Origin of the sequence: Microbacterium sp. AK031, assembly GCF_024807145.1 — a bacterium.
Lineage (GTDB): Bacteria > Actinomycetota > Actinomycetes > Actinomycetales > Microbacteriaceae > Microbacterium.
Window position 1 is genome coordinate 56,608 of record NZ_JANUCA010000009.1, and the last position, 52,496, is coordinate 109,103.

Below are 52,496 nucleotides of genomic sequence, written 5' to 3' on the forward strand. Positions count from 1 at the left end.
TTCGTATCGGTCGGTGAGCAGCGCCGTCGACGAGGTCATGCGCTCAGCTTAGTGAGCGTGGCGAGTGCGTCGCGCCGACGGCGCGGGTAGGCTCGATAGTCATGAATGACGCGCCGATCGGAATCTTCGACTCCGGTGTCGGCGGGCTCACGGTGGCTCGCGCGATCCGTGCCCAACTGCCGAGAGAATCGTTCGTGTACATCGGCGACACCGCTCATTCGCCCTACGGGCCCAAGCCCATCGCCGACGTGCGCCGTTACTCACTCGAAGTGCTCGACACTCTTGTCGACCAGGGCGTGAAGATGCTCGTGATCGCATGCAATACGGCATCCGCCGCGATGCTTCGCGACGCGAGGGAGCGCTACGACGTCCCCGTCATCGAAGTGATCGGACCCGCGGTGCGCCGCGCGGTCTCGACCACGCGCAACAACCGCATCGGCGTCATCGGCACGGTCGGCACGATCGGTTCGCGCGCCTACCAGGACATGCTCGAGGTCAACGAGCGCCTTTCCGTGTTCACCGCCGCATGCCCGCGTTTCGTCGAGTTCGTCGAAGCCGGGATCACCGGCACCGAAGAGGTGCTCGCCGTGGCTGAGGAGTACCTCGCCCCGCTCCGCGACGCCGACGTCGACACCCTCGTGCTCGGATGCACGCACTACCCATTCCTGCGCGGCGCGATCGGCTACGTGATGGGCGACGGCGTCAGTCTCGTCTCCAGCGACGACGAGACGGCCGGCGATGTGTACCGACAGCTGGTACGCGGCGACCTGCTCGCGCCACCGGATGCCGTGGCCACTGCCGTCTATGAGGCCACCGGTGAATCCACCGAGGAGTTCACCGCGCTCGCCAATCGGCTCATGGGCCGCGAGGTGCGCGATGTACAGCACGTGCAGACCGGCGTGATTACCCTCCCCGACCTCTCCGAACTGGCTGAGGCCGGTATCTCCAACCCGAAGGAACTTCATGACTGACATCGTCCGCGCCGACGGCCGCTCCACAGACCAGCTCCGCGAGATCACCATCGAGCGCGGATGGAGTGCGCAGGCCGAGGGATCGGCGCTGATCAGCTTCGGCGGCACCAAGGTGCTGTGCACGGCATCCTTCACGAACGGCGTGCCGCGCTGGCTGACCGGCAAGGGCAAGGGGTGGGTGACCGCCGAGTACGCGATGCTGCCGCGCGCGACGAACAGCCGCAACGACCGCGAGAGCGTCAAGGGGCGCATCGGCGGGCGGACGCACGAGATCTCACGTCTGATCGGCCGAGCCCTCCGTGCCGTCGTCGACACCAAGGCTCTCGGCGAGAACACCATCGTGATCGACTGCGACGTGCTGCAGGCTGACGGCGGCACGCGCACGGCGGCGATCACCGGTGCGTACGTCGCGCTCGCGGATGCGATCGAATGGGGGCGTCAGAAGAAGTTCATCGGCAAGAACGCGACGCCGCTGCTCGACTCGGTCTCTGCGATCTCGGTGGGGATCATCGACGGCACACCCATGCTCGATCTGCCATACGTCGAAGACGTTCGTGCTGAGACCGACATGAACATCGTCGTCACCGGCCGCGGGCTGTTCGTCGAGGTGCAGGGGACGGCCGAAGGCGCGCCGTTCGACAAGCGTGAACTCGATGCGCTGCTGGAGCTCGGTCTTGCCGGCTGCGAGACGCTGAAGGGGCATCAGCTGAAGGCTCTGGCAGGCGAGTGATGGTGAAGGTCGTCCTCGCCACGCACAACCCGCACAAGATCGCAGAGTTCCAGCAGATTCTCGCGATGACCCGGCCCGACCTGGAGGTCGTCGGCTATGACGGCCCCGAGCCGGTCGAGGATGGCGTGACGTTCGCGGAGAACGCCCTGCTCAAGGCCCGCGCCGCAGCCGCCCACACCGGTCTCGCCGCCATGGCAGACGACTCTGGCATCTGTGTCGATGTGCTCGGTGGGTCGCCGGGCATCTTCTCCGCATACTGGGCGGGCCAGAAGAAGGACGCGCAGGCGAACCTCGATCTGCTGCTCGACCAGCTCACCGACATCGCTGACCCGCACCGCGCCGCACAGTTCGTGTCGACCATCGCGCTGGTGACCCCGGACGGCACCGAGCACACGGTCGCTGGCGTCTGGCCGGGCCGCCTGGCCCGTGAGGTCGCTGGTGGCGGCGGATTCGGGTACGACCCGATCTTCATCCCTGACGGGCAAAACGGCGCTGAGCGGTCGGTAGGAGAATTCTCCGACGAGGAGAAGCAGTCGCAGTCGCACCGCGCCCGCGCCTTCCAGGCGTTGATCCCGCTGCTTCAGGTCCTGTAGCCGGCGCCGGAGGCCATCCCAGAAGGATTTCGCGGGTTTCGCCGGACGGAAACCAGGGAAACTCTTCTGGGAATCATGCCCGGACCGCCGCTACCGCGGCACTCGCGCACTACTGAGAATCGTTACCCTTCCCGACTAGGCCAAACGGCGCCCCGAGGCATGCGGACGGCCATAGCCTGGATGCATGCACGATCACGCACACGGGGGAGGGATCCGCGGCTTCAGCAACCGCCGGCTCCTGACCATCTCGCTGTGCGCGACCGCGACGGTGATGCTCGTGCAGGTGGTGGGTGCGATCCTCACCGGCTCGCTCGCACTGCTGGCGGATGCCGCCCACATGTTCACGGACGCGTCGGCGCTGGTGGTCGCTCTGATCGCGACGGCGGTCGCCGCGCGTCCCGCCGATGACCGGCGCACGTTCGGATACCAGCGTGCGGAGGTGTTCGGCGCGCTGATCAACGCCATCATCCTCATCTTGCTCTCGGTGCTGGTCGGCATCGAGGGCGTGAAGCGTCTGCTGGAGCCTGCAGAGACCGAAGTCGCCGGCCCTCTGATGCTCGTGGTGGCTGTGATCGGTCTGATCGCCAACGCCGTGGCGATGTGGCTGCTGAGCGCGGCGCAGAAGACGAGCATCAACGTGCGGGGCGCCTACCTCGAGGTTCTCGGCGACATGATCGGTTCGGCGGCCGTTATCGTCGCGGCCATCATCATCGTCACCACAGGATGGATGCCGGCGGATGCGATCGCGTCATTGCTGATCGCAGTCATGATCATCCCGCGCGCGATCTCGCTGCTGCGCGAGGTGTTCTCGGTGCTCGCCGAGTCGGCGCCGAAGAACACCCACGTGAGCGAGATCCGAGACCATCTGCTCGCGTTCGACGGGGTCCGGAGCGTGCACGATGTGCACGTCTGGCAGCTCACTCGCGGCGCACCGGTCTTCACCGCTCACGTCAAGGTCGACCCGGCGCTGCTGGCGACCGGCCGGTCCGACCTGCTTCTCGAAGAGCTGCAGGCCTGTCTCGCCGACCACTTCGATGTCGCCCACTCCACGTTCCAGATCGAGTCGGCTTCCGCGGGGGAATGCGAAGAGGCCCACGCCTGACCTGCGGATCAGGGTTCTACGACGATCTCATCGACCGTCTTGTCAGAACGCAGCCCGCGCCATCGAGCGTGGCGGAGAATTCCATCTGGAGTCCAGTTCGCGAATTCGACCTCACCGACCAGGATCGGTCGCACCCAGAGCGCGTCTCGTGCATCGGCAGGCGGAACCCCGGTGACCTCGGCGCTCTTGGTACGCAGCGGCTCCAGCTGCGCCGCGAGGTCGCCGAGCATTCGCTCTGAGAAGCCGCTGCCGACCCGTCCGACGTAGCGCAGGGCCCTGGTCTCGGCATCCGGAATCGCGAGCAGAAGCGATCCGATGCGGCCCTCACGGTCACCCTTTCCCGGACGGATGCCGGCGATCGCGACCTCCTGCGTGCGTGTGTGCTTGATCTTCAGCCAGGAGCCGGAGCGGATGCCTGGGCGGTAGGTGGAGCCGGATTCCTTCGCCACCACGCCCTCGAGGTCGAACGCGTCGCTGGTCTCGAGCGCGGCATCCAGGTCGTCGAAGACCGGCGGCACGACGATCGGCGCGTCCACGCCGTCCACGAGCGTCTCCAGCAGCGCTCGCCGGTCGCGGAGCGGGATCCCGGTGAGATCGTGGCCATCGAGTCGAAGAAGATCGAAGAGGTAGTAGGCGATGGGCGTGCGGATCACTTCACGCTCGATCTCTCGCGCCTTCGTCAGATGCATCCGGCTCTGTAGCCTGCTGAAGCTCGGGCGCCCAGACGGATCCAGCGCGACGATCTCGCCGTCGACGATCGCGTCGCCGACCGCGAGATGCGGAGCGCCGTCTGCGGTGAGTTCTGGATACCGTGCCGTGATGTCCGTGCCGCTGCGTGCGTGCAGTGCCATCCGGCCATCCGCCCACGTGCCGACGGCGCGGATGCCATCCCACTTGATCTCGATCCACGGGTCTCGCAGCGAGCGGACCAGACCGGCCGTCCCCGACTCGGCGAGCATCGGGCGCGGGGGAGATCCACCAGGGCCCTCGGTGACGGGCGCATCGTCGAGGGATGCCGCGGGGTGCTGCTTCGACGCATCGGCGCGATGCGCAGCATCCTTCGGCTCCTTCATGCGATGCAGCAGCCAGGATGACTTCTCGCCGGCACCTTTGGTGCGGATCAGCGCGAGCCTGGTGCGACCGAGGGGTCCCACTCCCGAGAACGTGCCGATCACCTCGTCGTCGCGCCACTTCTCGAGTTCGACCGTGCCGGTGTCCCAGATCGTCATCGTGCCTGCTCCGTACTCGCCCCTCGGGATCTCACCGTGGAACGAGAGATACTCCAGCGGATGCGGTTCGGTCATGACGGCGAGATGGTTGCGGTCGGACGTGTCAGGAACACCCTTGGGAACGGCCCAGCTGACAAGGACTCCATCTCGTTCGATGCGCAGATCGAAGTGGCGCCTGCGGGCATGGTGCTCCTGGATGACGAACCGGGGGAGTCCGTTCGCGTCTGATCCGCCCGTGGTCTTCGGCATGGGTTCCGGGGTCTTCGTCGCGTTCCGCTTCTCGATGTAGGGGTCGAGAAGGTCGGTGTTCGCGGCAGCAACCTGGGATCGCAATGGGTCCACGCCGGTCTCGACGCGGTCCATGACCTCGTCGAAGCGCAGCTGGCGCAGGTCGGGGTCGTCGAGTTCATCCCAGGTGCGGGGAGCTGCCACGGTCGGGTGCGCGCGCCCGCGCAGCGAGTACGGCGAGATCGTCGTCTTCTTGCCGTTGTTCTGACTCCAGTCGAGGAACACCTTCCCGCCTCGCACTGCCTTCGACATCGTGCTGGTGGCGATGTCGGGATGATCGGCCTCGATGGCGCGCGCGAGCTCACGGGCGATCGCCGAGGCCTGATCGCTCGTCTGCGCGCCGTCCAGGTGACTGTACAGGTGGATGCCCTTGCTGCCGCTCGTCACAGGTACCGGGTCCAGGCCGATGTCGCGGAGGATGTCTCTGGCGAGACCGGCGACACGGGCGCACTGCGGAAGATCGGCTCCTGGACCGGGGTCGAGGTCCAGCACAAGACGGTCGGGATTCTGTCGTTCGCCCGATGCGCTGAATCGCCATTGCGGAACGTGGAGCTCGATGCTGGCGACCTGCGCCAGCCACACCAGGGTCGGCAGATCGTCTGCGATCGGGTATTCCTTCGGTCCACCGGAATGCTGTATCGGCATCCGGTGCACCCAGTCGGGCGCTCCCGGCTCGAGCTGCTTCGCGAAGAACGCATCGGCGGGTGCATCCGCTGTCCCCACGCCCTCCACCCAGCGCTTGCGGGTGATCGGCCGCCCGGCCAGCAGCGGCAGCATCCGCGGGGCGACCGCCGTGTAATAGGCGATCACCTCGCCCTTGGTGGTCCCCGTCTCCGGGTAGAGCACCTTGTCGAGATTGGTGAGACGCACACGGCGGCCGCCGACGTCGACGACCTGCGCGCCTGTGACCATGACGAAAGAGTAACCGCAAGCCCCTGGCATCCACCCTCATCCACGGTGTGTACTGGTCTCATGAGGTCGATCTGGAAGGGAGCCCTGACGTTCGGGCTCGTGAATGTGCCGGTGAAGGTGTACTCCGCCACCGAGGATCACGACGTCTCGCTGCATCAGGTGCACGACGAGGACGGCGGACGCATCCGCTACAAGCGCACGTGCGAGGTCTGCGGCGAGGTCGTGGCGTACCAGAACATCGACAGGGCTTATGAGGATGACGGGCAGATGGTCGTCCTCACCAAGGAGGACCTCGACGCGTTGCCTGCCGAGCGCAGTCGCGAGATCGACGTGGTCGAGTTCGTGCCGACCGAGCAGGTCGATCTGCTCACCCTCGACAAGGCGTACTACCTGGAGCCGGATTCCAAGTCCCCGAAGGCATATGTCCTGCTGCGCAAGACCTTGGAGCAGACCGATCGCACGGCGATCGTGCGCTTCACGCTCCGCCAGAAGACGAGGCTCGCTGCGCTGCGAGTGCGCGACGACGTGCTCGTGCTGCAGACGCTGCTGTGGGCTGACGAGGTGCGTGCGGCGGAGTTCCCGGCGCTTGACGAAGAGGTGAAGATCTCGAAGAAGGAACTCGAACTCTCCTCGAGCCTCGTCGACAGCTACTCCAGCGACTTCGATCCCGAGTCGTTCGTCGACGAGTATCAGAAGGAGCTTCGCACGCTCATCGACGCGAAGATCGAGGCGGGTGAGACCTTCGACGTCAAGGAGACCTTCGCGGAGGAGGGTGCGGAGGAGAAGGGCGGCGAGGTCATCGACCTCATGGAGGCGCTCAAAGCCAGCGTCGAACGCTCACGGGCCAAGAAGAAGGACGCAGGGTGAGTCCCTCGACCTGAATCAGTGCTTTCCGTCGCCGTCCAGGTCAGGAGCGCGGTCGAAGACGTTCGGGTCGAGAGTGAGATCTTCGGCCTCTGTGGCGTCGACCTTCGGGTCGCCTCCTGCGGCGAGCTCTTTCTTCACCTTGTAGCGCTCGGAGAAGTAGTGCCACAGAGTGACCAGCGCGGTGCCGCCGACGGCGATCAGCAGGATCACGTCGATGTACTCGGTGACGAGGTCAGAGATCCAGGGGATGTACGCGATCACGTAGCCGAGCATGGTCAGGCCGAAGCCCCAGATCACAGCGCCGATGAGGTTGTACAGGCTGTATCGCTTCCACGGCATGTGTCCGACACCCGCGGCGACTGGCGTGAAGGTGCGCACGATCGGCACGAAGCGCGCGAGGATGACGGTCAGGCCGCCGTAGCGTTCGAAGAAGGCGTTCGTGCGTTCGACGTTCTTCCGGCTGAAAAGCCCGGATTCCTTGCGTTCGAAGACCGCAGGGCCGCCCTTGTGACCGATGAGGTAGCCGACCTCACCACCGACGAATGCCGCAAGTGCGATGAGCAGAGCCACCACCCAGATGTTGATACCGAACACGTTGCTCGTGTGCGTCAGCAGCCCAGCGATGACAAGGAGCGTGTCGCCGGGGAGGAGGAAGCCGACTAGCAGCCCGGTCTCGGCGAACACGATGAAGCACACCACGAGCAGAGCCCAAGGGCCGGCTGCTCCGATGATGACAGCAGGATCGAGCCAGGGGATGAGCGAGATGTGATGCATGGTGTCCCGTCGTGCAGGTAGTGCGGCGGTCAATCGGTACTAGCTGTGCGGAAGGTGGGACTTGAACCCACACGCCCTGGGGCACAGGAACCTAAATCCTGCGTGTCTACCAATTTCACCACTCCCGCGCGAAGTCAAGTCTAACCAGTGCATCCCCTGTGACGTCTGGGGGATATCTGGAGAAAGTGCCGACGGTTCTCCGCGTGCCTCACGCCCTTCCTGTGGATAACTTCCGAGGTCATCGGCTGATTCTTGCGAGGATGCCCGTGTGAGCCAGAGCACCCTCGTCGTCGCCGAGCGCGTGCGCAGACGTCTGCGTGCGGAGCGGACCGATCCATCTCTGGCGCCGGACGAGGCCAGGCGCGTCGCTCAGGCAGAAGTTCGACGGCACAACGACCTCGCGCTGTCGCGTGGGGAAGAGACGATCGACGACGAGACGGCGTGCGTACGCGACGTGCTCGCATCGGTCAGCGGGTTCGGGCCCCTTCAACCACTCCTCGATGATCCCGACGTCGAAGAGATCTGGTTGAACGGGCCCGACCGCGTCTATGTCGCCCGCGACGGTGTGTCCGAGCGGATCCCGCTCCGGCTCACCGATGCGATGGTGCGCGATCTCGTGGAACGGATGCTGCAGGCTACGGGCCGTCGCGTCGACATCAGTCAGCCGTTCGTCGATGCGTCCCTACCAGACGGCTCGCGACTGCACGTCGCGATCGCGGACGTCGTCAGAGGTTCATGGGCGGTCAACATCCGCAAGTTCCTCCCTCGTTATCGCACGCTGCAGGGTCTCGTCGAGCTGGGAACACTGCCGGCGAATGTCGCGGAAATGCTCAGCAGAGCGATGCGGGACGGCCTCAGCGTGATCGTCTCGGGCGCGACCCATGCGGGCAAGACCACTCTGCTCGGTGCGCTGCTCGCCTCATGCGCGGACACCCAGCGCATCATCACCGTCGAGGAGACGTTCGAGCTCGCGGTCGACGGTCCGGATCTCGTCGCGCTGCAGGGTCGTCAGGCGAGTCTGGAAGGCAGTGGCGAGATCACGCTGCGCCGGCTCGTGAAAGAAGCGCTGCGCATGCGGCCCGATCGCCTGGTCGTCGGTGAGGTGAGAGACGCGGAGGCGTTGGATCTCGTGCTCGCCTTGAACACCGGTGTGCCTGGCGCGGGCACTGTCCACGCGAACTCGGCCGTCGAAGCGCTCGAGAAGCTGACCATCCTGCCCTTGCTCGCCGGACGCAACATCGACCGATCGTTCATCGCACCCGCTCTTGCAGCCTCGGTCTCCCTGGTCGTGCACTGCGCGCGTGACGCAGCCGGTGGTCGCCACGTCGTGGAGGTGATTGCGCCGACAGGCGAGGTCGTGGAGGGGCGTATCATCACCCGATCGCTGTATCGTGCGGAGCCACCGGTATGACGTTACTGGTCGGTGCGATCCTCGCGGCGGGGCTGCTGCTGTGCGCGTCGCCGTGGCTGTGGCCGCAACGTGAGAAGACCGAACGCCCGCTGGGCCGAGGCGGATGGCTTGCGCGCCTGATGGACGAGGCGGGCTACGCGGCGATCCGGCAACGCACCGTCGTGGTGGTCATCATTGCGATCGCGCTGGCCGCGGCGGCCACAGCATGGCTGGTCACCGGGATTCCGACACTCGCGGTCCTCGCCGTGATCGGTGGAGCATCCGCTCCCATCGCGTTCCTGCGGTCGCGCCGCCTGCGGTTGCTCAAAGCCCGCAGGCAGCTGTGGCCGGATGTCTGCGATCTTCTCATCGCGTCGATCCGCGTCGGACTGTCCCTGCCGGATGCGGTGGCCTCACTGGCAGAGTCGGCGCCCGCGATGGTGCGTCCGGCGTTCGTCGTGTTCGCCAGGGATCTGCATTCGACCGGTCGCTTCGAGAGCAGCATCGAGAGACTGAAGACCTCGCTCGCAGATCCCATCGCCGATCGGATCATCGAGACCCTGAAGATGGCACGTCAGGTGGGTGGTACCGAACTCACCGGGGTGCTGCGGGCGTTGTCATCATCGGTACGCGCGGATGCCGCGTTGCGCGGCGAGGTCGAGGCGCGGCAGTCGTGGATTCGCGGTGCTGCGGTGCTGGGCGTCGTCGCACCCTGGGTCATCCTCGGGCTGCTGGCGCTGCGGCCCGAGGGAGCGCAGGCGTACACGAGCCCGGAGGGCGTGCTCGTCATCTGTGGCGGCGCGGTGGTCTCGGTCGTGGCCTTCCGCATCATGGTGCGCATCGGACGGCTGCCCGAGCCCAGGCGGTGGTTCGCATGAGCGGTGTCACGGATGCCGCGATGGCGATCCTGCTCGGCGGGCTGCTCGCTGCCGGAATACTGTGCATCCTCGCGGCGGCTCCGCGATGGGGTGCTGCGTCCTTGACCACGCGCATCGCTCCATACGTGCGGGATGCCGTCGACGATGCGGTGCTGCCGTCGGGGATTCTCCCGAGCGTGGGCGTTCTGCCTCTGCGTACGGGAAGCGTGTGGGAGCGGCTGAAGCACTCGTTCGTGCGTGGGCTGGGCGGCAGCGACGCGCTCGCGTTGCGGCTCGCGCAGGCGGGAATCGAGGAGGCGCCGGCGTCGTTCCGTGCGCGCCAGCTCGCATGGGCGGTGACGGGATTCGGCATCGGGTGCGCGCTCGTCATGGTCCTTGCGCTGACGGGGCGCGTGACGCCACCTGCCGCAGTGCTTCCCGTGCTGGTCGCCGCTGCGAGTGCTGTCGTCGTCGACGTGCTGCTCACTGCGCGCGTCAAGGCGCGGTTGAGGCGACTGAGCGACGAGTTGCCGACGACGCTGGAGTTCCTTGCGCTGTGCCTGTCGGCGGGTGAGGGCTTCCTCGACGCGCTGCGTCGAGTCGCCGCAATCGGCTCCAGCGAGCTCACGCACGAGCTGCGTCAAGTGGTGCTCGTGGTGGGGACCGGCTCATCCCTGGCGGATGCTCTCGCGGAGATGGCGGCACGGCTGCGCTTGCCCGGGCTGTCGCGCGCGGTCGACCAGGTGATCGCCGCGCTCGAGCACGGGGCGCCGCTCGCGGGAGTGCTGCACTCACAGGCCGCAGATGCGCGCGAAGACGCGAAGCGGGTGCTCATCGAACAGGCAGGGCGTCGCGAGATCTACATGATGCTGCCACGCAAGATTGGATTTACACCTTACTGATGGATAACCTCGTGACGCCCAACTGCCCTAAGTGTCTAGAACGGATGGAGCCTCGCGCGGCGTGGTGGTTCTGCCAGACGTGCCACGTCTACGTGGGGGTCTAGCGAGGTGATGACTTCGCCCCACGATATCCTTCGCCTGTGTCCGAGACTGGGATGCGCGAGACACACCGGGGCCCCACTGAGCAGGCCACGTGCAATCCTGTGACAGCATCAAATGATGCCCACACTCAGACTTGCTCGCGCCGTCCCGATCGAGTCCCGGCACATTACGACCTCTTGGAGCGAAAAGTGAGCGATGCGATCGAGCCCGTCGAAGAGTTGCTGAACCCAGGTGCCCCAACACCTCCGGTCACTTCTGATGAGGCGGGGGCTGACGGAGAGACCGCGCTCCCTCCGCTGACCCTTGAGCTGTTCAGGACAGCCGCCAAGGAGTTCGCTGCCGAACTCACTGTGACTCCTCTTCCCAGTCTTTATGGCGCGACGGACGGCAAGGCGGTGGGCACCAAGGTCGAAGCAATGTTCAAAGAGCATCTGCAGTCTCGCTACGACTTGGCCGTTGGCAACGCTGCCAACGGGCTCGATTTCCCGTCGCTGAATCTTGATCTGAAGGTGACGTCCAAGAAGCAACCTCAGTCGTCGTCTCCGTTCCGCGCCGCCACGCAGAAGATCTATGGCCTCGGCTACAGCTTGTTGGTCATCGTCTACGTCAAGCGGGACGAGGCAAGCGAACAAGCGGCTTACCTCGACATTGAGAACGTCATCTACATCGACAAGTCACGCACGAGCGATTACACGCTAACTAAGACGATCCGCGAGATCATCGCCGACGGAGATACCGACGCACGAGACGCGATCATCGACGATCTCGATGCCCTGCTGCAAGACAAGAATGTCCCTCTAGACGAGGTCAGCCGACGCCAGCTTGCTGAGCGCTTAATTGATGACATCCCCGAGCAGGGTGTGTTGACCATCTCGAATGCGCTTCAGTGGCGACTTCAGTACAGCCGTGCCATTAGCACTGCGACCGCGAAGACCATCGGCCCGGAAGTGGAGGATCTTCGTGCCTAATAACGAGTTCGGTGACTTTCAGACACCCCTTGGCCTCGCGACTCAGTGCCTCAAGGTGCTTGGGCTGCCCGAGAACGCCCGCGTATTCGAGCCGACTTGCGGCCTAGGGGCGTTCCTCGAAGCGGCAGCTGAGGTCTCCCCGGCATCGGAGCGGTTTGGCGTCGAGATCAACGCCGAGTACGCTGCCGGAGCCTCCCAATGGGGCAAGGTAACCACCGCGAATGTCTTCCAGTTCGCGCTGCCAGACGCGGCGACGTGGGAAACCGACGGTCCCTTGTTCGTCGTTGGGAACCCACCGTGGGTCACTGCCGCAGAGTTGAAGCGGATGGACTCGGATAACGTTCCCCCGAAGGAGAACATTAAGAAAGTCAAGGGACTGGACGCACTGCTCGGTTCATCGAACTTCGATGTTTGCGAATACATCATCTTGAAAGCTCTTCGCGAGTTCTCAAGCCAGCCGTTCGTTCTCGGGATGCTGTGTAAGACGCAGGTTGCGCGCAACGTGATTGATTACGCCGCGAGCATCGCTCTGCCAATCGCCAATGCTGCCGTCTATCGGATCGATGCAATGCGCTGGTTCGATGCCGCGGTAGACGCGTGCTGGTTCACCATCGAGGTCAATCCTGCGGTCGAGCCGAACTACACGGTTGCGATGTACGAAGATGTCTTCAAGCCCGAAGCGCCGTCAACTGGTCGGTTTGGTGTCGTGGATTCACTTCTCGTTGCGAATGTGGACAAGTACATTGCCGTGCGCGAGGCCGACGGTAAGTCGCCTTACGTGTGGAGATCGGGCATGAAGCATGACGCCTCAAGCGTTTTCGAGCTCGTCGCAACTCCGCAGCCAACGACGAAGGCTGGCCAGCAGCTCGATCTCGAACCTGAGTACGTCTTCCCGCTCCTCAAGTGCACCGACGTCTTTCGCGGTCGGCATCGTGAGCACACGAAATGGGTGATCGTGCCTCAGATGGAGTTCGGGGCAGCGACCAACCACCTCGAAACGACCGCGCCAAGGCTCTGGTCCTACCTGGAGTCGAACGCGGCAGCAATCGACGGTCGCAAATCGTCGATCTATCGAAACCGTCCAAGGTTCTCTGTCTTCGGCCATGGCGCTTATACCTTCGCCCCGTACAAGATCGCAATCTCTGGGCTTCATAAGGAGCCAATCTTCAGGCTTATCGCCCCGCTCAACAACCAGCCGGTGGTTTTGGATGACACGTGCTACCTGTTGCCGTTCGAGGATCCGACGGAGGCGGTCGTTGTAGCGTCGATTCTGAATAGCCCTCAATGCATCGCTTTGATCGAGTCCCTGGTCTTCTGGGATTCCAAGCGTCCCATCACGAAGAAACTGCTCTCAAGGATCGACATCAATAAGCTCCCCGTCGACGCGGAGACCATCATCGCCAACGCAGCGGACCTGGCCGAGGAATACGGACTCTCCTTTGACTCGGCGAAGGCTTCATCCTTGATCGGACGCTTGGGTGAGCAGGCAGAGAGCGAGTTGGCGCTCTTCTGACGTTGGGTGGACGAAACTTCACCCCTGAATTCCATTGGCAGGGAGGGGCTACATGGCGCAACGAGTTGATCCCGAGTGGGCGAAGCAAGTTCTCGAGTGGTGGGTCAAGAACGCCGACGCCGCGCTTCGCGAAGGACGAAGTCGTCGCGAGTATGAATTCTGCTCCTCCGGCCATGCGACCGACAAGCTGTTGGCGCGCGAACTCCAAACTCGCCGAGTCATCAAGGTGGTCCTGAACCTGGCGAAGGTCGACGCCCTAGTACGTCCTCTCGGTCAGCACAACTTCGTCGAGCTACAGACTGGCCTCGATCTAGCGCGACGCGCATTGGGGCACCTTGCCACCGCTGCCGAGACGGCGCAGTACATCAGTGGGAGCTCTGCTCCGACTATGGCCGCTGATTCTTTGCACCCACTGGTTTGGGACTCGGCAGCGCGGCTGTGGGGCGATGATCACCACGGTGCAGCGGTCCAACGAGCTGCAACGTTCCTGAACGCTCATGTCCAAGATCTCACCGGCCGCAGGGACCTATCGGACAGTGCTCTCATGGCTCAGGTCTTCTCACTGAGCCCTGCAGAACCGGGTAAGCCTCGTCTGCGGTGGCCGGGCGAGGACGCCGATCTCACCGTTAGAGCAATGCGCTCGGGGATGCTGCAGTTCAGCCAAGGGTGCTTCATGGCGATTCGAAACCCCGCGACGCACAGGACGAACGAAGTCACGGCCCAAGAAGCGCTTGAGCAACTCGCTGTCTTGAGCACGTTGGCGCGCTGGGTAGATCAGTGCGAGCTGATCGAGATTTCTATCGGGTTGTGAAGCTCTAGCAATTCCTTGTCAGGAGAACATCTGGCTCAGCACGTCAATGTCACCGGCATAAATCGCCTGCTGGATCACATCGACGTGCGCCGGGATGGTGAACATGCCGGACAACTCGTCGGCCTAGATCGCAGGCACGGCGTCAATGTCGCCCCTATCAAGCGCCTGCTGGCTCAGCCCCCGGTGAAGCCGCTTACGGAGACCTGAAACCCAGCGGCCTCGCAGGCTTCGAACACCCCCTGTCCAGCGGGGGTGCCTTCGTCTAGGAAGATGTTGGTCGGATCAATGCCCTGAACCGCTGGCACTTCCCCTTTGAGAGCCGCGAGCGCCTCGGCTACGGGTCCTTCGTCGGCAGATGGGATGTTGCCGAGAACGCGCGACGCAAGAGCATTCCAGCCACTCCTCTCTTGCTGACCCATGCGGTCCTCATTGAACGCGACAGACGTGTTCAGCAAGATGGTCTGGACATCGCCGAATGCCGCACAGGTAACCTCGTCCTGCGCTGCCGTTGTCTCTGCTGCTGCCGGTTCCGGCGTGGTGTTGACGGTCGGCGTCGGTGAGGAGTCAGCCGCTTGCGGTTCTGACGTGGCGGTGCACCCGGTGAGCGCGGCAGCCCCCAGGACGAGTGCGGCAATGGTCGTACTGAGCTTCGCTGATGTGGACATGGCGCTCTTTCGGTTGATGTGACTCATAGTCATCTAATTTTGCTTGCATACTTCCTCTGTAGCAAAACCTGAAGGGTGTTCTGCGGCGTCGTAGTCCGGTGAGGCGGGGCTGACCCCGTCAGAGACTTCAACGCGGTTCGCAGCAGGGGCGCTTTCGCCAGTCTCTGCCGCGTGCTTGCAAACGTAGAGCATCGCGTCGTTGGCGATCTGCTGCGCCTGCTCATTGCTGGTCTCGATGGGCACATAGATCACTGCCTTCCGTGCAGACATGCTGACGCTCTCGAAGGCAATTCCTGATTCGTTGAGGAAGGCCTCCAAATCGAGCGGGGCGGACTCAGCGGCAGGCAGGGGCGTGGAAGGCCCGGTCGGATCGGTTTGCGTTGGTTGGGATGCCGCCGAGGGGTCCATGTCGCCGCTCGGGTTGATCAGCGCGCTGATGCCGCCAGCGGCAATAAGCGCTGCGATCAGCCAAACCCACCACTTCATGTACCACGCCTTTCCGGACGTGGCTGCTGACGACTGTGGTGACTGCTCGGACATGCGTGACGCTCCCTCGTTATGTGACTCATAGTCCGTGGACTCATTGTCACCTTAGCGTCAGCGTTGAAGGATGTCCGTTCCACCCCACCGAGCTGCGTTCGGCGCCCGCGTGCGCGAACTCAGGACCGGGCATGGCTGGTCTCAGGAGGACTTCGCCCATCACGCTGGTCTCGACCGCACTTACGTCTCTGGCATTGAGCGCGGCACTCGGAACCCGACGTTAGACATCATCCACCGCCTCGCACTGGCGCTCGACGTACCAGCCGCTGACCTTCTCGCGTAGACAGCAAGAGACCCCCGGCCACATGGCTAGGGGTCTCTATTGTCCTGCCGTGGGATCAGCGAGCCTTCGGCGCGGGAGCGGGCTTCTTGGCCGGGGTCGATTTCGGAGTGGACTTCTTGCGCTCAGCAGTGAGCTCCCAGCCAGTCGGGAGGGTGCCCACGTTGGCGCTGGCACGCTCGACCAGCGCGTCAAAGTCGCCAGCCTCGATGGCCTCAGAGAACGCCTGCCACGCGATGGCGCGCATCGCCTTGTAGCGTGCCTTCTGGATGTCGATGTCGTGGTCGGCAATGATGCGCTTGATGCCTGCGTCGACGATGTCCAGCACCTCCAGCGCCTCGACCTCCTCGACGGTCTCGATGTCCTTGGTAGCGGGCTTGGTGGTGGACTTGATTGCCATGATGTGTGCTCCTGAGTCGTGGACCCTATATCGAACAACTGTTCGAACATGAGCAAGCTTTGCCAGGCTCGATCGTCACCACCAAATCGGGATCGATGGGCCTACTCTGGGCATCTAGAAGGCATAGGCGACTCGCCGTGGGCATGCGGCACACGGCGTAGTCGTACCTTTCCGCCTGACAGCAAACACGGCGCTCAGGTGCCTGCGTGGTGTGGCCGGGGGTACGGCTGGCCTGCATGTCTCTGCGCCCGTCTCTCAGCGTCCCGCTGGCTCGCCAGCAGCTCGTGGCTTAGGTGCCGGGTGGCCCCAGACAGCCCGAGACTCCTAGGAGCCAGGGTGCCGGTGGTCAGGCGGTGGGTGGTTCCTGACCGGGCTGTACCGTCTTGACGACATCATCCTTCACGAACATGGTCATCACAGTAGGGAGCGGATTGTCCACCGCCGCGAGAGTGATTGAGGGGTCAATGTATGCATCGATGCCCTTGTCGCCAGCACCGTTCCCCCAGACGAAGAGACGAATGCCATGCACGCTCATTGACACACGCAGCCCGCTCTCGTGCGGGTACTCGACAGTCGTGTTCCGGCGCGCGGCTTCCTTCTCGAAGAGCTGGGATGTTGGGGCGTAGTGATAGCCATCCCCGATAAGCCCCTCGCGCATGAGGCCATCAATGGCATCAGCGAACGCCGTCACGGTCATGCCTGCCAATGCGAACAGTGGGGTGAAGTGGAGGACGATCTCAATCGAATGGGCATTATTGGAGCGGGAGAAGCCCTGCTGAATAACACGCTGACGAGCGCTTGCGTAGATGAGGTAGTGCAACCTCAACTGATCGGACGAGAGGCGGGACACCACAGTTGACCACGCCACTCCCGCGTCACTCGTGCCCGTCGCGTCGCGAGATGAAGCGAGCACACCGCTCAGGTACTCTGCGACAACCTCGCTGTCCGAGTATTCCGCGCTGGCGAACACTTGGGACGCGACGCGAGGGTTCGCGATACCAGGGTCCTCTCCTTTGGTCTCTCGCGCCTTAGCGCGCTTCTCAGTCTTCTTGAGGAGCCGTTCCATGTTCTGTTCACGGAGCCTGTCGGCCCAGTTCGCACCGATGACATCGGCGGAAGGGCCGAACAGTCGTGTCAACAGACTGCCTGCTGCCTTCGCGGCCTCGTCAGCGAACGAGTCAGTTGCCTTTGCGGCATGAGCTCCGGCGCTAACTATCGCCGGGGAGATCGGGTCCATATCGGCAAGGATATGGCTGACCGCCGACGTTGGGTCAGGACGCGCCGAACTCGAAGCCGTCATTCCCATTCATGCCTGCCGCTTCCGGCGCGATGTGAGGTAGACCCGATTCAGGCTGTGGTCGATGCATATGCGCGGCGCACGGTGGACTCCTGCCAGCGGGGCAGACCCGTAGGCGACAGCACGCCCTCAGCAGTCAGCATGTCCGCGATACGGCAGAAGCTGAGGCCCTCATCCCCCCGAGCGGTGACGATGCGTCGGAGCACTCCAGCCGGTATGGCAGTGCGGCGTCCGTTGTGCTCGCCCCTTGCCTTTCGTGCGGCCAGCGCTTCACGGGTACGGGTAGCGATCAGATCACGCTCCAGCTCGGCGAAGGTGGCGAGCATGTTAGCCATCGCCCGTCCACCCGGTGTGGTGAGGTCGAGCGCGTTGTCTAGTACGACCAGCGCCCACCCTTGCGTGACTGCCGAATCGATGATGGCGGACGCATGCCGTACTGACCGGGCGAGGCGGTCGAGCTTGGCAACCATCAGCCCGTCGAACTGCCCCGCAGACAGCATGTCCAGGCCACGGCGCAACTCGGGGTTAACGTGCTTGCCCGAGCATCCCAGGTCGCGGAACAGCTCGTAGGTCCAGCCCCGGCGCTCGCACGCCTCCTTGAGTGCAGCTTCCTGTGCTTCGACTCCCAGCCCGGAGCGCTCCTGCTCCTCGGTGGACACACGGACGTAGGCGATCATGTGCTTGGTCATGCGGCGTCCCTAGATCGAAGGTGTGTGAGGGGTGAAGTGCTGGTGGCCGCATGAGAACGTGACCAGCACGCCGCGTGTGGGGACGCCTGCGACGTCGACCGTGGCCCACTCGTTGCGCTTGATGGTGGCGTTGCCGTGGCGACGGCGGTGGAAGCCCATGACCTCGGTGGGATAGAGCTTGGCCAGAGCCGACTTTTCGACTGCTGTGTAAGGACCGGCGTTGCAGGTGGTGGTTGCCATGATGTGGACCCCTTGGCGGTGATGGACTGAGGCGGAACCGGACGGGAGCGCCTTGTGCCTGAAGCTTGCCTGAACTCCCGACTGCTTCGCAAACTGCACACTCTAGATGCGTTCTGAGTGACATTCTGATGTATGCGTGAAGAGGACCCCTCCCCGAAACCTGACTCAGGACAGGCGTACGGAGAGGGGTCCAGCGCTGGGTCACCACTCCCAGCAGGGTGAGGGCAAGATGGGGATAGAACCCTCACCCGGTCCAATCACTCGATCGGCGACGAGTACGTGATGCTGTTGCTGAGGTTGAATGCGCCTCCGCTGGTGTTCGCCTCGACGTGCGCGAGTGCCGCCGCAGTCTCAGCCGTGTCGGGGTGCGCGGCCTTGTACACGTCGACCACGTCGAGCCACAGGCTGTTCCGTGCGCGGGTGCCGATGGCGTGGGCCATCTCGTCGTCTCCGTTGCCGATGGCGTCGTTCAGCACGTCCATGGCCTCGTTCTTGTCGGTGATCTTGCGCACCCGGTCCGAGGCGTCACGACGGAGCAGCACGCTGTTCGCGTCGGCGGGCTGGTTCCCGCGCAGTTCCTTCTCGAGCTTGGACTTCAGCCCGGCGATGTAGGACTCCTGCTGCCCCTTCAGATCGTCGAGCTTGGCTCTGGTGGCCTTGGCGAGCGCTTCCCGCTTCTCCTTCTTGGCGAGGTCGCTGATCATCTCGTCATCCAGGATGGCCTGCTTCGCGGTGCGGTGGGCCTCCTGGATGGTGGCCGCGCTGTCCTTGTAGCCGAACAGCGCCGAGAGCAGGGCCTTCTCGACGGATGCGGTAGTTGACTTGCTCATGATGGGTTTCCTTCTGCTTCTACTTGGTTCCGGGAGACCGTCCCGGCGCGGTGTCTGTGGGGGTGTTGCGGGTGTCTCGCTCAGCGGTCCTCTGCGTCTCGCTGGGTCGTTGGCGTGGTGCGGCCTAGCTGCTGGCCTACCGGGGTGGTCCCGGGAGCGTCCTGCGACCGGCAGGCTGTTTGCCTTTCTGCGTGTGTCGATGCCCTCCCCAAAAACCCATTCGTACGTCTGCCGCGGTGGCGTAGGCATCGCACAGGTCGAGCACCCTGCAACCGGCGCAGAGCGACTCGCAGAAAGCGTGATCCTCCGGGCTGAGCCGCTCGGCGGTCGTGAACATTGGGTCGTCACGGCAAGGAGGCTCGTAGTCCTGCAGAGCGGCATCGAGCGCATCCCAGGCCGTCAGGGCTACCTCGACGTAGGGGTTCTCGATCTCGGCTGTCTCGGTACGGGTGGTGTCAGTCATGATCTAGATGCCCTTGTCGAGTCGGGGTTGTCTTGCGTTTGCCGGGAGACCGGCGGGGTGCGCGTACAGAGAGGCGTCGCGTGCGTTTCGTGCGTGTGGTGTGGCCCTTCCGGTGCGGTGGAGTACTCGGCCACACAGCCGGTGAGCTCATCACGTGACGCCCTTCAGCCGAGGGCAGGTGGGATCGTGGAGGATCGAGACGTGGTGCACCCCGAACTGATCCCGCGTCACCTCACCCGCGACGGAGTCACAGTCGGGGCACTTGTATGACCGTGCGTACGCGACCGCTCCATGGTTCAGGCGTGAGTCCCTGGCCATTGCTCGACGCTCTCGACGGTTCATCGCCGTCTCCGAGCGGTCGCGCGCTTGGTATTACCCCTTGAGTTGCGTGAGTTGGTGTTGCTTCCAACTCCCCCCAAATCAGGGGTATTGACATCAAGTGAACCTTTGGCAAATCTCAACTCAGGCAACTCAGGGGTTGCAGTGTTTACCGCGTACTTGCCAGCGCCGTTTTTCGAGGCCAGGCCACGGGAATGCAGCCGAGAGAGCGCGTTCCGTACCGACTGCTTCGAGGCGGTGGCCTTCGGGTCACGCTGGTAGACCTCGTACGCCTCGGCGGGCGTCATCGGGCCGTGCAACCGCAGGAGTTCCATGAGATCGGAGTTGAGGTCGCCCTGTTTAGCGACCTTCTCCTGTCGGTGCTGCTCCATAGCGTTCATTCGGGACTCGGCGAGACTGGTGCCGTCGAACTCCCAGCCGTGCTCGCCCAGCACGATGGCGTACTCGTCTCCCTCGATGTCGCGCAGCTCGCAGATGAGCGTCGCCTCAGGGTCACGTCTAGACGCACGGTTGAGCGCGAGGATGCCATCCACGGCAGCAGTCAGGCCGTGCGTCCCGGAGGAAGCATCGACACTGTCGCCCTCCTTGGCCTTCCGGTTGTGGTGCACAACGATGATCGACGTGCCCGGGTCCTCGGCGCACAGCGTCTGCAAGGGCTGGAGGGTGCTCTTCTCATGCTGGAACTGAGTCATGTCCCGTGGACGGCTCCCCATGACGCCTGAGAGTGTGTCGAGGATGACCAACGGCGACTCGCCCCGGTGCTTCTCCAGGAAGGTGCGCAGCACGTTGAGCGCGGTGTCGGGATCGGTGTGGTACTCGAAGTTGTCAGGAAGCCTCCGCACCCCGATCGTTTTGAGACGGCTCTGAAGCCGACGTTCACCGGACTCCAGATCGAGCAGGAGTACCGGGCGCTCGCGCACCTTGACGACTCCGAGCACCTTCATGCCGGTGGCGCACGCAATAGCGATACCGAGTGTGAGCATGCTCTTGCCGATCTTGGGAGCCGCGATCAGCAGGTGGCACCCGTCCGGGATGACCCCCGGCACGATCCAGTCGAGCTCGGGGAACTCCTGTGACAACAGGTCGTTCGCCTTCTTGGGAGCGGGGTTCATCAGCGCCTCGGCCTCGCTCTCGTGGAACGTGGTGTCTTTGACTACGGCCCGAGGCGTGGTGCGCCTCTTCCGAGTCGCCTTGTTGGGGGTCTTGGCGGGGGTCACTTGCGTGGTCCTTTCTGTACGGACTCGACCACACGGCGAGCTTCGAAGGGGGCGAAGCCGATGTCTTCAGCGGCTTCTATCAGGCGTTCGATGTGGCGGGTGCCGCCTCGGCCTTCATGGACTCGACGTGCCGCCCAGTGCACGCCGTCGTGACGCTCGCCCTGCGGCAGAGTGCGGACCCACGCGACCAGGCCGCTGATGTCGTAGGTGCCGTCCCGCTCGTGGCGCTCCCGGGGCATCTCGAGTACCAGCCGTGCTAGTTCGAAGCTCATGTGCGCGATAGGCCGACGGTTCCACTTGTAGGGTTGGCCCGTGTCGGGGTGGGTGCTCGGCGGCATCACCAGATAGCCGTTGGTTTTGAAGTCGATGCCGGAAGGCAGCTTCAGGCCACTGACGTGCTCCCACGGACGGACGTAATACAGGTGCCAGCCGCCCGATCCGCTCCGCGTGGTCAGCGTCGGCGCGAGCGGCGCACCCGCTACCTGCTCTAGCGCCCGACGCGAGCCACCGTTACGCGGGTCGATATCGAACACCACGACGTTGTTGGGCACGGGGCAACCGATGTTCCAGTCATGTTCAGCCCACCATTCGCGAATCCGCTTCCGGCTTATGGTGGCGTCGTGCACCCCGTGCGGCGTGAGGCCGGTCGTGGGTTTCTTGCCGTTGAGCGGCAGTACAGACCATCCCGCTTCAGCCAGCTCCAGGGCGTGGCGCTGCATGCTACTCACCGGTCCGCCTCGCTGTCGTCTCTGAGGTCGTCCTCGTCGTCCGGCTCGATCACGATCTTCAGGTTGTGTGGCTCGTCCCGCGCGAAGTAGAGCACTCCTTGACATTCCTCACACTCCGAGTGCGAGCGCCACAGGGCATCCAACCCCCGGTTGAGGCCGTCCTGGTCGGGCCAGGTGGAGACGTCGTTCTGGTCACCGTGCAAGTGGATGATTCCGAAAGGCTCACTGACGACACCCGGGAACAGCACTACGTGAGTCGCCCACGGCTCGAACCATGTTGGGTTAGGTCCGTGATCGCGCACCTGTTCGGTCTCGAACTTCGACAGCCCCGGCTTGCTCGGGTACAGCACATCGACGTTCACGACAGTCCCTCATCGTCGTCTTCTTCGTCCTCGATCTGCATCAAGAACCGGGGAGGCTCGTCCGGTCCGAAGATGAACACGCGGTCCCAACTCTGTGGCCACTTCCACTTGCCCTTGTAGGTGAAAGCCTCAGCCAGCGCACGGTGCAGACTCTCCCGATCCGGGAAGCCCAGAACGTCGATCTCGCCGTAGTGAGGGATGATGGCGTAGGCATAAGCGCCAGGCAGGTCGCCGATGAAGACTGCGGCTGTGGTCTCAGCCAGGGCGGACTGTTGCGCCACGGGCCAGGTTTCGGTGGGTCCTGATCCCTGCGCGTTCACTTCGCCCCCCGCAGGAGGCCCGAGATCCGCTTGATCTGAGGGGGCTTGAGCGGTGGTGCAACGGCGAGAGCGCGATTGATCGCTGATGCGATCTTCGCCTCCGCCAAGTTGCCGCGTGCAACCTGCTCGGCTTCGGCGTCATGCATGCGCACGGCGGTCATTACGTGACCGCGCGCCTGCTCTGTGGTCAGGGGTTTAGAGGTTGGCACGGGAGCTTTCCTTCGCGGGAGTAAGAAAACTCCCGCTTAGGAGCTCGACCGAATGGCCTAGGCACGATGTGCGCGTCGAGCGCGCCCTACGCTTTGGTGCCTGAGGACCCGTACTTCTCGTTTACGCCTCGGGCTATGCCCTGGGTCTTGAGGCGACCCTCGCCGGGTCGGACGTTTGAAGTTGTAGGGCTGTAAGTCTAGTTCAGGTCTTCCAAAAACAGAATCTTCTCGCCGACATCGCGTGCCCGGTCGAGCCGGGGAACGAGCTTGTCGCCTCGACGGTCGAGCTTGGTGCCACATCCCTTGCACGCGACATCGTGGCTTCCATCTGCAGCAGAGGATTCCCCCCACAACATTGCACCAGTGATGTCTTGCACTCGCAGGTGAGCTTCGCCGTCGAGACGCTGCCAGCCTGTAGCCCCGGTCGAGGCGATCCACCGGAAACGTGCCACGATGCGCGGGGTGCGCCCTGTGCACTTGCGGCAGGCGAGCTTGACTGTGAACGACATGTAGCAAGTTTGCCCAGTCGGGGCCATCTCCGCTCGTCAGGAAGTGCCCCAAAACGAGGTATTCCCTAGCACTCGTAGGGGGAGATTCGTGGCAAATTCGTTGCGCGCCTCGGCGTGTCGTGGGCCAACAGCGCCTCCCTGCGACCGCCAGCGTCGTTGGGGTGCCGGGCTGTGGGTTGGGGTCGGCGGGGGTGCCGTTCGGACGCCAGCGGGAGACTCAGCGACGTCCGCCGAGCCAAAGCCGCGCGCGCACCGACGCTAGGCGCGCCAGACGATGCGGATCAGGTCGGGGTCAAATGGCTTGCCGCTGCCCTGCGGATCGATGACCACCTCGGCCAGGGTGTCGATGATCGCTCGCTGACTGTCGATGTGCAGAGCCGCCCATGTCTGCCGAGCCTGTGGCCCGACCACGTTTACCGGGACCCGTGCTGGCATTGACTCGGACACGGTGCGCTCATGCGCCGTACGGTCAGCCCGCAGCCGCTCGGTGATGCGGCGTAGCTGGTCGCCGGTCAACACGCCCTCGGCAAACTGATCAGCGGCTGTCGCGAGCCGTGCGTCGATGACCTCTATCGCGTTGCGAGCCTCCTGCGCGGCACCCTCATCACCCTGGCTGAAGAGCTGGCCAGCATCGGGTTGTTCGAGCCGTCGTAGGATGACCTCGGTCACGAACTGGTCCACCGGCTCCTGGATGCGGCGCACCTTGTGGCAGTCGCCGCACGCGTACGCGGCCTTGACCGGCTTGGACTTCTGCCCGGGCTTTGGCGTCCACCCCGGTAGCCGCTTGATACGCCCGCCGCACCGACCGCACACTGCGAGCCCCGACAGCAGGTGAACCGGCGTGCGACCGCCGGTGCCCTGTGCTCGACTGGGGTCGGTGAGCAGTGCCTCTAGCCGTGTGTGCACGTCCTCATTGAGGATCGCCGGGTGTGCCTTGGGGTCGAAATTGCCGACCACCTTGCCCCGGTGCGTGCGGAGTCCCGCAAGCGACGGACGGCGGATGAGTTGACGCAGCGTGATGCCTTGCCAGGGGATCGGCGTGGGGTACTCCGTCTTTTCGCGGTGCGCCTTATGGACAAGCTCCGCCGTGCGTGGCGATGGGATGCCTCTGGCGTTGAAGTCAGTGGCGATGCCCCGCAGGGAATTCCCATCCAGCACCCGGCGCGCAGCCTCACGAATGACCACAGCCTCGGCCTCAACGATGACGTCGCGGCTGCCTTCACGTCGGTACCCGTATCCGGGGCGTGCGGTGGGCAGGCCATCCGCAGCGCGTTCATCTGATGCGTCACGCTGGCGGCGGGCCTTACGCTTCGACTCGATGCGGCCCATCGCGGCACGAACGGTAGACATGAACTCGCCCGAGTCGGTAGCTGGGTCTACGTAGCCGTCACGAGCCGTGTCCCACACGACTCCTGCGACCTCGCACGCGGTGTGCAGTTCTAGCTTCTCTTCGACGTTGCGCGCTAGGCGCTCCTCCTCGGTGGCGACGATGACAGCGAACGCGCCCGCCTCGGCGTCGGCCAGCATCCGCTCGAAATCGGGGCGCTCCTTGTGCCCGAGTGCGCTGATGCCGTCGTCGGTGTAGCGCGCCACGATGCGGTAGCCGCGTGCGGCCGCGTGGCTCTCGTTCTGTGCGTGCTGGTCGGCCACCTTGTCGCGGGCGGCCACCTTCTCGCTGATGCGTGCGTAGCTCGCCGCAGGGATGGGATCCATATAGAAAGGTTACTACCTATTGCTGTTGCCTCTGGTCTTCTTGATCCTTCCGCTGAGCGTGCTGTTCGCCGTGTTCCCGGGATTGTTCATCCTGCGGCTCGGACTCGGCTGAATCGGCTGAAACCTGAATCGGCTGAAACAGCGACAAGAACCACCTATCTAGGAGAGGAATAATGATGATGAAAGCAATCGGACGCTGGTGGACAGGGCTGACCGCCGACGCCAGAGCGCTCGCCGAAGATGAGACCGGCGATGTACCCGGTTGGGTCTTGGTGACATTGATGACCGCAGGTGCAGACTTTAGACAGTGATCTAAATGGGCCCAGCGGTTTTAGCTGGAAGCCAGCTGTGAGTCGGAGGCGCGAAAGGCGTCATTCCGTGGGCGCCAGCGCTATTCGCTGGGAGAACGCTGAGCACGCTCGGCATCCCGGCGATTCGGGTGAATCCTTATCTCCGCCGCGGGGAAACGCCCCAACGCAGATTGGAAACACCCACCATGGATACAGCAATTGAGCTCGTCTACTCACGCCTCGCAACGCTTGAAAGCCAGTTCATGACCCGAGCTGCCAATGAATTTGAAGATGACAACACCCCTGACTGGGCGATCCCAATGCTTGAGGAACGCCAGCGACTGATTGACGCCGAAGATGAGCTTGAGGTGGCCAAGGACGCACTCAAGTGAACAAGCTTCACGCAGAGGCACGGAGGTCAGCTCAGGCTGGCCTCCGGGTCCACGTGGGTCCCGGAATAGACGGAGTCATCCCCGGCCTCTATGGCCTGCGACTAGGTCGCTGGGTCGAGTGGCATCCAGATGTCGATGTTCGGCTGGCCAGAGTGGACGCATTTTTCGGTCAACCAAGCTAGATCGGGATGACACGGGAGTCGGCGAAAGTCGGCTCCCTTTGTCGTTCCATCGCGGCACTGTCATAGACATGAACGCCAACGAGACCGTCCGCGCCCTGAACAAGGGCGACCACGTCATGGTCATTGCGACCGTCACCAACATCACCTTCACCAAGGGCGAGACCTACGACCTCGTGTTCCTTGGGTGGTTCGGTCCGCAACCCCTTTTTCGTCGCGAGTCCGACGGCGTGACCGTCCCCTACTTCGCGTTTGAAGCAGGGCACATCACCTTCTAGTAGTTCCACACAACCCAAGGAGAACCAGATCATGGCTACATCGAAGAAGACCAACAACCCCGACACCGACGAGACCGCCAAGGCAATCGCGTTCGCGAAGTCCGCGATCAAGGGAGTGGCGTCCGCGAGCGCCGTCCCTGAGGCCGTGAACCGCGAGAACGTCCGCGAGTTCAACAACCTCATCGAGGACCTGATCGCTGACCTCCGCCAGGTGAAGGCAGGCCACGCCAAGATGCTGCGAGTCGCGCAGTCGAGTGAGTCGCGGAAGGCCAAGGCGGAGCGCGTCAAGAAGGCACTCGCGCTTCTGGAGGCTCAGGAGAAGGAGGAGGCACCCGAGTAACTCCAGTCGACACGAAAGCCCCCGGGGTAGGCCTCGGGGGCTTTCGTCGTACCTGGCCGATATCCTCAGGGCATGACATCGGGTGAGGCGTGGCTGATAGCGATCGTGGGCGGTGCGGTCGCGGCGATCTTGGCCTCGTGGGCGCTCGCATTCTTCAGCAAGGTATTCCGAGACAGGTTCTGGGTGCCGTTGGGCAACGCGCTGCGATGGCCGTTCACCTTACGCATCACGACAGTGAACAGGATCAGGAAGGCTGGGGAGGCCGTCACCAGACTCGGCCGTGAGAACGAGAGGCTCCGCGCCGATGTTGAGAAGGCAACCAATCTTGGGGCAGCTCACGTAGCTGCGACTCAAGAGCTCGCCAAACAGGAACTCCAGGCGGCCCAGGCGCAGGCCAAGTATGAAGCGCTCGAGCAAGTTCGGCGAGGGGGAGAACTCGCCGAGACGGCGCGCGAATACGGCCGGATGCAAGGGCGAGCCGAGGCAATGGCTGAGGTCGAGGCCGAGCGCGCCGCACCACAGCTCCAGCCCCAGTGGCGGATCGAAGATGTCAAGGACAGTGACATCTTCGTACTCAAGAACACACAGCCCAGCGTTCACATCAGTGATGTGAGCCTGCTTCCGCCGATGGGAGACTTCGCGTTCAGCGGGCCGTCACAGTGGCCGGGGGCGATGGAGAACGCGATCATCTTCCACGGCGAAAGACAGGCTAATGGGCGGTCATTCGGCGTTCGATTCGTCGTGCGGTGGCGGGACCTGAACGGCGATCACAAGGTCGGAGAGATATTTCTCGACAAGGAGCAACGCCGAATGACCGTGCTCTGAGGCGAACAGTCGGCTCAGGCCAACCCACAGCCTCCGTGGGCGAGCTTTTAGGGGCTCGGCAGCACCCTCGCAAGGGGGGTCAGATTCTGGGAGCCCAGATGAGCCCGTATGGCTTCGAATCCAACTTGCCCCTATTGCCCTGGACTCAGGGCCTCAGCCAGCTTGTGCTCAGCCGCGCGCATGGTTTGGGCGGCGAGGGCTAGGGCTCGCTCGGCCCCCTTGACAGCCTTGCGAAGCTCTCGGCGGCCGCGGTCGACGGTGATCTGATAGGTCGGATCGTTGTACAAGCCGATGGATCGGATGCCGGTCTCTTCGGGGTCCACAGGGTGACGTGAAGCCTGGAACTGTGCCTCCGCTGTGTCGGCCAGAAGGCTCCGAAGGCGGAGGGTGACCGCTCCAAAGCGCTCCAGTGTGGCAAGGCTGCTGTCGTTGGCGCTCATGATGCCTCCTTCAGGAGCAGAGTGTGGAGGTCGCCGAGCGTATAGCCTTCGTCGGCCAAAAGGCCTTCGATGACGCCGGCCATAGCGGCGATGAGGACGGTCGGCTGGACGCCGGCGGCCTCAGCGTCCGTCACGGCTGCGTGGATAGCGAGCGGGTCAGCCTGAGCCGACGCGGTGATGAGGCGAGTGATGAAGGGTGTTGCTGAGGGGGTGAGGTCGGTCATGCTGGGTTCTCCTTCTTGCGGGCGCGATACTCGCGCATGTTGGCCGCGTGCGCCGCGGTGCAGCGAGGGCACCTGCAGTACCCGTTCTTGTACCTCGACGGCGTGCCATGTGGCCGCACAAGTGGCCGGCGACCGTTGCGCTTGGCGTCGGCGTAATTGTCGGCGTAGGTCCCGTACTCGAGATTGGTGGCCCGATTGTCGCTGTGCACATCGTTCTTGTGTCGAGTGAGCTGCCCGGCCGGGCGAGGACCGATGAACGCCCCAGCAACGAGTTGGTGGACCGTGCGCTGGGTCCGCCGCTCACCACGGCGGCTCAGTTGGACTTCGAGGCGGCCGGACCCGCTATTGGGGTGTGGCTTGAGGACGCCACGGCGCGAGCGGACTCGACCCTCCGAGCTCACCCAGTAGCCGGGGTAACCGGGGATCGACGCCCAGACCTCGTGAGGCAGGTTGACGACTGGCTTGGTCATGACAGGACCCCGACGAGGCCCGCGACCAGGAGGGCGAGAGACGCGAGAGCCGCGGCGGCGTGGTCGCTCAGCGCGAGGAGAGTGATCTTGAGGGTGGACATGGGTTGCAGCTTTCAACGAGAAAAGCCGGCCAGCCCAGGCGCCGCTGCAACTCGGCACCCGGACTGACCGGCTGGTTTATGGGCGCGCCTAATGAGGTTGCAGGCTCAGGCGCAGCGACTCGATATATCGTGTCGCGGGTTCGTGATTCGGGAGCTTGCCCCCGGGAAGGTCATGGTTTACGCGAAGCCCAGTCGCTCGCGGTCCTCGGCGGACAGCAGGGCGACGGCGGCCTCGTACCGCTCGCGAGTACGCTGGCGACTTCTTTTCAGCGCATCACGCTGGCAGGGTCGGCAGTAGCCACCCCGGCCCGTCGGCTCGCTGCGGTTGCGCGGGAAGTCGGTGACCGGCTTCTCCGTTTGGCAGGCGGGGCAGCGCTTCGTGAACTGGACGATGTCAGGCATCTGCGGCCTCCGTCAGCTTTGCGGCCTGGGACTTGATGTGCGCCAGCCGGGACGCGGAGCGCTCGGGCTTGGTGCCTTCACGGCGGCGGCGGGCGCGGTCGTCGCGGATGGTGCGGTTGATCTGGGCCAACATGCCGGAGTAGCTGGCGATGATGCGGGACTCGAGAGCCCCGGTCTTGGCCAGTTGGGAGTCGGCCTGGTCGGCGACAGCGCGGGCAAGACCTATGATTCCGGCCATTCGGTCTTCAGACATGACGGGGTCAGAGTCGATGACAGATTCGAGGTCGTCGCGGAGAGTCACTGGTTCCTCCGAGCGGCTTCGGCATGCCCGACCGATCGAGCATGCAGCAGAAGCAAGTTGAGGGCTTGGGCGTAGGACTTGGTGTCGGTCGCCGCTGTGAGGTTGTTGTAGCCGGGAGCCATGGGCAGGGTCGGCACGTAAGCGCGCAGGAAATGAGTGACCTCGGCCAAGCTGGCGGGCTGGGCTGACTTCGCTTCGGCGAGCTCGCGCTGGGACTCGTTCAGGGCACGATCAAGGACAGCGCGCTCAGCCTTCAGACCCTCGTTCTCATCGCGCAGCTGGCGGAGCTCGCGCTGCATCAGGAAGGTGTCGTTCTTGAAGAAGGGCATGATGCCTCCAGATCAGGATCGGTGGAATCGGAAATGGGCTCGCCCTGGATTTGAAAAGGTCCGTACATCTAAGAACCATTGCCGGGAGTTGAGCCGTCGCCCATCCGCCCAGAGGTTTGAGGGCCCCTTACCCCGGGGGGAGACACCCAGCCGGCGTGGGCCGACTGAAGCACTCCAGCTGGGCGGGTGTTAGGGACTGAGCGACGACCTAGCTCACTAGTGTCAGGTCGCCGCTCAGCCGGGGTACCAGGTCGGGCGCGTGGCATACGGCACGCCGGCCTGGTAGATGCGGGGGACCAGCCCTTGCCCAGACGCCGAGGCATACGGCAAAGCCGGCAGGAGAGCAAGGCGTAAGGGCAGGGCTGGTCCGTGCCAATCGTCGTGAGGTGATGAATCCTCGCGCATCGACTCTGCACGCCGGGTTCCTAGGCCTCGTGCAGTCTGATCGTCAGGGTTACGAAGCCTGCATCAGCACTCGACCACGCCCGAAGGAAGGCAGGCTGTCGAGACTCGCAGAGCTGGACCCCAAGATGGGACTCCGCGAGCTGGTGACCTGCCCGGCTTTGACACCGGGCAAGTCGGCTGAGTTGACCTACTCAGCGGAGGTTGGGGCTGGCTTAGACTGCAGCCAGGTCCACGAGGGCGATGGCTGCGGGCTTGACCACGTCAATGGCCGCCTTCAGCTCAACGCGCACGCGCTTCTGGTTTGCGTCGAACAGTGCGCCCGACTCATCCCACTTGACGCGGACACCCTGGTTGTCCACGCTGATGCCGACAGCACTCGGGTCCAGGACGATCGCCTGGCCGAGAGTGGCCGCGGAGCTGATCAGGACGGGAACACCGAAGATGGTTTCCGCCGGACCAGTCGCGCCGGTCGCGAGAGCGCCACCCAGACCGAGGTCGAAGGCACCGCTCGAGTTGCGGGTTGTCACCAGCTCCAGGTAGTCGGTGCGGTGGAGGATCACCAGGCCGGTCTCGTAGCCGAGGGTGTTGACCGCGAGCTGACCAGCGGCGATGGACGCCAGGGGCTCAGAGCCAGCGACGACAGGCTGTGCGCCTACGGCGGTCTGCATTGCTGCGACTGCCGAGCCACCCAGCTTCTCGTAGATGCCGCGGGTCATTGCCTGCGTCAGGTACGCCTCCAGGTTGGCCGCGTCGTCCAGGGTGTCCTGGTCGACAGGCTGCGAGACGTGCGCCAGGAACTTCAGGGTGCCGTCGACCGACTCGACCTCATAGGTGGACACGGGCTTGTTCGCGCCGGTCTCCACGAAGGCGGCCTGGTTGTCGATCGTTGCCTCACGGATGAAGCGGTAGGACGAGCTGCTGCGGGTGGTCGTGGTCAGGAAGTTGACCACGCCAACGGGCGTCTCGCGGCCCTTGAGGATGACCTCGGAGTGGAGGTCCAGCGGGACTACCGAACTGCCGGTCGCCACGAGGGACTTCTGGCCGCCAGCACGAAGTGCGGCCTTGACCGCAGTAGCGCTGGTGTCCAGGTGACCCGACTTGGCACCGAACGCGTCGGACGCGTTCCAGTCCTCGCCCGGGAGGGCGGTGAGGCCCGCGCCGTTCTGGGCTGCGCGGAGGAAGCCCTTCAGCTGCGTGATGCGGTCGGTGATGCGTTCGACCTCAGCCACCTCAGTGGTGGTCAGGTCGGTGTGGGACTTGGCGAGGAACGTGGAGCCCTTCGCCTGAAGCTGGGAGAGTTCCAGCTCGATGGACTTGATGTCCATAGTTGACTCCTAATGGGTAGTCACTAATGCGATCGACTGATCGCGGAAGTGCCTGCCCGACGGACCGCGCACGCGACTGAGCACCCGTTGACCTCCTGGTCCTCGGGGTGATGTGGACGCCGTGTGTCGGCTGGCCGAGTGACGCGCAGCAGCTCTGCCCTCATGGGCCTCGGCTGCGCTCGTCGGCGGCGGAGTGTGCCGGCAGTTCCCCATAGCTAGCTAGGCCGGCGGGGCTTGATCGGCTAACCCGCGTGATGCGGGTGGTCTGGTTGAAGGGGTCGGGCTGTGAGAGCCCGTTTCTCCCTCTACTTATCTATAGCGTTTGCTGCGTACATCCGGTCGGTCAGGCGGTCTCAGGGAAGTGGTCGACGGCATAGATGCCCCAGAAGCCCCACGACCCTGTGCGCTTCATCTCGCGGAAGCCGCGTTCACGCAGCTCACGGTAGAGGTCGTGTGGGGTAGCCCAGCGCGCACGACCGACTGTGGTCCTCTGAGAGACGCGCCAGAGCGTGGCACGGGGTGACCACTCGTCAGGCACGAGATCGAACACGGGCAGGCCCTCGGTGATCGGCCCAGCGGGCCGTGGGGCCGGGCGAGACGCGACACGAGGCACTGCGCGTCCTGCGATGTAGTCGAGTGTGGCCGGGGTGATTGCGGGCATGCGTGGTGTGAGCTCGCCTTCCGCCTGCGGGGCGACCCAGTCGCGGGAGCCGACCACATGGAGGATCATGGCGATCCGACGCTCGGGCACGCCCACAGCGACCAACCAGGCAATTGGGGCGCGATCGCTCTTGGCCCGGTTGCACTGGTCACAGCAGGGTACCCCGTTCCAGATGTCGCTGGTCCCGCCGTCGTTCAACGGCCAGAAGTGGTCTACGGTCAGGCCGACGCGACGGCCGCAGTATGCGCAGCTCCAGTGGCGCTTAGGCCCCCAGCGCTGTTCGGCGAGGGCAGAGAAGGCGATGGCGTCAAGGACGTGGCGGGGCATAGGAAGCTCCTCAGGAAGAGGTGGAAGTGGGAACGCGCTCGGGGGGAGGCGGGAATAGTTGCGATTGTGCCGTGGAGTCGATGCCGTCGGATGTGCCCCCGCGAGAGTCCCGAGGTCACGAGGGCAAAGGGGCGTAAAGGGGGCCGCGTTTTGTATTAGTCCTTAAGGGAGGTCGGTCTTATAACTAAATAGGAAGCGTGGCCCCTTCACGCCCCAGGCGCCCCTGGAGCCACGATTCCTAGGAAACACTGGTAATGGGGGCGATATGGGCAGGTGTTGTAGCTACCCTGACGCGCTCCCAGGGTAGCTGCGTCGCCCCGGGGGCAGCAAGGCACAGGCTTTGCGAGAGGCCGCAAGGTGCCTGCGGGCGCGTGGTTGGCGACCCGGAGAGTCACCTTTATAACTGCCCTGACGGTGTACCCAGGGCAGGCGTAGCTACCCTGGGAAGATGTCAGGGTAGCCATGGTTTAGTCGTGATCCTCGGCGTAGTAGGCCACGGAGTCGCTGAGGTCGGGTGCTGGCTGGCGGGGGATGAGCAGGCCACGCCCCACTGTGTCAGGCGCCTCGGGGTCGCCGAGGTCGATCCAGTGCGGGATCAGGCGCTCAGGCTGGAAGACGTTGGAGCCCCTCACCGCCGAGGGCAGGAGCTCTATTCGATCGAGGCCGAAGCGTGCCAGCAGGTCACGCCTGGCGAAGTCGTCGGAGTCAGCCCAGGCCTCGGCGATCGTTCGTCCAGTGGGGACGAAGCGCCTCGAGATGGTCGCCGGCGTCGCCTGGAGCTCCGTACGCCTCCCCTTAAGCGTCTGGAGAGCGACAGCAAGCTTGGGCACATCGGCGTCATCCTGGACCATCTGGGCCACTGTCTGGTCGATCGCAGCCTGCACCCTGGCGAGCTCGTCGGCGGTCTCGGGATTGGTCACGACCTCTTCGATGGTCGCCTCGGGCCAGTGGCCGCGCTCAGCGAGGAAGGTATCAGTGACCGCCTTCTCCGCGAGGACGGCCCTCATATTCGGGCCTGGACAGGTGCCGCCAGCTCGGCGGGCACAGGTATAGGTCGGGTGACCTGATCGCACCGTGACCCAGAGCTTCTTCCCGCAGACCGAACAGAAGAGCAGGCCGCTCAGGAGGCGCGCCTGACGGGGGACTCGGCGCGGCTTGCCACTTGGGTTCTTGCTGGACTTGATGCGGGCGCGGAGTCGAGCTGAGGTGTCGGCGTCGAGGGCGGCGGGGAAGGGCTGGAGGGGTAGGCCCTCATCATCTAGGACCAGAGACCAGTCCTTGCGCCGAGTGCCAGGGACGGGCTTGCCCACGCTGACTCGTCCGAGCACGGCGTCACCAGTGAGGATCGCGGCGACAGCTGGCCATGACCAGACACCACGATCCAGGTCCTCGGCCTCCTCGCCTCTGATCAGGGCCAGCCGATACGGGCTTCGAGTCGTCGGGACTCCATCGCGCATGAGGACATCGGTCAGAGCGTTGATCGGCCTGCCCTCCAGGACCCATGCAGCCATGCGTCTGATCGTGGCTACCTCGGCGGCGTCGAGTACCAGGGTCCGGCCTCGGCCTGAGGGGTGAGGGGCTGGACGGAAGCCAAAGGGGACCGTGCCGCCCTTGAACCTGCCTGCCTGCTGATTGGCCCTGATCGCGGCGCTGACCCGCATGGCGGTGTTGTCGGCCTCGGAGCGTGCTACCTCGGAGAGGACTGCGGCAGTCAGGCGCCAGCTTGGCTGGCTCGATCTGATGCCGTCGCGAAGAGCGACAAACTCTGCCTTGGGACTGCGGTCCAGGACCTCGACCAGACGACCGATGGCGCCCAGGCCTTGACGAGTCCAGCGATCGAGCTTCCAGACTAGGAGGACCTCGGCTTCGCCGTCGTCTAGCATCTGCAGGGCTTGGTCGGCGTTGGCTCGTGTCTTTCGGCCAGACAGGCCGTCATCGACCAGGACCTGAGCGACTTCCAGGCCCTCGGTTTCGGCGAACGCGCGCAGGTCGGTCTCCTGGCGTTGGATCGAGTCGGACTGGCCATCGTTGGCGTCGGAGACCGACAATCTGAGGTAGAGAATGGCTCGCTTCATGTGGAGAGATTACTGTATGAAGTCGGGAGGTCTCGTCGTCCTGATCTGGGCGGTGGCGGGCCCGGCCCTGACCGGACTGTTCGAGCAGGCGATCTCGCGAGTATCCGGACTCTGACGTGCGGTGGCGAGAGGCGGCGGCAGATGAGCGCGGATCGAGCCCGGTCGAGTTCGTGCTCGTCGGTTCGCTGCTCACCGTCCTCACTCTCGCCGTTCTGCAGCTGGGCCTCGCCGTGTACGTGCGCAATGTGGTGCACGATGCCGCCGTCGAAGGCGCGCACTACGCCGCGCTCGCCGACACCGCTCTGGAAGAAGGCGAGGAGCGCACGCGACTGGCCATCACCAGGGCGGTCGGTGCGACCTACGCCGAGGACATCGCGGTAGCCGAGAGCGACAGGCTCGGGCATCCGACCGCGGTCGTGACGGTGCGCACCACACTGCCCATCGTCGGGCTGCTCGGCATCCCCTACGCGATGGAGGTGAACGCGGATGCCCCGTTGGAGACTCTGGGCGAGGAATGACGACGGCGCCGCGGCGCTGGAGTTCATCACGACCGGCGTCATCCTGCTCGTTCCGCTCGCATACCTCGTGATCACCCTCGGCGCGGTCCAGGAGAGCCTGCTCGGTGTCGAAGCCGCCGCCAGACACACCGCTCGCGTGATCGGCCAGGCGGACGATGTCGATTCCGCAGCGATGAACAGCGATGCCGTTCTCACGAGCGTGATGGATGAATACGGAATGGATGCCGAGAGCGTCGACGTGTCCATGTCCTGTGCCCCTGCCGGCGCCGCATGTCCTTCGGCGGGCGCGACAGTCATCGTCACGGTGAGCACGCGCGTCTCGCTGCCGTTCGTGCCGCCGATCTTCGGCCTCGACAAGGCGGCGAGCATACCGCTCGAGGCGGTCGCCGCGCAGAAGGTGTCGCGCCTATGGGGCACCGGATGACGCGGCGGCGACCCTTCGCGGAGGATGAGGACGGCAGCATCCTCCCGCTTCTTCTGGGCTACGTCGTGCTCGCGATCGCCGTGATCTTCGTGTGCACGTGCGCGACCGACCTGTACATCGCACAGAAGCGTCTCGACTCCCTCGCCGATGCCGCGGCGCTCGCCGGAGCCGACGGGTTCACGCTCGTCGTGGACGGCGAATCGGTGCGTGCGGAGTTGACGGATGCCGGAGTGCAGGAGCAGGCGGTCGCGATCGTCGACGCGATGACGATCGAGGCGGCTCTCGTCTCGGCATCCGCTCCCGACGGTGTGACGGCTCGCGTCACGGTCGCGGCAGCCTGGCATCCGCCGCTGTTCTCCCCGTTCGTGCAGGGTGGCGTGCCTCTCGAAGCGACGGCGACGAGTCGCACCGCGCTGCGTTGAGGCGAACAGCAGTCGCTACCGATCCGGTCGAGGGCTGAAACGGGGGATCCAGCGGATGAACCCGAGCGCCCCGAGCAGCCCCACGACGCCGATCACACCGGATGCTACAGACAACGACGCCATCGCGGTCACACCTGAAACGATCAGCGGTGCGACGGCACCGCCCGCATCCGTGAGCGTGCGCCAGGAGCCGAGGAACGCTGCCGGCTCCTGCTTGGGTGCGGTATCGGCTCCTAATGTCAGCAGGATGCCGCTGGAGAGACCGTTTCCGACTCCGAGCACTGCCGCCAGCATCCCGAACCACAGCACCGCGGAATCGCCTTCGTGCGTGAAGGAGAGCACGAGGAATCCGATGCCCATCAGCACCATGGCCGGCATCGCCGCCCACAGCCTGCCGAAGCGGTCCATCACCTGACCGCTCGCATAGAACAGGGCGAAGTCGATCGCACCGGAGACTCCGACGACCAGCGCGATGGTCTGGGCGTCGAGCCCGAGCGACACTCCCCACAACGGCAGCACGATCTGTCGGGCGGATCGCACCGCAGACAGGGAAGCGGCGGCAAGCCCCAGCCGGCCGAGCACACCGCGGTACGCCCACATGGTGCGGAAGATGCCCGCGCGCTCGAGTGTGGGGATCGAGCCGGTCACCACTTCGCCGGTGTCCTCGGAGAGCGTGGAGTTCGAGGCGGCCGGCGGCGTGGTCTTCTCCGGATCCGGGCCGAACAGCACCAGAATCACCATGACGATCAGGCAGCCGAGGAAGAACCAGATCGCGGCGTGCTCGTCGAACACCTGCAGCAGGGCGGCCGTCACGAACGGCCCCACGAAGACGCCGAAGCGGAAGCTGCCACCCAGCAGCGACAGTGCACGGGCACGGAAGGCGACAGGCACACGCGTCGTCATGAAGGAATGCCGCGCGAGGCCGAAGGCCGCGGCACAGAAACCGAGCAGGAAGACGGATGCTGCGAAGGCGGCGAGCACGGGGGCGAGCACCATCGCGACCACAGCGCCGATGGAGATCACCCCGGCGAGCACCATCGTGAAGCGCTCGCCGATCCTGGCCACCGCCCATCCAGCGGGGAGGTTGCCGCACAGCTGGCCGACGACAAGGGCAGAGGCCACCAGCGCGGCGGAGGCCACGTCGGCGCCCATGTTCGCTGCGATCACCGGGATCAGCGGGATGACGGCGCCCTCTCCGAGGGCGAACAGGATCGTGGGCAGATACACCATCGGCCCGAACTGCCTCAGGACCGATGACGCGCTGCTCACACGGCCACGCTACTCCGAGGTCGAACCCCCGCAGATCGCGGGCGATCCACGGTAGGCTGGGGTGTCATGCTCGAACTAGATCTCTCCGCCGAAATTCAGGCGCTCAGGCACACCTTCGGCGATATCAGCGAGGTCGTCGACGTTTCGCGACTTCGCGAGGAAATCGCCCGGCTCAGTGAGGAAGCGGGCGCACCCGACCTCTGGGACGACACCGAGCGCGCTCAGAAGGTCACGAGCGCCCTCAGCCACCGGCAGTCGGAGCTCGCCCGCATCACCGGCATCGCGCAGCGACTCGACGACCTCGAGGTGCTCGTCGAGCTCGCCAATGAGATGGGCGACGAGGACTCAGGCCAGGAGGCGCGCTCCGAGCTCGCCGCCCTCACCGACGTGATCAACCAGCTCGAGGTGCAGACGCTGCTCGACGGCGAGTACGACGACCGCTCCGCGATCATCACGATCCGCTCCGGCGCGGGCGGCGACGACGCAACGGACTTCGCCGAGATGCTCATGCGCATGTATCTGCGCTGGGCCGAGAAGCACAAGTATCCGGCCAAGGTCATGGACACCTCGTATGCCGAGGGCGCTGGTATCAAGTCCGCCACCTTCGAGATCGATGCCCCGTATGCCTTCGGCACGCTGTCGGTCGAGGCCGGGACGCACCGCCTCGCGCGCATCAGTCCGTTCGGCTCCGCCGACAAGCGTCAGACCAGCTTCGCTGCCGTCGAGGTGATCCCGCTCATGGAAGAGGCCACTGCGGTCGAAATCCCTGAAGGTGACATCCGCGTCGACGTCTTCCGCTCCTCGGGCCCAGGCGGCCAGTCCGTCAACACGACCGACTCTGCCGTGCGACTGACGCACCTTCCGACCGGCATCGTCGTCTCGATGCAGAACGAGAAGTCGCAGATCCAGAACCGTGCCGCCGCCATGCGCGTGCTGCAGACTCGACTCCTGCTGCTGCAGAAGGAGGAGGAGGCTGCGAAGAAGAAGGAGCTCGCCGGCAACATCACGGCGAGCTGGGGCGACCAGATGCGCTCCTACTTCCTCTACGGCCAGCAGCTGGTCAAGGACCTGCGCACCGGCCAGGAATCGGGCAACCCCGCCGCCGTGTTCGACGGCGATCTCGACGACTTCATCTCTGCAGGCATCCGCTGGCGCAAGCGCAAAGACGACGACTGAGTTCTCTCCCGTACGAGGGGGTGTCGCTCGCGGCGAGCGAGGGGCACGCGCTTAGGCTCGTAAAGCCATGATTCGGTTCGAGAACGTCACCAAGCGCTACCGCGGAACGAAGCGACCGGCCCTCGCCGGGGTCGACTTCGAGATCCAGCGGGGCGAATTCGTCTTCCTCGTCGGCGCCTCGGGTTCGGGGAAGTCCACGTGCCTCCAGCTCATCCTCCGCGAAGAGGTGCCATCGGCCGGGCGCGTCGCCGTACTCGGGCGCGACCTGCGCTCGCTCGCGAACCGTAAAGTGCCGTACTTCCGCCGCCACATCGGCTCGGTGTTCCAGGATTTCCGCCTGCTCTCGACCAAGACGGTGTTCCAGAACGTCGCTTTCACCCTGCAGGTGACCGGGTCCTCCCGCGGGTTCATCCAGCAGGCCGTGCCTGAGGCGCTGGCTCTCGTTGGGCTCGACGGCAAGGAGAAGCGGATGCCGCACGAGCTCTCCGGCGGCGAGCAGCAGCGGGTCGCGATCGCCCGTGCACTCGTCAATCGTCCGCAGGTGCTGCTCGCCGACGAGCCGACCGGAAACCTCGACCCCGCGACTTCCGTCGACATCATGCAGCTGCTCGCACGCATCAACGCGGGTGGCACGACCGTGCTGATGGCCACGCACGAGGCCGCCTTCGTCGACCAGATGCAGCGCCGCGTGATCGAACTGCGCGACGGAGAGATGGTGCGAGACGAGGTGCACGGAGGCTACGGCGACCGCTCGATGATCCCGCAGCTCGTCCCCGAGCAGGAGCGCGGTGCAGCCGCGACAGCCGCGCTCACCGCGGTACAGGCGGTGCAGCGTCAGACCGAATCGCTCGAGCCGCTCACCGTCGAGATGATCGCGTCGATGAAGGCTGCGCGCAACGCTGCGGCCGTTCCCGCCACCCAGACGGCGCCGGACGCTGACGCCGCAGCACCCGAGTCGACTCCTGCTGCGGAGCCCGCGGCCACCGGCCCGCGCACGCACCCGATCGTCCTTCCGGACGTCGACGTCGCCGAGCTCGGAGTGGCCGACCGCCTTGGGCTCTCAGACGGCCGAGACGACGAGGAAGTGGGACCGACATCGTGAGAGTGGGACTGATCCTCACCGAGGCCCTTGGAGGCCTGAGGCGCAACATCTCGATGGTGATCTCGGTCGTGCTCGTGACCTTCGTCTCGTTGACGTTCGTCGGCGCGGCGATTCTCATGCAGGGCCAGATCAGTACGATGCGCGCTTATTGGACCGAGCGAGCCCAGGTGTCCGTCTCGATGTGCTCCACCGTCTCGACCGGCGAGAGCTGCATCGACGGTGCGGCCACGCCCGAGCAGGTCGACCAGGTACGCGCCGAGCTGGAAGGCGATCCGCTCGCTTCGCTCATCGGCGAGCTGCGCTTCGAGACCAAAGCCGAGGCATACGCCAACATCACCGAGCTGCTCGGTGAAGAGCAGGCGAGCGTGCTCACCGAGGAGCAGATGTCGGAGACGTTCTACGTCACCCTCAAGGATCCTGGTCAGTCGCAGGTGATCGTCGAAGCGTTCGCCGGCATCAACGGCGTCGAGGAGGTGCGTGATCAGCTGCAGTATCTCGACCCGCTGTTCTCCGCGCTCACCGTCGCGACGTACATCGCGGTCGGCATCGCCGTTCTCATGCTCATCGCGGCCATTCTGCTGATCGCCACGACGATCCGGCTCTCGGCGTATGCCCGTCGCAAGGAGATCGGCATCATGCGGCTGGTGGGCGCGTCGAACCGATTCATCCAGACGCCGTTCGTGCTGGAGGGTGTGTTCGCCGCCTTCATCGGGTCGGTGCTGGCCAGCGCCGCTGTCGTCGCCGGCGTGCACTTCGGCGTCAACGGCTATCTGAAGGGCCGGGTGCCCTTCATCACCACCTGGGTGACGATGCAGGATGCTGCGCTCGTCGTGCCCGTGCTCATCGGCATCGGCGTGATCCTGGCGGCTCTGTCGGCCGGGTTCGCGATCCGGCGCTGGCTGCGCACGTAGCATCCGCCGCCGTCGTTGTAGACTGATGGGCTGTCGTGCGTTCTGCGCGGCACGGATCAGGAGAGCATCATGCCCAGGGAACGCGGGGAGAAGGTCGTCGCGACCAATCGTCGCGCACGTCACGACTACAACATCGAGAAGTCGTACGAGGCGGGGATGGTGCTCACCGGCACGGAAGTGAAGTCACTGCGGCAGGGCCGGGCGAACCTCAGCGACGGGTACGCATTCGTCAAGGGGAACGAGATCTTCCTCGATTCGGTGCACATTCCCGAGTACTCGCAGGGGCACTGGACGAACCATTCGGCCAAGCGCATCCGCAAGCTTCTGCTGCACCGCGAGGAGATCGAGAAGCTGCAGCATGCGGTGTCCGCAGGTGGCTACACGCTGATCCCACTCAAGCTGTATTTCTCCGACGGCAGGGCCAAGGTCGAGATCGCTCTCGCGAAGGGCAAGCGCGAGTTCGACAAGCGCCAGACGCTCCGTGAACGCCAGGACACCCGAGAGGCCCAACGCGCGATGCGCCTGCGCAATCGCGTCGGGGAGTAGCCGGCCCCTACAGTTGCGGCTCGAAGCCGAACACTTCGCCGAGAAAGCGCAGTTCGCGCTCGAGCGCGTCGATGATCGTCTCGGCGCGCCGGAAGCCGTGCCCCTCACCTGGATACACGACGTATTCGTGCGGGATGCCACGTGCCGCCAGCGCATCGCGGATCGCCTCCGACTGCGACGGCGGCACGACGCGGTCGTCCGCCCCCTGCAGCAGGAGCACAGGCACGTCGATCTGCTCGGCGTGGGTGAGCGGTGAGCGATCGATATAGATCTGCTCGGCTGCCGGCAACGGCCCCACGAGACCATCGAGGTAGTGCTTCTCGAAGTCGTGGGTGTCCTGGGCGAGGGCACGCAGATCGGTGACGCCGTAGCGGCTGATGCCCGCACTGAACACTCCACCGCGCACGAGCGCGGCGAGCACGGTCCACCCGCCGGCCGACCCTCCGCGGATCGCGATGCGGCGCGGGTCCGCGCGCCCGGAGTCGGCGAGCCCGCGTGCGGCGGCGAGCACATCGTCGACGTCCGTTATGCCCCACTGACCGTCGAGCCGCTCGCGGTAGGCGCGGCCGTAGCCGGTCGAGCCGCCGTAGTTCACATCGAGCACGCCGATGCCGCGGGTCGTGTAGAACGCGATCGCCGCGGAGGCCGCCCCGGCCACGTGCGCAGTGGGGCCGCCGTGCACCAGGACGATGTACGGCGGCAGTTCGGTGTCGGGCGCTGCGGCATCGGGATTCGCCGGTGCGTAGTCGAAGGCGTGCACTGGCCCGTTCGTGCCTTCGAGCGTGATGCGAGTGGCGGACGGCATCCAGTCGTCGTCAACCGGCATGCCGCCCCGCACCCGGTCGACTTCGCCGGATTCGACGTCCACGCACCACAGCCCGGCGCTCACGCTCGCGCCGCCGCCGGAGAGGAGTACGCGCGAGCCGGACACGTCATCAACGCTCACGTGGGCAGTGGCTGGCACGTCGAGCCGCCTCTCGGACCCGTCTCGCTCGATCAGCGCGACCTCGTCCGACCCGTTGGTGCGCACGGCGATGATCCGGCCGTGGTCCAGCGGTTGATACCAGCGGTTTCCGAGAACCCAGAGGCCGTAGCCGGTGTCGGCGTCGGTAGGGGCGATGACGTCCGGGCCGGAGGTGCGCACGAGCCCGTCGAGAGCGATGCGCTGCAACTGCCAGCGTCCGGTCGGATCGTCGGCGTAGACGAGCTCGGTGTCGCTGATCCACTCGGGCTGCAACGCGGCACGAGCGGGCATACTCGCGATCGCATCGCCGCCGAGTTCGGCGATGTGCAGTTGCGCCTGCTGCCACGGCATGTGACGGTCGCTCCACTGCACCCAAGCGATGCGGGTGCCGTCAGGGGAGACGGCGGGATGCGCCACGAAGCCTGAAGTCGCCACAACCACCTCAGCGTCGCCGCCGTCGATCGGGATCTCGACGATCGACCGCAGGTGCGGCTCAACCGACAGATCCTCCCTCACAGCCAGCAGCCGCCCGTGCTGCAGCCGGAGTCCTCCGTGATTCGGACCTTCGGGCGTCAACGGTTCCGGCTCCTCGCCGGGCAGCATCCGGTACACCCGCTGATCACCGGCATCGACGAAGTACAGGATGCCGTCGGCATCCGCCGTCCATGCCCCGCCGCCGTACTCGTGCACCCGCGATCGTGCGTTCCACGGCTCGGGCAGCAGCACGTCTCCGGTCGAGCTGCGCACCGTGACGCGGCCACCCTCGGCCGGCACGGATTCACCCCACCAGATCTCCTCGCCGACGAAGTGTGCACCGTCGATGCGCGGCGCGGATCCCGCGATGTCGGCGGCGTGGAAGGGAGACGACCAGGTTCCGTACGGCTGCATGTTTCGAGCCTATGCGGCTCCGATCTGACGCACGACGATCGAGGCGGCGCGGAGCCGGTGCGCGTACGCGGGATCAGACCGCGCGCAGCACCGCGACGACCTTGCCGAGCACCACGGCGTCGTCTCCGAGGATGGGTTCGAAGGAGGAGTTGCGGGGGAGCAGCCAGGTGTGGCCATCGCGCTGGCGGAACGTCTTCACCGTCGCCTCGCCGTCGAGCATTGCCGCGACGATCTCGCCGTTCTCCGCAGTGTTCTGCGTGCGCACGACGACCCAGTCGCCGTCGCAGATGGCGGCATCGATCATCGACTCGCCGGAGACCTTGAGCATGAACAGATCGCCCTTGCCGACGAGCTGGCGGGGGAGCGGGAAGATCTCCTCGACCTGCTGCTCGGCCGTGATCGGGATGCCGGCGGCGATCTGGCCGACCAGCGGCACCATCGCGGCATCGCCGACCGGCGTCGCGGAGTCGGCGGGATTCTCGCTGCTCGTACCCGGCAGGTCGATGAGCACCTCCATGGCGCGCGTCTTCCCGGGGTCGCGACGCAGATAGCCGCTCAGCTCCAGCTGGCCCAGCTGGTGAGTGACGCTGGAGAGCGACTTCAGCCCGACGGCATCGCCGATCTCGCGCATGCTCGGCGGATAGCCGTGCCGTGCGATCGAGGTCTGGATGACCTCGAGGATCGCCAGCTGCTTCGGGCTGAGGTTCTTGCGCCGACGGGTGCGCGGGGCCTCAGGGCTGGGGACGGAGATGTCGCTCATGGGTGCTCCTTTGTGCGCGCTCACGGTGCTGGCCTTCGTGTACACGAGTGCCCGTCTTCGAATGTCGGTGGCCCGTGGTGTGGTGTTCCTATCGGAACCGTATCCGAGAATCGCACCGAAACGGAAGATCTGTTCGAGCGTGTCGGTGAATTCGACGGGCGGGTTTCGAATAAGTATTGACAGATGTTCGAATTCGAAGATACATTCGGTACGTAGCTTCGCATTCCCCGCTCCCGGCCGAGCAGCGAATGCGAACGCTACGCCAAGTGGGCGTAAGCCCGGAGGCAGCCAGACGGCAGAGGAGAAATCACATGAGCACCATCGGCATCAGCGCCCCCGCAGTCCTTCCCGTTCGCACGGCACCGACCGCAGCGACCCGGCTTCGACTGACCACGCGCGGACGTCGGCTGCTGGTCACTCTGGCGGCACTCCCACTGGCTGCGGGCATCGGTTTCGCTGCTCTCAGCGGCGGCTCGGCTCTCGCTTCCGGCGAAACGGTGGCGACCGCCGATTTCGACACGGTGACAGTGATGCCCGGTGACACGCTCTGGGCGATCGCCGAAGACGTCGCGCCTACCGAAGATCCTCGAACAGTGATCAACGAGATCGAGAAGCTCAACGCCCTGAGCAGCGGGTCGCTGCAGGTAGGCCAGCAGCTCGCGATCCCTGGACAGTACACGCACTGAACTCACCGTTAACATGGGGAGGGTGACTGTTTCACTCAGCGACTTACCGCTCCGCGACGATCTTCGCGGCCTCATGCCCTACGGCGCACCTCAGGCCCCACTGGCTGTTGCGCTGAACGTCAACGAGAACACCCATCCGGTTCCCGATGAAGTCGCGAGCGACATCCTCGACGACATCGCCGTCGCACTGCGCGATGTGAACCGTTATCCCGATCGGGAGTTCACGGCGCTGCGCGAGGGATTCGCCGACTACCTCGGACACGGCCTCGATGCTTCGCAGATCTGGGCGGGCAACGGGTCGAACGAGGTGCTGCAGCACATCCTTCAGGCTTTCGCCGGGCCAGGGCGGACGGTGTTCGGATTCGCTCCCACGTACTCGATGTATCCCTTGCTCGCACAGGGTACCGGTGCCCGCTGGGCTGCCGGTGAGCGTCAGCCCGACTACACGATCACCGTCGAGGATGCGGTGGCGCAGGTGACAGCGCTCGATCCAGACGTCATCCTGCTCTGTACTCCGAACAATCCCACCGGCACCCCGCTCTCTCTCGACGTGATCGAGGCGATCTACGAAGCGTCCAGCGGGGTCGTGGTGGTGGATGAGGCCTATCAGGAGTTCGCGCCTCGTGACTCGGCATCCGCTCTCACCCTCCTCGAGGGACGCCCGCGCCTGGCCGTCTCGCGCACCATGAGCAAGGCGTTCGCGTTCGCCGGCGCGCGGGTCGGGTATCTCGCCGCCGATCCGGCGTTCATCGATGCGCTGCGGCTCGTGCGTCTGCCATACCACCTGAGCGCGCTCACTCAGGCAGCCGCCGTCGCCGCCCTGCGCAACGCGTCCACGATGCTCGCGATGGTCGACGAGATCGTCGAACAGCGTGATCGGATCACCGCGACTCTGGAGGCGCTCGACTACGAGCCGCATGAGTCCTGGTCGAACTTCGTGCTGTTCGGGGGAGTGGCAGACCCGCAGGCGACTTTCCAGGCGCTGTGCGACCGCGGTGTGCTGGTGCGCGACGTCGGCATCGCGAACCACCTGCGAGTCACCGCAGGCACAGAAGCAGAGACCACGGCATTCCTCGATGCGCTGGCCTCGATAGGATCGGCGTCATGAGCGCTTCTCGCACCGCACAGCACCCTCGGACTGCACAGGGCACCCGCAGCACCTCCGAGTCGACGGTCGAACTCGATCTGAACCTCGATGGCACAGGACAGAGCCACATCGACACGTCGGTGCCGTTCTTCGACCACATGCTCACGGCGTTCGCGAAGCACTCGCTCACCGATCTGACGGTGCGCGCCTCCGGCGACACGAACATCGACGCCCACCACACCGTGGAAGACATCTCGATCGTGCTCGGACAGGCGATCCGCGAGGCGCTGGGCGACAAGTCCGGCATCTCTCGCTACGGCGACGCGCTCGTTCCGCTCGACGAGGCGCTCGCCCAGGCTGTCGTCGACATCAGCGGGCGTCCGTATCTTGTGCACTCGGGAGAGCCGGCCGGGTTCGAGCACCACCTCATCGGCGGCCACTTCACTGGTTCGCTGGTACGGCACGTCTTCGAGGCGATCACATTCGGCGCGGGGCTGACCGTGCACGTACGCGTGCTGGCCGGGCGCGACCCGCACCACATCGCGGAAGCGGAGTTCAAGGCGTTCGCGCGCGCGTTCCGCCAGGCAAAGGCCCTCGACCCGCACGTCGTCGGCATCCCGTCCACCAAGGGAGCACTGTGACACGCAGGCCCACCGTCGCGGTCTACGACTACGGATCAGGCAACGTGCACTCCGCGGTCAAAGCTCTCATCGCGGCCGGGGCGGACGCGACCCTCACGGGGGACAGGACTGCGGCTCTCGAAGCCGACGGGCTGTTCGTCCCCGGCGTCGGCGCCTTCGCCGCGGTGCGCGAGGCTCTCCATGCCAAGGGCGGCGACGAGATCATCGAGCGTCGGCTCGCCGGCGGCCGTCCCGTTCTCGGGGTGTGCGTCGGCATGCAGGTGCTGTTCTCGCACGGTGTCGAGCGCGGACAGGACGTCGAAGGACTCGGCGAGTGGCCGGGAACCGTGACCAGGCTCGACGCGCCTGTGCTGCCGCACATGGGCTGGAACACCGTCACGCCCGATGAGGGCAGCGTGCTGTTCCGCGGCATCGAGAACGAGCGGTTCTACTTCGTGCACTCGTACGCCGCCCAGAGCTGGGAACTCGACGTGATACCGCCGTTCCCGCAGCCGGCGCTCACGTGGACGACCTACGGCAAGCCGTTCCTCGCCGCCGTGGAGAACGGCCCGCTCTCGGCGACGCAGTTCCACCCGGAGAAGTCGGGGGATGCCGGGATCCAGCTGCTGCGCAACTGGGTGCAGAGCCTCTGACCCGTGGCGCTGCCCGGCTACGTCATGACATCGTTTTGAACCCTGCGCCGACCCGGACTACTCTCGGTTGTCGTGCCCGCTCGCGGCCCATCGATCTCCACCCGAGGATGACATGAACGACTTCGCGTCAACGCCCAAGCTCACCCTTCTGCCTGCTGTCGACGTCGCCGGAGGAAAGGCCGTCCGGCTGACCCAGGGCGAGGCGGGTAGCGAGACCAGCTACGGCGACCCGCTGGACGCCGCCGCCGAGTGGGTCGATCAGGGTGCCGAGTGGATCCATCTCGTCGACCTCGACGCCGCCTTCGGACGCGGATCCAACGCGCCCATGCTCCGCAAGGTCATCAAGCAGTTCCGCAGCGTGAATGTGGAGCTCTCCGGCGGCATCCGTGACGACGCCAGCCTCGATGCGGCACTCGAGACCGGCGCTTCGCGCATCAACCTCGGCACCGCCGCTCTGGAGAACCCGGAGTGGGCCGCCGACGTGATCGGTCGCTACGGCGAGGCCGTGGCCGTCGGTCTCGACGTGCGCGGCACGACCCTCGCCGCTCGCGGCTGGACCAAGGAGGGCGGTGACCTCTGGGAGGTTCTCGCACGTCTCGAGGATGCCGGATGCAGTCGCTACGTCGTCACCGACGTCACGAAGGACGGCACGCTGCGCGGTCCGAACCTCGACCTGTTGCGCGAAGTCACTGCGCGCACTCCGAAGCCGGTCGTCGCGTCCGGTGGAATCGCGAGCCTCGATGACATCGCCGCACTGCGCGAGCTCGTGCACCTCGGGGTTGAGGGCGCGATCGTCGGCAAGGCTCTCTACGCCGGTGCATTCACGCTGGCAGAGGCTCTGGATGTCGCAGGGGACTGACGACGCCTGCGATCACGGCGCCGGTCGAGCCGCTGAAGGCGGCGACTCCGCAGGCGTCCCCTGGGAGGGCCGCAGTTTCGAGTCGAACCCTCACTCGGGGGATGACGGCTCAGCCGACCCCGCACTGCTCGCCGCGCTACAGCGCTTCCGTGCCGGAGCGGGCAGCCAGGTCGAGGTCATCGACGCCTTCCGATCTGCCCGGATTCTGATTCCTCTTGTCGCCGAGAAGGGCGAGGAGGGCGTCGCACCCAGCGGCCTCGCCGTCGACAAGACGCAGGAGCTGTCGATCGTGACGGTCGCGGCTCCCGATGGACGCACGGTGCAGCCGGTGTTCTCATCTGTCACGGCGATGCAGAAATGGGATGCCACGGCTCGGCCGATCCCGGTGGAAGCCGTTCGTGCGGCGCTGGCCGCGTCCTCAGAGCAGACCGATCTCATCGTGCTGGATCCGACTTCGGAGACCGAGTTCGTGATCCGTCGCCCCGCCGTCTGGGCGGTGGCGCAGGGACAGAGATGGGAGCCGAGCTTCCTTTCGCCGGAGGTGTTCACAGCCCTTCAGGAGAGCGTCGCGCGCGAGCTCGCCGTGATCGACGTCGCCGTCGAGGCGGGCGATCCGGACGCGCGGCTGAGCGGCCCCGAGCTGGTCGTCATCCTCGAGCTGGTCGACGGTCTCGAGCGTGACGTCCTCGACGCCGTGCTCGCACGCCTGGCGCAGCGCTGGGCCGCCGATGACCGCGTCGCCGTGCTGGCGGACTCCCTGACGGTGAAGCTCCGCCGCTCGACCTGAACTTCTGCCATATACTCGCCGCATGCGCAGGATGCTCGCGGTCGGGATGCTGGCGATCGTGCTGCTCGGTGCGACAACGGGGTGTGCGCCGACGGAGTGCCCGGCGATCGGCTGGAACAACACAGTCGAGGTCGATGCGTCGGCGTTCGGGCCGGATGTATTCGTGCAGTTGTGCGTGGACGCCGGATGCTCGGCCGGTCCGGGGGAGGATCACACGCCTTCGTCGGTCATGGGAGCTCCGATGCAGAACGAGGACGGCGTGTTCAGCCTGAGCATGACCACGCCTGACGAGGCGACGATTCGCGTCTACGCCGCCGCCGGCGCGCTCCTCCAGGAGTCCGTCCACGACATCGCATGGACGCACTCCACCGAGGTCTGCGGCGGCCCCAGCAGTGCCGAACCGATCACCCCGACCCCCTGAGGGTCAGTTGACCGGCCCGGTCCACTTCTCGCCAGGCCCCTTGCCGATCGGGTCGGGGATGGCGGATGCTTCGCGGAAGGCGAGCTGGAGAGAGCGCAGCCCGTCGCGCAGGGAGCGGGCGTGCATGTCGCTGATCTCGGGGGCGCCTGCGGTGATGAGCCCGGCGAGGGCGTTGATCAGTTTGCGCGACTCGTCGAGGTCGAGCTCGGCATCAGGATTGTCGGCGAGGCCCGTCTTGACTGCGGCTGCGCTCATGAGATGCACGGCGGCGGTGGTGATCACCTCGACTGCGGGCACGTCCGCGATGTCGCGGGTGGCTGCGGATGCCGCATCTTCCTGTTGCTGCCAGCGCTCGTGGCGCTCGTCGTGGCCGTCATCCTGAACCGGAATCGTCACTATGCCTTGCCTTCTGTTAGACTTTGTCGGGCTTCGGGGCGTAATGCTCCGGAACGAAAGAGGATTCACTTCCCACCCGCGCTTGCCGTTCAAGGCTACCGGGTCTTGCACTCCACCGGCTCACGCCGGTAGATCAGACACTGTCCGATGTTCAGGGTGCGAAGCCGGCGTCTGAATGCCGGTGGGTGGGGGACGATTCCGATTTCGCCCGTGATGCAGACTGCGTCACGGTGGCTGAATCCATCGTCTAGAAGGAGTTCCGCATCAGCGATCCCCGCACCAATGAGCGCATCCGCGTCCCCGAGGTCCGCCTCGTCGGCCCCGCGGGTGAGCAGATCGGCGTCGTCCGCATCGAGGCGGCGTTGCGCCTTGCGCAGGAAGCCGACCTAGACCTCGTCGAGGTCGCCCCTAACTCGAAGCCGCCCGTGGTCAAGATCATGGACTACGGCAAGTTCAAGTATGAGGCCGCGCAGAAGGCGAAGGAAGCTCGTCGCAACCAGGCGAACACGATCCTCAAAGAGGTGCGCTTCCGTCTGAAGATCGAAGCACACGACTACACGACGAAGCTCAAGCGCGCCGAGGGCTTCCTCAAGGCCGGCGACAAGGTCAAGGCCATGATCCTGTTCCGCGGTCGTGAGCAGTCGCGCCCCGAGCAGGGTGTTCGTCTGCTGCGCAAATTCGCCGAGGATGTCGCCGAGCTCGGCACCGTCGAGTCGAACCCGACGATCGATGGACGCAACATGGTGATGGTCGTGGCACCGCTGAAGAACAAGTCGGACGCGAAGGCCGAGCAGAACGCTCAGCGTGACGCGCAGCGCGCGGCCAACAAGCAGGCGTCGCACGCGACGCGTGACACAGCGGATCCGACCAAGGAAGCCGCAGCGGAGTAACACCCGCCTCCCACACTCCCGCAACGCGGGTTGAACCGTCGCCTGATAAGGCGCCATACGAAGGAAGAGAAGATGCCGAAGCAGAAGACCCACTCGGGTGCTAAGAAGCGCTTCAAGATCACCGGCAGCGGCAAGCTGAAGAAGCAGCAGGCCGGGATGCGCCACAACCTCGAGCACAAGTCGAGCCGTCGCACCCGCCGTCTGAACCAGGACCAGGTGCTCTCGAAGGCTGACACCAAGGTCGCGAAGAAGCTTCTCGGTCGCTAAGCGCCCGAACGCAGGAATAGGAACTCAGGAAAATGGCAAGAGTAAAGCGGGCGGTAAACGCCCACAAGAAGCGTCGCGTCATCCTCGAGCGCGCCTCCGGTTACCGGGGCCAGCGTTCGCGCCTCTACCGCAAGGCCAAGGAGCAGGTCACCCACTCCCTGGTCTACGCGTACCGTGACCGTCGCAAGCGCAAGGGCGACTTCCGCCGCCTCTGGATCCAGCGCATCAACGCCGCTGCCCGCCAGAACGGCATCACGTACAACCGTTTCATCCAGGGTCTCGGCCTTGCCGGCGTCCAGGTGGACCGTCGCATGCTCGCCGAACTCGCGGTGAACGAGCCCGCGACGTTCGTCTCGCTCGTCGAGACGGCCAAGAAGGCACTGCCTTCTGACGTCAACGCTCCGAAGTCGGCTGCGTAAGCATCTTCAGAAGACGGGCGCTTCCCTCAGGGGAAGCGCCCGTCTTCGTATGCCACCGCTGAGAAGGTCAGCCTCGTGGCTGCGCTCGCTGTCGTCGTGTGCCTCGTGAGAGCGCCGCATCGACGATCAGAGCGAGCAGAACGGATGCCGGGTACACGAGCAGATCGCGTTGCGCGAAGCTCGAGCCGAGCACCAGCGCAGACGGCGGGAACGCGAGGGCCCAGGTGCGCGGCAGATCTGTGAGCTGCAGGAACTCGATGACCGTGCAGAAGATGATCGCGAGTGCGGCGGGCAGCGTCCGGGAACTCCGCGCCAGCAGCATAGCGAACAACAGATAGACGAGCACCGCGTACAGGGCGTCGCCCGCGATATCGCCGATCTCTCCCGACCCGAATCGATGCACGAGCAGACCGGCGACGAGCACTGCGACCGCCACAGCGACGAGCGCGATCCTGCGCCGAGCAGGGGAGCGTCTGGTTCGAGCGGTCACAGAGGCACACTACGAAGCGAACCTGCACGCAGGCTCGACGCCCGGATGTGTGCGTGGGCGGGGCTGGTGTCCCTAGACTGGGATCGTGCTGGAGAATCCCCGGTCCCCGCGTGTCCGAGCCGTCGCGAAGCTGACGAAGCGCAGCGCGCGAACGGAGACGGGGCTCTTCCTCCTGGAAGGTCCGCAGGCCGTTCGCGAGGCGCTCGCGTACCGCCCGGAAGGGATCGTCGAGCTGTTCGCGACGCCGACCGGTTGGGAGAAGCATCCTGATCTGCGGTCAGCGAGCACGGCACATGGCATCAAGGTGGAGTACGTCACCGAGTACGTGCTGAACGCCATGGCAGACACGGTCACTCCGCAGGGTGTGATCGCCGTCGTGCGCCAGGCGCCGACGTCGGCTCGCGATATCTTCGCAGCATCACCCCGTCTGATCGCGATCTGCGAGGAAGTGCGTGACCCGGGCAATCTCGGCACCATCATCCGTGCTGCGGATGCCGCGGGCGCCGATGCCGTGATCCTCACCGGTCGCACGGTCGATCCCCACAATCCCAAGGTCGTGCGCGCCACGACGGGATCCCTATTCCACCTGCCGGTGTCCGTCGGCGGAGACCTCGAAGACGTGGTCGAACGGGCCCATGCCGCGGGTGTGACAGTGCTCGCCGCCGATGTGAAGGGCGACGACCTCCTGCAGGCGCGAGCGGATGGCGTGCTCGCACAGCCGACGGCCTGGCTCTTCGGCAACGAGGCCAGAGGACTCGAGGAGTCGGCTCTCACGCTGGCCGACCACGTGCTCAAGCTTCCGATCTTCGGTCGCGCCGAGTCGTTGAATCTCGCCACGGCTGCGAGCGTGTGCTTGTACGAAAGCGCCTTCACACAGCGGGCTGCCGACGGCCGCTGACGGTCGTCTCCTGACGGGTTCTCCTGTTTCCGGTCGGTTACAACTCGATAACCCGCCGGTATTGTTGCTGGTTCCCACGCCGGTGTACTCCTAGTGTGGGGACATGACCGAGACTGGTGCACCCCTCGTCGTGGTGGAGAACGTTCAGAAGCACTACGGCGACTTCCAGGCGTTGACCGATATCGACCTCACTGTGAACAAGGGCGAGGTCGTCGTCGTGATCGGGCCGTCCGGATCCGGCAAGTCGACGCTGTGCCGCACGATCAACCGTCTGGAGACGATCACGAGCGGCGAGATATCGATCGACGGAAACCCGCTTCCCGCCGAGGGCAAGGGGCTGGCTAAGCTCCGTGCCGACGTCGGCATGGTCTTCCAATCCTTCAACCTGTTCGCCCATCTGACGATCCTCGAGAACGTCACGCTGGGGCCGATCAAGGTGCGCGGTCTCAAGAAGGCGGATGCCGATAAGGAGGGCATGGCTCTTCTCGAACGCGTCGGCGTCGCCGAGCAGGCCTCGAAGCTTCCCGCCCAGCTCTCCGGAGGCCAGCAGCAGCGTGTCGCGATCGCGCGTGCACTCGCGATGAATCCGAAGGTCATGCTCTTCGATGAGCCGACCAGCGCGCTGGACCCCGAGATGATCAACGAAGTGCTCGACGTCATGGTCGGCCTGGCGAAAGACGGGATGACGATGATCGTCGTCACGCATGAGATGGGTTTCGCACGCAAGGCGGCGAACCGTGTCGTCTTCATGGCCGACGGGAAGATCGTCGAAGAGGCGACACCCGAGGAGTTCTTCACGAACCCGAAGAGCGATCGCGCCAAGGACTTCCTCTCGAAGCTCCTCACACACTGACCTTTTCTGTACACAC

66 protein-coding genes, 1 tRNA gene and 1 pseudogene (1 of these 68 running past the window's edge) are annotated in these 52,496 nt (G+C 65.1%); 35 read left to right on the forward strand and 33 right to left on the reverse strand.

Annotated elements, in window-relative coordinates:
* Window positions 1-39 carry the 5' portion of a nicotinate phosphoribosyltransferase gene (locus HDC95_RS15300; RefSeq protein WP_259064493.1) on the reverse strand. 1,287 nt of this gene lie to the left of the window's left edge, so 39 of the gene's 1,326 nt are visible here — the first part of the coding sequence; the start codon lies at window positions 37-39; the stop codon falls past the left edge of the window.
* Window positions 40-101: 62 nt separating this feature from the next.
* Between HDC95_RS15300 and murI the strand changes: the two genes are divergently transcribed.
* The 4 genes from murI to HDC95_RS15320 all read left to right on the forward strand — a co-directional run bounded on the left by murI (window position 102) and on the right by HDC95_RS15320 (window position 3,396).
* Entirely contained in the window at window positions 102-971 is an 870-nt protein-coding gene (murI, locus tag HDC95_RS15305; protein WP_259064494.1) for a glutamate racemase, read from the forward strand.
* Window positions 964-1,701: a ribonuclease PH gene (gene rph, locus HDC95_RS15310; protein ID WP_259064495.1), complete on the forward strand. Its 738-nt coding sequence runs from the start codon at window positions 964-966 to the stop codon at window positions 1,699-1,701. The genes murI and rph overlap by 8 nt, the downstream gene beginning before the upstream one ends.
* Entirely contained in the window at window positions 1,701-2,294 is a 594-nt protein-coding gene (gene rdgB / locus HDC95_RS15315; protein ID WP_259064496.1) for an RdgB/HAM1 family non-canonical purine NTP pyrophosphatase, read from the forward strand. The genes rph and rdgB overlap by 1 nt, the downstream gene beginning before the upstream one ends.
* 184 nt (window positions 2,295-2,478) lie before the next feature.
* On the forward strand, window positions 2,479-3,396 hold the full coding sequence (locus tag HDC95_RS15320) for a cation diffusion facilitator family transporter (protein WP_259064497.1): 918 nt from the start codon (window positions 2,479-2,481) through the stop codon (window positions 3,394-3,396).
* 8 nt (window positions 3,397-3,404) lie between these two features.
* On the opposite strand, the gene HDC95_RS15325 is transcribed toward HDC95_RS15320, so the two are convergent.
* A complete protein-coding gene (locus tag HDC95_RS15325) occupies window positions 3,405-5,825 on the reverse strand; it encodes an ATP-dependent DNA ligase (RefSeq protein WP_259064498.1) in 2,421 nt (806 codons plus the stop codon).
* Window positions 5,826-5,885: 60 nt separating this feature from the next.
* Between HDC95_RS15325 and HDC95_RS15330 the strand changes: the two genes are divergently transcribed.
* Window positions 5,886-6,692 carry a Ku protein gene (locus HDC95_RS15330; RefSeq protein ID WP_259064499.1) on the forward strand — a complete coding sequence of 269 codons (807 nt, stop codon included), beginning with the start codon at window positions 5,886-5,888 and terminating at the stop codon, window positions 6,690-6,692.
* Between the two features lie 15 nt (window positions 6,693-6,707).
* Here HDC95_RS15330 and HDC95_RS15335 read toward each other — a convergent pair whose 3' ends face one another.
* On the reverse strand, window positions 6,708-7,466 hold the full coding sequence (locus tag HDC95_RS15335; protein WP_259064500.1) for a DedA family protein: 759 nt from the start codon (window positions 7,464-7,466) through the stop codon (window positions 6,708-6,710).
* Window positions 7,467-7,512: 46 nt separating this feature from the next.
* Window positions 7,513-7,594 (reverse strand) — tRNA-Leu (locus HDC95_RS15340).
* A gap of 140 nt (window positions 7,595-7,734) precedes the next feature.
* Between HDC95_RS15340 and HDC95_RS15345 the strand changes: the two genes are divergently transcribed.
* The 6 genes from HDC95_RS15345 (at window position 7,735) to HDC95_RS15370 (ending at window position 14,009) form a co-directional block, all read left to right on the forward strand.
* A complete protein-coding gene (locus tag HDC95_RS15345) occupies window positions 7,735-8,877 on the forward strand; it encodes a CpaF family protein (protein WP_259064501.1) in 1,143 nt (380 codons plus the stop codon).
* Window positions 8,874-9,734, forward strand: coding sequence for a type II secretion system F family protein (locus tag HDC95_RS15350; RefSeq protein ID WP_259064502.1), 861 nt, complete (start codon window positions 8,874-8,876; stop codon window positions 9,732-9,734). The genes HDC95_RS15345 and HDC95_RS15350 overlap by 4 nt, the downstream gene beginning before the upstream one ends.
* Entirely contained in the window at window positions 9,731-10,615 is an 885-nt protein-coding gene (locus HDC95_RS15355) for a type II secretion system F family protein (RefSeq protein ID WP_259064503.1), read from the forward strand. Before HDC95_RS15350 ends, HDC95_RS15355 begins: the two co-directional genes overlap by 4 nt.
* Before the next feature lie 290 nt (window positions 10,616-10,905).
* On the forward strand, window positions 10,906-11,685 hold the full coding sequence (locus tag HDC95_RS15360) for a hypothetical protein (protein WP_259064504.1): 780 nt from the start codon (window positions 10,906-10,908) through the stop codon (window positions 11,683-11,685).
* Window positions 11,678-13,198 carry a hypothetical protein gene (locus HDC95_RS15365; RefSeq protein ID WP_259064505.1) on the forward strand — a complete coding sequence of 507 codons (1,521 nt, stop codon included), beginning with the start codon at window positions 11,678-11,680 and terminating at the stop codon, window positions 13,196-13,198. Before HDC95_RS15360 ends, HDC95_RS15365 begins: the two co-directional genes overlap by 8 nt.
* Before the next feature lie 52 nt (window positions 13,199-13,250).
* Entirely contained in the window at window positions 13,251-14,009 is a 759-nt protein-coding gene (locus HDC95_RS15370) for a TIGR02391 family protein (RefSeq protein WP_259064506.1), read from the forward strand.
* Window positions 14,010-14,182: 173 nt separating this feature from the next.
* On the opposite strand, the gene HDC95_RS15375 is transcribed toward HDC95_RS15370, so the two are convergent.
* Both HDC95_RS15375 and HDC95_RS15380 read right to left on the reverse strand, forming a co-directional pair.
* Entirely contained in the window at window positions 14,183-14,701 is a 519-nt protein-coding gene (locus HDC95_RS15375; protein ID WP_259064507.1) for a hypothetical protein, read from the reverse strand.
* Between the two features lie 6 nt (window positions 14,702-14,707).
* Window positions 14,708-15,160 (reverse strand): hypothetical protein, encoded by a 453-nt coding sequence (locus tag HDC95_RS15380; RefSeq protein WP_259064508.1) that lies wholly within the window; start codon window positions 15,158-15,160, stop codon window positions 14,708-14,710.
* A gap of 124 nt (window positions 15,161-15,284) precedes the next feature.
* Between HDC95_RS15380 and HDC95_RS15385 the strand changes: the two genes are divergently transcribed.
* Window positions 15,285-15,497, forward strand: a complete 213-nt coding sequence (locus HDC95_RS15385; protein WP_259064510.1) for a helix-turn-helix domain-containing protein — start codon at window positions 15,285-15,287, stop codon at window positions 15,495-15,497.
* Between the two features lie 55 nt (window positions 15,498-15,552).
* Here the strand turns inward: HDC95_RS15385 and HDC95_RS15390 are convergent, their stop codons facing one another.
* The 12 genes from HDC95_RS15390 to HDC95_RS15445 all read right to left on the reverse strand — a co-directional run bounded on the left by HDC95_RS15390 (window position 15,553) and on the right by HDC95_RS15445 (window position 24,810).
* Complete coding sequence (locus tag HDC95_RS15390) at window positions 15,553-15,894, reverse strand: hypothetical protein (protein ID WP_259064511.1); 342 nt, start codon at window positions 15,892-15,894, stop codon at window positions 15,553-15,555.
* Between the two features lie 346 nt (window positions 15,895-16,240).
* On the reverse strand, window positions 16,241-17,131 hold the full coding sequence (locus HDC95_RS15395) for a hypothetical protein (protein WP_259064512.1): 891 nt from the start codon (window positions 17,129-17,131) through the stop codon (window positions 16,241-16,243).
* 110 nt (window positions 17,132-17,241) lie between these two features.
* Window positions 17,242-17,880, reverse strand: a complete 639-nt coding sequence (locus HDC95_RS15400) for a recombinase family protein (protein WP_259064513.1) — start codon at window positions 17,878-17,880, stop codon at window positions 17,242-17,244.
* Window positions 17,881-17,889: 9 nt separating this feature from the next.
* On the reverse strand, window positions 17,890-18,120 hold the full coding sequence (locus HDC95_RS15405) for a hypothetical protein (RefSeq protein ID WP_259064514.1): 231 nt from the start codon (window positions 18,118-18,120) through the stop codon (window positions 17,890-17,892).
* Between the two features lie 257 nt (window positions 18,121-18,377).
* Window positions 18,378-18,950 (reverse strand): hypothetical protein, encoded by a 573-nt coding sequence (locus HDC95_RS15410; RefSeq protein ID WP_259064515.1) that lies wholly within the window; start codon window positions 18,948-18,950, stop codon window positions 18,378-18,380.
* Window positions 18,951-19,086: 136 nt separating this feature from the next.
* On the reverse strand, window positions 19,087-19,413 hold the full coding sequence (locus tag HDC95_RS15415; RefSeq protein ID WP_259064516.1) for a WhiB family transcriptional regulator: 327 nt from the start codon (window positions 19,411-19,413) through the stop codon (window positions 19,087-19,089).
* Window positions 19,414-19,751: 338 nt separating this feature from the next.
* Entirely contained in the window at window positions 19,752-20,969 is a 1,218-nt protein-coding gene (locus tag HDC95_RS15420) for a helicase RepA family protein (RefSeq protein WP_259064517.1), read from the reverse strand.
* Complete coding sequence (locus HDC95_RS15425) at window positions 20,966-21,688, reverse strand: bifunctional DNA primase/polymerase (RefSeq protein ID WP_259064594.1); 723 nt, start codon at window positions 21,686-21,688, stop codon at window positions 20,966-20,968. The genes HDC95_RS15420 and HDC95_RS15425 overlap by 4 nt, the downstream gene beginning before the upstream one ends.
* A gap of 5 nt (window positions 21,689-21,693) precedes the next feature.
* Window positions 21,694-22,059, reverse strand: a complete 366-nt coding sequence (locus HDC95_RS15430) for a hypothetical protein (RefSeq protein ID WP_259064518.1) — start codon at window positions 22,057-22,059, stop codon at window positions 21,694-21,696.
* Complete coding sequence (locus tag HDC95_RS15435; protein WP_259064519.1) at window positions 22,056-22,340, reverse strand: hypothetical protein; 285 nt, start codon at window positions 22,338-22,340, stop codon at window positions 22,056-22,058. The genes HDC95_RS15430 and HDC95_RS15435 overlap by 4 nt, the downstream gene beginning before the upstream one ends.
* A gap of 445 nt (window positions 22,341-22,785) precedes the next feature.
* Window positions 22,786-23,097 carry a hypothetical protein gene (locus HDC95_RS15440; protein WP_259064520.1) on the reverse strand — a complete coding sequence of 104 codons (312 nt, stop codon included), beginning with the start codon at window positions 23,095-23,097 and terminating at the stop codon, window positions 22,786-22,788.
* A 258-nt stretch (window positions 23,098-23,355) separates the two neighbouring features.
* The gene (locus HDC95_RS15445; RefSeq protein ID WP_259064521.1) at window positions 23,356-24,810 is read right to left on the reverse strand and encodes a recombinase family protein; all 1,455 of its coding nucleotides are present in this window, start codon (window positions 24,808-24,810) and stop codon (window positions 23,356-23,358) included.
* 496 nt (window positions 24,811-25,306) lie between these two features.
* Between HDC95_RS15445 and HDC95_RS15450 the strand changes: the two genes are divergently transcribed.
* From HDC95_RS15450 to HDC95_RS15465, 4 genes are all read left to right on the forward strand, one after another.
* Window positions 25,307-25,492, forward strand: coding sequence for a hypothetical protein (locus HDC95_RS15450; RefSeq protein WP_259064522.1), 186 nt, complete (start codon window positions 25,307-25,309; stop codon window positions 25,490-25,492).
* Window positions 25,493-25,742: 250 nt separating this feature from the next.
* Entirely contained in the window at window positions 25,743-25,949 is a 207-nt protein-coding gene (locus HDC95_RS15455; protein WP_259064523.1) for a hypothetical protein, read from the forward strand.
* A 31-nt stretch (window positions 25,950-25,980) separates the two neighbouring features.
* Window positions 25,981-26,289 (forward strand): hypothetical protein, encoded by a 309-nt coding sequence (locus HDC95_RS15460; protein ID WP_259064524.1) that lies wholly within the window; start codon window positions 25,981-25,983, stop codon window positions 26,287-26,289.
* A 105-nt stretch (window positions 26,290-26,394) separates the two neighbouring features.
* Complete coding sequence (locus HDC95_RS15465; RefSeq protein ID WP_259064525.1) at window positions 26,395-27,114, forward strand: hypothetical protein; 720 nt, start codon at window positions 26,395-26,397, stop codon at window positions 27,112-27,114.
* 131 nt (window positions 27,115-27,245) lie between these two features.
* Here the strand turns inward: HDC95_RS15465 and HDC95_RS15470 are convergent, their stop codons facing one another.
* The 10 genes and pseudogenes from HDC95_RS15470 to HDC95_RS15510 all read right to left on the reverse strand — a co-directional run bounded on the left by HDC95_RS15470 (window position 27,246) and on the right by HDC95_RS15510 (window position 34,174).
* A complete protein-coding gene (locus HDC95_RS15470) occupies window positions 27,246-27,554 on the reverse strand; it encodes a hypothetical protein (RefSeq protein WP_259064527.1) in 309 nt (102 codons plus the stop codon).
* The gene (locus HDC95_RS15475; RefSeq protein WP_259064528.1) at window positions 27,551-27,778 is read right to left on the reverse strand and encodes a hypothetical protein; all 228 of its coding nucleotides are present in this window, start codon (window positions 27,776-27,778) and stop codon (window positions 27,551-27,553) included. The genes HDC95_RS15470 and HDC95_RS15475 overlap by 4 nt, the downstream gene beginning before the upstream one ends.
* Window positions 27,775-28,248 (reverse strand): NUMOD4 motif-containing HNH endonuclease, encoded by a 474-nt coding sequence (locus HDC95_RS15480; RefSeq protein WP_259064529.1) that lies wholly within the window; start codon window positions 28,246-28,248, stop codon window positions 27,775-27,777. Before HDC95_RS15480 ends, HDC95_RS15475 begins: the two co-directional genes overlap by 4 nt.
* 278 nt (window positions 28,249-28,526) lie before the next feature.
* Complete coding sequence (locus tag HDC95_RS15485; protein WP_259064530.1) at window positions 28,527-28,751, reverse strand: hypothetical protein; 225 nt, start codon at window positions 28,749-28,751, stop codon at window positions 28,527-28,529.
* Window positions 28,744-29,004: a hypothetical protein gene (locus HDC95_RS15490; RefSeq protein WP_259064531.1), complete on the reverse strand. Its 261-nt coding sequence runs from the start codon at window positions 29,002-29,004 to the stop codon at window positions 28,744-28,746. The genes HDC95_RS15485 and HDC95_RS15490 overlap by 8 nt, the downstream gene beginning before the upstream one ends.
* 44 nt (window positions 29,005-29,048) lie before the next feature.
* On the reverse strand, window positions 29,049-29,381 hold the full coding sequence (locus HDC95_RS15495; protein WP_259064532.1) for a hypothetical protein: 333 nt from the start codon (window positions 29,379-29,381) through the stop codon (window positions 29,049-29,051).
* A 617-nt stretch (window positions 29,382-29,998) separates the two neighbouring features.
* A complete protein-coding gene (locus HDC95_RS15500; protein WP_259064533.1) occupies window positions 29,999-31,111 on the reverse strand; it encodes a phage major capsid protein in 1,113 nt (370 codons plus the stop codon).
* A 343-nt stretch (window positions 31,112-31,454) separates the two neighbouring features.
* Window positions 31,455-31,862 carry a hypothetical protein gene (locus HDC95_RS15505; protein WP_259064534.1) on the reverse strand — a complete coding sequence of 136 codons (408 nt, stop codon included), beginning with the start codon at window positions 31,860-31,862 and terminating at the stop codon, window positions 31,455-31,457.
* Window positions 31,863-31,904: 42 nt separating this feature from the next.
* Window positions 31,905-32,099, reverse strand: a pseudogene (locus HDC95_RS16935) (HNH endonuclease); the annotation flags it as partial.
* Between the two features lie 467 nt (window positions 32,100-32,566).
* Window positions 32,567-34,174 carry a recombinase family protein gene (locus HDC95_RS15510; RefSeq protein WP_259064535.1) on the reverse strand — a complete coding sequence of 536 codons (1,608 nt, stop codon included), beginning with the start codon at window positions 34,172-34,174 and terminating at the stop codon, window positions 32,567-32,569.
* Window positions 34,175-34,290: 116 nt separating this feature from the next.
* On the opposite strand from HDC95_RS15510, the gene HDC95_RS15515 reads away from it, so the two are divergent.
* From HDC95_RS15515 to HDC95_RS15525, 3 genes are read left to right on the forward strand one after another with little or no spacing between them, the layout of a single operon-like run.
* Window positions 34,291-34,692: a TadE/TadG family type IV pilus assembly protein gene (locus HDC95_RS15515; protein WP_259064536.1), complete on the forward strand. Its 402-nt coding sequence runs from the start codon at window positions 34,291-34,293 to the stop codon at window positions 34,690-34,692.
* Window positions 34,661-35,116 carry a TadE family protein gene (locus HDC95_RS15520; protein ID WP_259064537.1) on the forward strand — a complete coding sequence of 152 codons (456 nt, stop codon included), beginning with the start codon at window positions 34,661-34,663 and terminating at the stop codon, window positions 35,114-35,116. Before HDC95_RS15515 ends, HDC95_RS15520 begins: the two co-directional genes overlap by 32 nt.
* Window positions 35,113-35,538, forward strand: coding sequence for a pilus assembly protein TadG-related protein (locus HDC95_RS15525; RefSeq protein WP_259064538.1), 426 nt, complete (start codon window positions 35,113-35,115; stop codon window positions 35,536-35,538). Before HDC95_RS15520 ends, HDC95_RS15525 begins: the two co-directional genes overlap by 4 nt.
* Before the next feature lie 15 nt (window positions 35,539-35,553).
* Here HDC95_RS15525 and HDC95_RS15530 read toward each other — a convergent pair whose 3' ends face one another.
* Entirely contained in the window at window positions 35,554-36,768 is a 1,215-nt protein-coding gene (locus HDC95_RS15530) for an MFS transporter (RefSeq protein ID WP_259064595.1), read from the reverse strand.
* 105 nt (window positions 36,769-36,873) lie between these two features.
* On the opposite strand from HDC95_RS15530, the gene prfB reads away from it, so the two are divergent.
* From prfB to smpB, 4 genes are all read left to right on the forward strand, one after another.
* Window positions 36,874-37,983, forward strand: coding sequence for a peptide chain release factor 2 (gene prfB, locus HDC95_RS15535; RefSeq protein WP_259064539.1), 1,110 nt, complete (start codon window positions 36,874-36,876; stop codon window positions 37,981-37,983).
* Between the two features lie 67 nt (window positions 37,984-38,050).
* Window positions 38,051-39,085: a cell division ATP-binding protein FtsE gene (gene ftsE, locus HDC95_RS15540; protein ID WP_259064540.1), complete on the forward strand. Its 1,035-nt coding sequence runs from the start codon at window positions 38,051-38,053 to the stop codon at window positions 39,083-39,085.
* Complete coding sequence (ftsX, locus tag HDC95_RS15545) at window positions 39,082-39,996, forward strand: permease-like cell division protein FtsX (protein ID WP_259064541.1); 915 nt, start codon at window positions 39,082-39,084, stop codon at window positions 39,994-39,996. Before ftsE ends, ftsX begins: the two co-directional genes overlap by 4 nt.
* 69 nt (window positions 39,997-40,065) lie before the next feature.
* Window positions 40,066-40,542 (forward strand): SsrA-binding protein SmpB, encoded by a 477-nt coding sequence (gene smpB, locus HDC95_RS15550; protein ID WP_259064542.1) that lies wholly within the window; start codon window positions 40,066-40,068, stop codon window positions 40,540-40,542.
* A gap of 7 nt (window positions 40,543-40,549) precedes the next feature.
* On the opposite strand, the gene HDC95_RS15555 is transcribed toward smpB, so the two are convergent.
* Entirely contained in the window at window positions 40,550-42,394 is a 1,845-nt protein-coding gene (locus tag HDC95_RS15555) for a prolyl oligopeptidase family serine peptidase (protein WP_259064543.1), read from the reverse strand.
* Window positions 42,395-42,467: 73 nt separating this feature from the next.
* Window positions 42,468-43,154: a transcriptional repressor LexA gene (lexA, locus tag HDC95_RS15560; RefSeq protein WP_259064544.1), complete on the reverse strand. Its 687-nt coding sequence runs from the start codon at window positions 43,152-43,154 to the stop codon at window positions 42,468-42,470.
* 311 nt (window positions 43,155-43,465) lie between these two features.
* On the opposite strand from lexA, the gene HDC95_RS15565 reads away from it, so the two are divergent.
* The 7 genes from HDC95_RS15565 to HDC95_RS15595 all read left to right on the forward strand — a co-directional run bounded on the left by HDC95_RS15565 (window position 43,466) and on the right by HDC95_RS15595 (window position 48,267).
* Window positions 43,466-43,840, forward strand: coding sequence for a LysM peptidoglycan-binding domain-containing protein (locus HDC95_RS15565; RefSeq protein WP_259064545.1), 375 nt, complete (start codon window positions 43,466-43,468; stop codon window positions 43,838-43,840).
* Between the two features lie 13 nt (window positions 43,841-43,853).
* Window positions 43,854-44,948: a histidinol-phosphate transaminase gene (locus HDC95_RS15570; RefSeq protein WP_259064547.1), complete on the forward strand. Its 1,095-nt coding sequence runs from the start codon at window positions 43,854-43,856 to the stop codon at window positions 44,946-44,948.
* Window positions 44,945-45,568: an imidazoleglycerol-phosphate dehydratase HisB gene (gene hisB / locus HDC95_RS15575; protein ID WP_259064548.1), complete on the forward strand. Its 624-nt coding sequence runs from the start codon at window positions 44,945-44,947 to the stop codon at window positions 45,566-45,568. Before HDC95_RS15570 ends, hisB begins: the two co-directional genes overlap by 4 nt.
* Window positions 45,565-46,200 (forward strand): imidazole glycerol phosphate synthase subunit HisH, encoded by a 636-nt coding sequence (gene hisH, locus HDC95_RS15580; protein WP_259064549.1) that lies wholly within the window; start codon window positions 45,565-45,567, stop codon window positions 46,198-46,200. The genes hisB and hisH overlap by 4 nt, the downstream gene beginning before the upstream one ends.
* Window positions 46,201-46,312: 112 nt before the next feature.
* Window positions 46,313-47,059 (forward strand): bifunctional 1-(5-phosphoribosyl)-5-((5-phosphoribosylamino)methylideneamino)imidazole-4-carboxamide isomerase/phosphoribosylanthranilate isomerase PriA, encoded by a 747-nt coding sequence (gene priA, locus HDC95_RS15585; protein ID WP_259064550.1) that lies wholly within the window; start codon window positions 46,313-46,315, stop codon window positions 47,057-47,059.
* Complete coding sequence (locus HDC95_RS15590) at window positions 47,043-47,846, forward strand: SseB family protein (RefSeq protein ID WP_259064551.1); 804 nt, start codon at window positions 47,043-47,045, stop codon at window positions 47,844-47,846. The genes priA and HDC95_RS15590 overlap by 17 nt, the downstream gene beginning before the upstream one ends.
* 22 nt (window positions 47,847-47,868) lie before the next feature.
* Window positions 47,869-48,267 carry a hypothetical protein gene (locus HDC95_RS15595; protein ID WP_259064552.1) on the forward strand — a complete coding sequence of 133 codons (399 nt, stop codon included), beginning with the start codon at window positions 47,869-47,871 and terminating at the stop codon, window positions 48,265-48,267.
* Between the two features lie 3 nt (window positions 48,268-48,270).
* Here HDC95_RS15595 and HDC95_RS15600 read toward each other — a convergent pair whose 3' ends face one another.
* Window positions 48,271-48,666 carry a DUF1844 domain-containing protein gene (locus HDC95_RS15600; RefSeq protein ID WP_259064597.1) on the reverse strand — a complete coding sequence of 132 codons (396 nt, stop codon included), beginning with the start codon at window positions 48,664-48,666 and terminating at the stop codon, window positions 48,271-48,273.
* 260 nt (window positions 48,667-48,926) lie between these two features.
* On the opposite strand from HDC95_RS15600, the gene infC reads away from it, so the two are divergent.
* From infC to rplT, 3 genes are all read left to right on the forward strand, one after another.
* On the forward strand, window positions 48,927-49,553 hold the full coding sequence (infC, locus tag HDC95_RS15605) for a translation initiation factor IF-3 (protein ID WP_259064598.1): 627 nt from the start codon (window positions 48,927-48,929) through the stop codon (window positions 49,551-49,553).
* Window positions 49,554-49,625: 72 nt separating this feature from the next.
* Complete coding sequence (gene rpmI / locus HDC95_RS15610) at window positions 49,626-49,820, forward strand: 50S ribosomal protein L35 (protein WP_017828564.1); 195 nt, start codon at window positions 49,626-49,628, stop codon at window positions 49,818-49,820.
* Window positions 49,821-49,852: 32 nt separating this feature from the next.
* Window positions 49,853-50,239 (forward strand): 50S ribosomal protein L20, encoded by a 387-nt coding sequence (gene rplT, locus HDC95_RS15615; RefSeq protein ID WP_033106886.1) that lies wholly within the window; start codon window positions 49,853-49,855, stop codon window positions 50,237-50,239.
* Window positions 50,240-50,306: 67 nt separating this feature from the next.
* Here the strand turns inward: rplT and HDC95_RS15620 are convergent, their stop codons facing one another.
* Window positions 50,307-50,729: a DUF2809 domain-containing protein gene (locus tag HDC95_RS15620; protein ID WP_259064554.1), complete on the reverse strand. Its 423-nt coding sequence runs from the start codon at window positions 50,727-50,729 to the stop codon at window positions 50,307-50,309.
* An 85-nt stretch (window positions 50,730-50,814) separates the two neighbouring features.
* Here HDC95_RS15620 and HDC95_RS15625 point away from each other — a divergent pair, with 85 nt between their 5' ends.
* Both HDC95_RS15625 and HDC95_RS15630 read left to right on the forward strand, forming a co-directional pair.
* Complete coding sequence (locus HDC95_RS15625; RefSeq protein WP_259064555.1) at window positions 50,815-51,627, forward strand: RNA methyltransferase; 813 nt, start codon at window positions 50,815-50,817, stop codon at window positions 51,625-51,627.
* 103 nt (window positions 51,628-51,730) lie between these two features.
* Complete coding sequence (locus tag HDC95_RS15630; RefSeq protein WP_259064556.1) at window positions 51,731-52,480, forward strand: amino acid ABC transporter ATP-binding protein; 750 nt, start codon at window positions 51,731-51,733, stop codon at window positions 52,478-52,480.
* The last annotated feature ends 16 nt before the right edge of the window (window positions 52,481-52,496 follow it).

Bases quoted from the DNA above. Each gene is read 5' to 3' on its own strand.
- HDC95_RS15555 (WP_259064543.1), bottom strand. From the start codon at position 42,394: ATGCAGCCGTACGGAACCTGGTCGTCTCCCTTCCACGCCGCCGACATC.
- HDC95_RS15530 (WP_259064595.1), bottom strand. From the start codon at position 36,768: ATGGTGTATCTGCCCACGATCCTGTTCGCCCTCGGAGAGGGCGCCGTC.
- HDC95_RS15450 (WP_259064522.1), top strand. From the start codon at position 25,307: ATGGATACAGCAATTGAGCTCGTCTACTCACGCCTCGCAACGCTTGAA.
- lexA (WP_259064544.1), bottom strand. From the start codon at position 43,154: ATGAGCGACATCTCCGTCCCCAGCCCTGAGGCCCCGCGCACCCGTCGG.
- HDC95_RS15320 (WP_259064497.1), top strand. From the start codon at position 2,479: ATGCACGATCACGCACACGGGGGAGGGATCCGCGGCTTCAGCAACCGC.
- HDC95_RS15510 (WP_259064535.1), bottom strand. From the start codon at position 34,174: ATGAAGCGAGCCATTCTCTACCTCAGATTGTCGGTCTCCGACGCCAAC.
- rpmI (WP_017828564.1), top strand. From the start codon at position 49,626: ATGCCGAAGCAGAAGACCCACTCGGGTGCTAAGAAGCGCTTCAAGATC.
- HDC95_RS15485 (WP_259064530.1), bottom strand. From the start codon at position 28,751: ATGCCTGACATCGTCCAGTTCACGAAGCGCTGCCCCGCCTGCCAAACG.
- HDC95_RS15470 (WP_259064527.1), bottom strand. From the start codon at position 27,554: ATGAGCGCCAACGACAGCAGCCTTGCCACACTGGAGCGCTTTGGAGCG.
- HDC95_RS15370 (WP_259064506.1), top strand. From the start codon at position 13,251: ATGGCGCAACGAGTTGATCCCGAGTGGGCGAAGCAAGTTCTCGAGTGG.
- HDC95_RS15480 (WP_259064529.1), bottom strand. From the start codon at position 28,248: ATGACCAAGCCAGTCGTCAACCTGCCTCACGAGGTCTGGGCGTCGATC.
- HDC95_RS15395 (WP_259064512.1), bottom strand. From the start codon at position 17,131: ATGGACCCGATCTCCCCGGCGATAGTTAGCGCCGGAGCTCATGCCGCA.
- hisB (WP_259064548.1), top strand. From the start codon at position 44,945: ATGAGCGCTTCTCGCACCGCACAGCACCCTCGGACTGCACAGGGCACC.
- HDC95_RS15375 (WP_259064507.1), bottom strand. From the start codon at position 14,701: ATGAGTCACATCAACCGAAAGAGCGCCATGTCCACATCAGCGAAGCTC.
- HDC95_RS15390 (WP_259064511.1), bottom strand. From the start codon at position 15,894: ATGGCAATCAAGTCCACCACCAAGCCCGCTACCAAGGACATCGAGACC.
- HDC95_RS15405 (WP_259064514.1), bottom strand. From the start codon at position 18,120: ATGGCAACCACCACCTGCAACGCCGGTCCTTACACAGCAGTCGAAAAG.
- HDC95_RS15520 (WP_259064537.1), top strand. From the start codon at position 34,661: ATGCCCCGTTGGAGACTCTGGGCGAGGAATGACGACGGCGCCGCGGCG.
- murI (WP_259064494.1), top strand. From the start codon at position 102: ATGAATGACGCGCCGATCGGAATCTTCGACTCCGGTGTCGGCGGGCTC.
- prfB (WP_259064539.1), top strand. From the start codon at position 36,874: ATGCTCGAACTAGATCTCTCCGCCGAAATTCAGGCGCTCAGGCACACC.
- HDC95_RS15460 (WP_259064524.1), top strand. From the start codon at position 25,981: ATGGCTACATCGAAGAAGACCAACAACCCCGACACCGACGAGACCGCC.
- HDC95_RS15445 (WP_259064521.1), bottom strand. From the start codon at position 24,810: ATGGATCCCATCCCTGCGGCGAGCTACGCACGCATCAGCGAGAAGGTG.
- HDC95_RS15570 (WP_259064547.1), top strand. From the start codon at position 43,854: ATGGGGAGGGTGACTGTTTCACTCAGCGACTTACCGCTCCGCGACGAT.
- HDC95_RS15350 (WP_259064502.1), top strand. From the start codon at position 8,874: ATGACGTTACTGGTCGGTGCGATCCTCGCGGCGGGGCTGCTGCTGTGC.
- rph (WP_259064495.1), top strand. From the start codon at position 964: ATGACTGACATCGTCCGCGCCGACGGCCGCTCCACAGACCAGCTCCGC.
- rplT (WP_033106886.1), top strand. From the start codon at position 49,853: ATGGCAAGAGTAAAGCGGGCGGTAAACGCCCACAAGAAGCGTCGCGTC.
- priA (WP_259064550.1), top strand. From the start codon at position 46,313: ATGAACGACTTCGCGTCAACGCCCAAGCTCACCCTTCTGCCTGCTGTC.
- HDC95_RS15595 (WP_259064552.1), top strand. From the start codon at position 47,869: ATGCGCAGGATGCTCGCGGTCGGGATGCTGGCGATCGTGCTGCTCGGT.
- HDC95_RS15500 (WP_259064533.1), bottom strand. From the start codon at position 31,111: ATGGACATCAAGTCCATCGAGCTGGAACTCTCCCAGCTTCAGGCGAAG.
- ftsE (WP_259064540.1), top strand. From the start codon at position 38,051: ATGATTCGGTTCGAGAACGTCACCAAGCGCTACCGCGGAACGAAGCGA.
- HDC95_RS15425 (WP_259064594.1), bottom strand. From the start codon at position 21,688: ATGCAGCGCCACGCCCTGGAGCTGGCTGAAGCGGGATGGTCTGTACTG.
- HDC95_RS15455 (WP_259064523.1), top strand. From the start codon at position 25,743: ATGAACGCCAACGAGACCGTCCGCGCCCTGAACAAGGGCGACCACGTC.
- HDC95_RS15355 (WP_259064503.1), top strand. From the start codon at position 9,731: ATGAGCGGTGTCACGGATGCCGCGATGGCGATCCTGCTCGGCGGGCTG.
- HDC95_RS15495 (WP_259064532.1), bottom strand. From the start codon at position 29,381: ATGCCCTTCTTCAAGAACGACACCTTCCTGATGCAGCGCGAGCTCCGC.
- HDC95_RS15590 (WP_259064551.1), top strand. From the start codon at position 47,043: ATGTCGCAGGGGACTGACGACGCCTGCGATCACGGCGCCGGTCGAGCC.
- HDC95_RS15400 (WP_259064513.1), bottom strand. From the start codon at position 17,880: ATGACCAAGCACATGATCGCCTACGTCCGTGTGTCCACCGAGGAGCAG.
- HDC95_RS15415 (WP_259064516.1), bottom strand. From the start codon at position 19,413: ATGACTGACACCACCCGTACCGAGACAGCCGAGATCGAGAACCCCTAC.
- rdgB (WP_259064496.1), top strand. From the start codon at position 1,701: ATGGTGAAGGTCGTCCTCGCCACGCACAACCCGCACAAGATCGCAGAG.
- HDC95_RS15410 (WP_259064515.1), bottom strand. From the start codon at position 18,950: ATGAGCAAGTCAACTACCGCATCCGTCGAGAAGGCCCTGCTCTCGGCG.
- smpB (WP_259064542.1), top strand. From the start codon at position 40,066: ATGCCCAGGGAACGCGGGGAGAAGGTCGTCGCGACCAATCGTCGCGCA.
- HDC95_RS15525 (WP_259064538.1), top strand. From the start codon at position 35,113: ATGACGCGGCGGCGACCCTTCGCGGAGGATGAGGACGGCAGCATCCTC.
- HDC95_RS15630 (WP_259064556.1), top strand. From the start codon at position 51,731: ATGACCGAGACTGGTGCACCCCTCGTCGTGGTGGAGAACGTTCAGAAG.
- HDC95_RS15335 (WP_259064500.1), bottom strand. From the start codon at position 7,466: ATGCATCACATCTCGCTCATCCCCTGGCTCGATCCTGCTGTCATCATC.
- HDC95_RS15385 (WP_259064510.1), top strand. From the start codon at position 15,285: ATGTCCGTTCCACCCCACCGAGCTGCGTTCGGCGCCCGCGTGCGCGAA.
- HDC95_RS15330 (WP_259064499.1), top strand. From the start codon at position 5,886: ATGAGGTCGATCTGGAAGGGAGCCCTGACGTTCGGGCTCGTGAATGTG.
- HDC95_RS15380 (WP_259064508.1), bottom strand. From the start codon at position 15,160: ATGAAGTGGTGGGTTTGGCTGATCGCAGCGCTTATTGCCGCTGGCGGC.
- HDC95_RS15565 (WP_259064545.1), top strand. From the start codon at position 43,466: ATGAGCACCATCGGCATCAGCGCCCCCGCAGTCCTTCCCGTTCGCACG.
- HDC95_RS15440 (WP_259064520.1), bottom strand. From the start codon at position 23,097: ATGTCGTTCACAGTCAAGCTCGCCTGCCGCAAGTGCACAGGGCGCACC.
- HDC95_RS15475 (WP_259064528.1), bottom strand. From the start codon at position 27,778: ATGACCGACCTCACCCCCTCAGCAACACCCTTCATCACTCGCCTCATC.
- HDC95_RS15325 (WP_259064498.1), bottom strand. From the start codon at position 5,825: ATGGTCACAGGCGCGCAGGTCGTCGACGTCGGCGGCCGCCGTGTGCGT.
- HDC95_RS15490 (WP_259064531.1), bottom strand. From the start codon at position 29,004: ATGTCTGAAGACCGAATGGCCGGAATCATAGGTCTTGCCCGCGCTGTC.